50 protein-coding genes (1 of these 50 running past the window's edge) are annotated in these 57,671 nt (G+C 52.1%); 27 read left to right on the top strand and 23 right to left on the bottom strand.

From position 1 onward, the window contains the following. The 4 genes from PsWM33_RS03385 to PsWM33_RS03370 all read right to left on the bottom strand — a co-directional run. Positions 1–181, bottom strand: the beginning of a protein-coding gene (locus tag PsWM33_RS03385; RefSeq protein WP_082826857.1) for a FecCD family ABC transporter permease. 872 nt of this gene lie to the left of the window's left edge; only the first 181 of its 1,053 coding nucleotides appear in the window; it begins with the start codon at positions 179–181; its stop codon lies beyond the left edge, outside the window. Further along, positions 181–1,170: a FecCD family ABC transporter permease gene (locus PsWM33_RS03380; RefSeq protein ID WP_082826856.1), complete on the bottom strand. Its 990-nt coding sequence runs from the start codon at positions 1,168–1,170 to the stop codon at positions 181–183. The genes PsWM33_RS03385 and PsWM33_RS03380 overlap by 1 nt, the downstream gene beginning before the upstream one ends. A 9-nt stretch (positions 1,171–1,179) precedes the next feature. Then, positions 1,180–2,103: an ABC transporter substrate-binding protein gene (locus tag PsWM33_RS03375; RefSeq protein ID WP_063299212.1), complete on the bottom strand. Its 924-nt coding sequence runs from the start codon at positions 2,101–2,103 to the stop codon at positions 1,180–1,182. A 149-nt stretch (positions 2,104–2,252) separates the two neighbouring features. Then, positions 2,253–3,530, bottom strand: coding sequence for an MFS transporter (locus PsWM33_RS03370; protein WP_063299211.1), 1,278 nt, complete (start codon positions 3,528–3,530; stop codon positions 2,253–2,255). A 551-nt stretch (positions 3,531–4,081) separates the two neighbouring features. Between PsWM33_RS03370 and PsWM33_RS03365 the strand changes: the two genes are divergently transcribed. The 11 genes from PsWM33_RS03365 to PsWM33_RS03315 all read left to right on the top strand — a co-directional run bounded on the left by PsWM33_RS03365 (position 4,082) and on the right by PsWM33_RS03315 (position 15,923). Continuing rightward, positions 4,082–5,635 (top strand): glycosyltransferase family 39 protein, encoded by a 1,554-nt coding sequence (locus tag PsWM33_RS03365; RefSeq protein ID WP_063299210.1) that lies wholly within the window; start codon positions 4,082–4,084, stop codon positions 5,633–5,635. A gap of 2 nt (positions 5,636–5,637) precedes the next feature. Continuing rightward, positions 5,638–6,621, top strand: coding sequence for a glycosyltransferase family 2 protein (locus tag PsWM33_RS03360; RefSeq protein WP_063299209.1), 984 nt, complete (start codon positions 5,638–5,640; stop codon positions 6,619–6,621). Continuing rightward, positions 6,614–7,381, top strand: a complete 768-nt coding sequence (locus tag PsWM33_RS03355) for a ChbG/HpnK family deacetylase (RefSeq protein WP_193778358.1) — start codon at positions 6,614–6,616, stop codon at positions 7,379–7,381. The genes PsWM33_RS03360 and PsWM33_RS03355 overlap by 8 nt, the downstream gene beginning before the upstream one ends. 136 nt (positions 7,382–7,517) lie before the next feature. Next, positions 7,518–8,411 carry a GNAT family N-acetyltransferase gene (locus PsWM33_RS03350; RefSeq protein WP_208994367.1) on the top strand — a complete coding sequence of 298 codons (894 nt, stop codon included), beginning with the start codon at positions 7,518–7,520 and terminating at the stop codon, positions 8,409–8,411. A gap of 12 nt (positions 8,412–8,423) precedes the next feature. Beyond that, entirely contained in the window at positions 8,424–8,873 is a 450-nt protein-coding gene (locus tag PsWM33_RS03345; protein WP_063299207.1) for an ABZJ_00895 family protein, read from the top strand. Between the two features lie 286 nt (positions 8,874–9,159). After that, positions 9,160–10,749, top strand: coding sequence for an FGGY-family carbohydrate kinase (locus tag PsWM33_RS03340; protein ID WP_063299206.1), 1,590 nt, complete (start codon positions 9,160–9,162; stop codon positions 10,747–10,749). A 29-nt stretch (positions 10,750–10,778) separates the two neighbouring features. Then, positions 10,779–12,419 carry a signal transduction protein gene (locus PsWM33_RS03335; RefSeq protein ID WP_063299205.1) on the top strand — a complete coding sequence of 547 codons (1,641 nt, stop codon included), beginning with the start codon at positions 10,779–10,781 and terminating at the stop codon, positions 12,417–12,419. Positions 12,420–12,683: 264 nt separating this feature from the next. Continuing rightward, positions 12,684–13,679: a LacI family DNA-binding transcriptional regulator gene (locus PsWM33_RS03330; RefSeq protein WP_063299204.1), complete on the top strand. Its 996-nt coding sequence runs from the start codon at positions 12,684–12,686 to the stop codon at positions 13,677–13,679. 269 nt (positions 13,680–13,948) lie between these two features. After that, positions 13,949–14,410 carry a nuclear transport factor 2 family protein gene (locus PsWM33_RS03325; RefSeq protein WP_082826854.1) on the top strand — a complete coding sequence of 154 codons (462 nt, stop codon included), beginning with the start codon at positions 13,949–13,951 and terminating at the stop codon, positions 14,408–14,410. Between the two features lie 105 nt (positions 14,411–14,515). Further along, positions 14,516–15,289, top strand: coding sequence for a trypsin-like serine peptidase (locus PsWM33_RS03320; RefSeq protein ID WP_193778357.1), 774 nt, complete (start codon positions 14,516–14,518; stop codon positions 15,287–15,289). A 100-nt stretch (positions 15,290–15,389) separates the two neighbouring features. Beyond that, positions 15,390–15,923 (top strand): hypothetical protein, encoded by a 534-nt coding sequence (locus PsWM33_RS03315; RefSeq protein WP_063299203.1) that lies wholly within the window; start codon positions 15,390–15,392, stop codon positions 15,921–15,923. A gap of 48 nt (positions 15,924–15,971) precedes the next feature. On the opposite strand, the gene PsWM33_RS03310 is transcribed toward PsWM33_RS03315, so the two are convergent. Together PsWM33_RS03310 and PsWM33_RS03305 are read right to left on the bottom strand one after the other, a co-directional pair. Next, positions 15,972–16,640 (bottom strand): DUF6058 family natural product biosynthesis protein, encoded by a 669-nt coding sequence (locus tag PsWM33_RS03310; protein WP_063299202.1) that lies wholly within the window; start codon positions 16,638–16,640, stop codon positions 15,972–15,974. Between the two features lie 183 nt (positions 16,641–16,823). After that, complete coding sequence (locus PsWM33_RS03305; protein WP_063299201.1) at positions 16,824–19,160, bottom strand: hypothetical protein; 2,337 nt, start codon at positions 19,158–19,160, stop codon at positions 16,824–16,826. Between the two features lie 438 nt (positions 19,161–19,598). Between PsWM33_RS03305 and PsWM33_RS03300 the strand changes: the two genes are divergently transcribed. The 3 genes from PsWM33_RS03300 (at position 19,599) to PsWM33_RS03290 (ending at position 23,084) form a co-directional block, all read left to right on the top strand. Continuing rightward, positions 19,599–21,200, top strand: a complete 1,602-nt coding sequence (locus PsWM33_RS03300) for a peptide chain release factor 3 (protein WP_063287413.1) — start codon at positions 19,599–19,601, stop codon at positions 21,198–21,200. Between the two features lie 113 nt (positions 21,201–21,313). Then, entirely contained in the window at positions 21,314–22,357 is a 1,044-nt protein-coding gene (locus tag PsWM33_RS03295; RefSeq protein ID WP_063299200.1) for a class I SAM-dependent methyltransferase, read from the top strand. 28 nt (positions 22,358–22,385) lie between these two features. Then, positions 22,386–23,084, top strand: a complete 699-nt coding sequence (locus PsWM33_RS03290; protein ID WP_063295709.1) for a pseudouridine synthase — start codon at positions 22,386–22,388, stop codon at positions 23,082–23,084. A gap of 57 nt (positions 23,085–23,141) precedes the next feature. Here the strand turns inward: PsWM33_RS03290 and lepB (PsWM33_RS03285) are convergent, their stop codons facing one another. From lepB (PsWM33_RS03285) to lepB (PsWM33_RS03255), 6 genes are all read right to left on the bottom strand, one after another. Then, a complete protein-coding gene (gene lepB, locus PsWM33_RS03285; protein WP_063299199.1) occupies positions 23,142–24,080 on the bottom strand; it encodes a signal peptidase I in 939 nt (312 codons plus the stop codon). 205 nt (positions 24,081–24,285) lie between these two features. Then, entirely contained in the window at positions 24,286–24,741 is a 456-nt protein-coding gene (locus PsWM33_RS03280; RefSeq protein ID WP_153039890.1) for a hypothetical protein, read from the bottom strand. Positions 24,742–24,923: 182 nt separating this feature from the next. Next, positions 24,924–25,328 carry a hypothetical protein gene (locus PsWM33_RS03275; RefSeq protein WP_063299197.1) on the bottom strand — a complete coding sequence of 135 codons (405 nt, stop codon included), beginning with the start codon at positions 25,326–25,328 and terminating at the stop codon, positions 24,924–24,926. A 110-nt stretch (positions 25,329–25,438) separates the two neighbouring features. Next, positions 25,439–26,314 (bottom strand): AraC family transcriptional regulator, encoded by an 876-nt coding sequence (locus tag PsWM33_RS03270; protein ID WP_208994366.1) that lies wholly within the window; start codon positions 26,312–26,314, stop codon positions 25,439–25,441. 423 nt (positions 26,315–26,737) lie between these two features. After that, the gene (locus PsWM33_RS03260) at positions 26,738–27,076 is read right to left on the bottom strand and encodes a hypothetical protein (RefSeq protein ID WP_063299194.1); all 339 of its coding nucleotides are present in this window, start codon (positions 27,074–27,076) and stop codon (positions 26,738–26,740) included. Between the two features lie 567 nt (positions 27,077–27,643). Then, a complete protein-coding gene (gene lepB, locus PsWM33_RS03255; protein ID WP_193778355.1) occupies positions 27,644–28,558 on the bottom strand; it encodes a signal peptidase I in 915 nt (304 codons plus the stop codon). A 1,067-nt stretch (positions 28,559–29,625) separates the two neighbouring features. Here lepB (PsWM33_RS03255) and PsWM33_RS27065 point away from each other — a divergent pair. From PsWM33_RS27065 to PsWM33_RS03245, 3 genes are all read left to right on the top strand, one after another. Next, entirely contained in the window at positions 29,626–30,060 is a 435-nt protein-coding gene (locus PsWM33_RS27065) for a hypothetical protein (protein WP_153039889.1), read from the top strand. A 403-nt stretch (positions 30,061–30,463) separates the two neighbouring features. After that, positions 30,464–31,150 (top strand): potassium channel family protein, encoded by a 687-nt coding sequence (locus PsWM33_RS28300; protein WP_244276648.1) that lies wholly within the window; start codon positions 30,464–30,466, stop codon positions 31,148–31,150. 217 nt (positions 31,151–31,367) lie between these two features. Further along, positions 31,368–31,688 (top strand): carboxymuconolactone decarboxylase family protein, encoded by a 321-nt coding sequence (locus PsWM33_RS03245; protein WP_063299192.1) that lies wholly within the window; start codon positions 31,368–31,370, stop codon positions 31,686–31,688. A 174-nt stretch (positions 31,689–31,862) separates the two neighbouring features. On the opposite strand, the gene PsWM33_RS03240 is transcribed toward PsWM33_RS03245, so the two are convergent. Further along, positions 31,863–33,683: an ABC-F family ATP-binding cassette domain-containing protein gene (locus PsWM33_RS03240; RefSeq protein ID WP_193778354.1), complete on the bottom strand. Its 1,821-nt coding sequence runs from the start codon at positions 33,681–33,683 to the stop codon at positions 31,863–31,865. Positions 33,684–34,069: 386 nt separating this feature from the next. Between PsWM33_RS03240 and PsWM33_RS03235 the strand changes: the two genes are divergently transcribed. From PsWM33_RS03235 to PsWM33_RS03220, 4 genes are all read left to right on the top strand, one after another. Next, the gene (locus PsWM33_RS03235; RefSeq protein ID WP_063299191.1) at positions 34,070–35,656 is read left to right on the top strand and encodes a peptide ABC transporter substrate-binding protein; all 1,587 of its coding nucleotides are present in this window, start codon (positions 34,070–34,072) and stop codon (positions 35,654–35,656) included. Positions 35,657–35,761: 105 nt separating this feature from the next. Further along, the gene (gene oppB, locus PsWM33_RS03230; protein WP_057462785.1) at positions 35,762–36,685 is read left to right on the top strand and encodes an oligopeptide ABC transporter permease OppB; all 924 of its coding nucleotides are present in this window, start codon (positions 35,762–35,764) and stop codon (positions 36,683–36,685) included. A 12-nt stretch (positions 36,686–36,697) separates the two neighbouring features. Further along, positions 36,698–37,825 (top strand): ABC transporter permease subunit, encoded by a 1,128-nt coding sequence (locus PsWM33_RS03225; protein WP_057462784.1) that lies wholly within the window; start codon positions 36,698–36,700, stop codon positions 37,823–37,825. 9 nt (positions 37,826–37,834) lie between these two features. Continuing rightward, positions 37,835–39,445 carry an ABC transporter ATP-binding protein gene (locus PsWM33_RS03220; RefSeq protein ID WP_063299190.1) on the top strand — a complete coding sequence of 537 codons (1,611 nt, stop codon included), beginning with the start codon at positions 37,835–37,837 and terminating at the stop codon, positions 39,443–39,445. A gap of 112 nt (positions 39,446–39,557) precedes the next feature. On the opposite strand, the gene PsWM33_RS03215 is transcribed toward PsWM33_RS03220, so the two are convergent. Beyond that, positions 39,558–40,010 carry a DUF2000 domain-containing protein gene (locus PsWM33_RS03215; RefSeq protein ID WP_063299189.1) on the bottom strand — a complete coding sequence of 151 codons (453 nt, stop codon included), beginning with the start codon at positions 40,008–40,010 and terminating at the stop codon, positions 39,558–39,560. A gap of 137 nt (positions 40,011–40,147) precedes the next feature. Here PsWM33_RS03215 and PsWM33_RS03210 point away from each other — a divergent pair, with 137 nt between their 5' ends. Further along, the gene (locus tag PsWM33_RS03210) at positions 40,148–40,642 is read left to right on the top strand and encodes an Lrp/AsnC family transcriptional regulator (RefSeq protein WP_063299188.1); all 495 of its coding nucleotides are present in this window, start codon (positions 40,148–40,150) and stop codon (positions 40,640–40,642) included. A 48-nt stretch (positions 40,643–40,690) separates the two neighbouring features. Here the strand turns inward: PsWM33_RS03210 and PsWM33_RS03205 are convergent, their stop codons facing one another. Then, positions 40,691–41,758: a dipeptidase gene (locus PsWM33_RS03205; RefSeq protein ID WP_063299187.1), complete on the bottom strand. Its 1,068-nt coding sequence runs from the start codon at positions 41,756–41,758 to the stop codon at positions 40,691–40,693. A 195-nt stretch (positions 41,759–41,953) separates the two neighbouring features. Between PsWM33_RS03205 and PsWM33_RS03200 the strand changes: the two genes are divergently transcribed. Then, a complete protein-coding gene (locus tag PsWM33_RS03200) occupies positions 41,954–42,268 on the top strand; it encodes a hypothetical protein (protein WP_063299186.1) in 315 nt (104 codons plus the stop codon). A 58-nt stretch (positions 42,269–42,326) separates the two neighbouring features. On the opposite strand, the gene trhA is transcribed toward PsWM33_RS03200, so the two are convergent. Then, positions 42,327–42,971, bottom strand: a complete 645-nt coding sequence (gene trhA / locus PsWM33_RS03195; protein WP_057462778.1) for a PAQR family membrane homeostasis protein TrhA — start codon at positions 42,969–42,971, stop codon at positions 42,327–42,329. A gap of 462 nt (positions 42,972–43,433) precedes the next feature. On the opposite strand from trhA, the gene PsWM33_RS03185 reads away from it, so the two are divergent. Continuing rightward, positions 43,434–44,900 (top strand): ATP-binding protein, encoded by a 1,467-nt coding sequence (locus PsWM33_RS03185; protein WP_057462776.1) that lies wholly within the window; start codon positions 43,434–43,436, stop codon positions 44,898–44,900. A gap of 8 nt (positions 44,901–44,908) precedes the next feature. Here the strand turns inward: PsWM33_RS03185 and PsWM33_RS03180 are convergent, their stop codons facing one another. Together PsWM33_RS03180 and PsWM33_RS03175 are read right to left on the bottom strand one after the other, a co-directional pair. Beyond that, positions 44,909–45,772, bottom strand: coding sequence for a hypothetical protein (locus tag PsWM33_RS03180; RefSeq protein ID WP_063299184.1), 864 nt, complete (start codon positions 45,770–45,772; stop codon positions 44,909–44,911). Between the two features lie 224 nt (positions 45,773–45,996). Beyond that, entirely contained in the window at positions 45,997–46,887 is an 891-nt protein-coding gene (locus PsWM33_RS03175) for a DMT family transporter (RefSeq protein ID WP_063299183.1), read from the bottom strand. Positions 46,888–47,269: 382 nt separating this feature from the next. Here PsWM33_RS03175 and PsWM33_RS03165 point away from each other — a divergent pair, with 382 nt between their 5' ends. After that, on the top strand, positions 47,270–49,453 hold the full coding sequence (locus PsWM33_RS03165; RefSeq protein ID WP_063299181.1) for a malate synthase G: 2,184 nt from the start codon (positions 47,270–47,272) through the stop codon (positions 49,451–49,453). Between the two features lie 70 nt (positions 49,454–49,523). Here PsWM33_RS03165 and PsWM33_RS03160 read toward each other — a convergent pair whose 3' ends face one another. The 4 genes from PsWM33_RS03160 to PsWM33_RS03145 form a co-directional block, all read right to left on the bottom strand. Continuing rightward, positions 49,524–50,186: a DUF1906 domain-containing protein gene (locus tag PsWM33_RS03160; RefSeq protein ID WP_063299180.1), complete on the bottom strand. Its 663-nt coding sequence runs from the start codon at positions 50,184–50,186 to the stop codon at positions 49,524–49,526. Between the two features lie 133 nt (positions 50,187–50,319). Next, on the bottom strand, positions 50,320–50,988 hold the full coding sequence (locus PsWM33_RS03155; RefSeq protein WP_063299179.1) for a DUF1906 domain-containing protein: 669 nt from the start codon (positions 50,986–50,988) through the stop codon (positions 50,320–50,322). Positions 50,989–51,103: 115 nt separating this feature from the next. Continuing rightward, positions 51,104–52,561 carry an ATP-binding protein gene (locus PsWM33_RS03150; protein WP_063299178.1) on the bottom strand — a complete coding sequence of 486 codons (1,458 nt, stop codon included), beginning with the start codon at positions 52,559–52,561 and terminating at the stop codon, positions 51,104–51,106. Further along, entirely contained in the window at positions 52,558–53,286 is a 729-nt protein-coding gene (locus tag PsWM33_RS03145; protein WP_063295730.1) for a response regulator, read from the bottom strand. The genes PsWM33_RS03150 and PsWM33_RS03145 overlap by 4 nt, the downstream gene beginning before the upstream one ends. 274 nt (positions 53,287–53,560) lie before the next feature. Here PsWM33_RS03145 and PsWM33_RS03140 point away from each other — a divergent pair, with 274 nt between their 5' ends. Then, positions 53,561–54,568 carry an EF-hand domain-containing protein gene (locus tag PsWM33_RS03140; RefSeq protein ID WP_063299177.1) on the top strand — a complete coding sequence of 336 codons (1,008 nt, stop codon included), beginning with the start codon at positions 53,561–53,563 and terminating at the stop codon, positions 54,566–54,568. 76 nt (positions 54,569–54,644) lie between these two features. Here the strand turns inward: PsWM33_RS03140 and PsWM33_RS03135 are convergent, their stop codons facing one another. After that, on the bottom strand, positions 54,645–56,231 hold the full coding sequence (locus tag PsWM33_RS03135) for a SulP family inorganic anion transporter (RefSeq protein ID WP_063299176.1): 1,587 nt from the start codon (positions 56,229–56,231) through the stop codon (positions 54,645–54,647). Between the two features lie 371 nt (positions 56,232–56,602). Here PsWM33_RS03135 and PsWM33_RS03130 point away from each other — a divergent pair, with 371 nt between their 5' ends. Then, positions 56,603–57,421, top strand: coding sequence for a nucleotidyltransferase domain-containing protein (locus PsWM33_RS03130; protein ID WP_063299175.1), 819 nt, complete (start codon positions 56,603–56,605; stop codon positions 57,419–57,421). Positions 57,422–57,671 lie beyond the last annotated feature (250 nt).

Genomic DNA, 57,671 nt, shown 5'->3' with positions numbered 1-57,671 from the left:
CAAACAGGCTGTTCAGGATCACATCCAGCGGGATGTTAACCGCGCCCACACCCAGACTAAGCATGCTGACAAGGACGCAGGCAAACAACAGTAGCATTTGGACGCGAAAGGCTTTGGTGCTCCGGTGGCTTTTAAAATCTGTACGCCACTGTGCGCCGGAGGCCTCAGAGAGCATGCTCATCAGTCAATCTCCTTGGCCGTGATGGTCAGATACAAAAAGTAGGGCGCGCCAATCAGGGCTGAAACCACACCCACCGCAGTTTCCTCCGGGAAGTTGATCAGCTTGGAAGCGCCATCAGCAACAAGCATCAAGGTGGCACCACACAGCATAACCGCAGGCACCAGTACACGATGGTCTGTGCCAAAGGCAGCGCGGCACACATGCGGAATGATGAGGCCAACAAACATCACTGGTCCGGCAACGGAAACGGAAACGCCGGTCAGGATTGCCGCGAGCAAAATACCGAAAAGCAACGTAAACCGTGGATCAGAGCCAAGCCCTTTTGAGGCTGCTTCGCCAAGCGCCATCAAATTGAGCTTATGCGACATGAAGAACGTCAGGAGGCCACCTGCCAGACACCAGACAAGCAGCGGCGTTGCCTGCTTCCAGCGCACATCTGCAATGTCGCCTGTGGTCCATTGGATCACGGAGAGGGCAAGTTCATCATCCAGCGTAAAAGTGAACCGCACCAATGCAAACGCAAAAGCGCTGACTGCCACACCGGAAAGGATCAGGCGCAGCGCACTTAACGTGCCCTTCAGGCCACCTGCAAGCGTCAGAGTTAGCCCACCGGCAAAGGCAGCACCCAGCACCGCCATGGTGTCGATGTTGAAGAGAACGAGCGAGGGGAACACCAGCCCGATAGCGATGCCCAGAGCTGCGCCCTGATTGATGCCAAGGATAGACGGAGAGGAAAGTGGATTGCGCGTTGTGGCTTGCAGCAAAAGCCCGGCAAGGCCGAGGTTTGCGCCAATCAGTGCGGCAATGAGAGTGCGCGGAGCGCGGATATCGCGCACAATGGAAAGGCTCTGCTCATCAAGTTGAGCAAAGACCGAGTTCAGGATTTGGAGAAACCCGATATCTTGTCGGCCACCTGTGGCAAGGGACAGCGCCGCTCCACCGAGCAGCGCCATCCCCATAAGGCTCCAGTACATGGCAGTGAGTGGCATACGCGTGGCTTAGTTCTGAACTTGCTTCATAATGTCTTGCAGATCATTGGCGGTCATTTCTGCTGCCACCATGCCGCGCAGACGAGACCACACATGCGCTTCCACGTAAAACACGCGGTCGTTTTTCACAGCGCTGATGTTCTCGTAAAGCGCTTCACCTTTCCAACCATCCGCAAAGGCTGGGTCTGCGTAGCGGCCCAGAATGAGAATGTCTGGGTTCACAGCAGAAAGCTGCTCCAGAGAGGTCTTCACGTAGTTGGATTCATAAACCGCACCCTTGGTTGGCTTCATGCCGCTGGCAAAGCCAAAGCCTTTCAATAAAGAGCCATTGTAGGAAACTGGGGAATGCAACCACAGCCCCTTTGCGTTGGTCACACCAAACTGAATCTTGTAGTCGCCAGCCTTTTCAAACTGCGCACCAATCTCAGCCATTTTGGCTTTATGCACTTCAACGCGGGCTTTCATCTCATCTGCCTTGCCAACGGCAGCGCCAATCGCTTCCAGCTGCGCAATTGCAGAAGGGTAGTCACCGCCCAGACTGTCAAAGACAACCGTCGGCGCAATGTCAGAAAGCGTGTCATAAGCGGCTGTATGCCGGGTCTTGTCGGCAATGATCAGGTCTGGACCCAAGGATGCAATCACTTCAAGGCTTGGTGTCTTACGGGTGCCAACAGAAACCCAGTCCTGCCCAATCTTATCCGTATAGGCGCTGATGATGCGCTCACGCTTTTTATCATCCGCCACACCCACAGGAGCAACGCCAACGGCAGCCAGCGCATCAACAAAGCTATATTCCAGCACAACAATACGCTGAGGCTGATCAGGAACAGTGGTGGTTCCCAGCTCGTGTTTAACATCACGCGCGGACGCTCCAAAGGCAACAAGAGTTGAAAGGGCGCCAGCGAAGGCGGCTGCGAAAAGATTGGTTTTCATCGGCTTGACTTCTCATAAGGACGGGCAATAGCAAAGGTTGTAGGGTGAGCTATTGTATACCTGATAATTATAGTCAAGTTTAAATAAGAGTTTTTACCTCATATTTATTCGATAACGCAGACATCCTGCAAATGCCTGCGCATAACCACTTAAGACGAAGGTTGTTCTGACAGCTCGTCCACTTCCATCTCCTTGGCAACTTCTTCATCAGCAAGAATAATCGTTTGCGGTGTGGCCGTGCGCGTTGGCGCAGAAGGCACAAACACACTCTTTTCGCTCTCAGCGACAGCAGAACGCTGTGTGAGGCGCCATAAGGTAAAGGCAAGAATAAGCGCATGGGCTGCAAACGTGGACATGAACAGGCCGATGGACCCGAAAATGCTCATCAACACGCCGCCCAAAAATGGCCCGATCATGGACCCCACGCCAAGCATCAGCAACAAACCACCGCTGGTCTGCATCGCATCCCCTGCATCTGCATGGTCATTCGCGTGGGCAACCAGCACCGGGTAGAACGTGTAAATCGCAGCGCCAAAAATTACCGCTGAGGCAATGGCGATGTTGGCACTGCTGGTATCCGCAAACAGGAAGATGGAGTCCGCTGCCAAGGCAACCACCGCAATTGCAATCACAACATAGCGGCGGTCCGTGCGGTCTGAGATCATGCCAATTGGGACCTGCGCAAAAGCGCCAGCCAAAATGGAGGAACTCACAAACAACGTGATGCTGGCAATCGGCAGTCCAACTTTCCCGCCATACACAGCCGCCAACGTGCCAAAACTGCCGTTGGAAACGCCGGTCAGAACAACAGCAACCACGGCAACGGGAGAGTTACGCCACAGCCGCCTGATATCCAGTTTGACCTGCGCAAGGGGAGCCGGAGCAGGGGTGCGCGTGACAGCAGTCGGGATAAGCGCCACCACATAAAACATGGAGGCAATCACAAAGAACTCAAAACCATCAATCGGGCCCATGGAAAGAACCACCTGACCACCCGTGGTCGCAGCAAGGTTCACCATGGTGTAAGTGCCAAAAACAACCCCGCGATTGCTTGGGTCCGAGCGTTCCGTCAACCAGCTTTCCACGATCATGGCTGCACCCGCAAAGGCAAACCCTGCCACGGAGCGAAAGGCAATCCATGCAATGGGATCAACCATCAAGGAGGAGGCCAGAACTGACAAGCACGCCAAAGACGCCATCACACCAAAGGCCCGAATATGCCCCGCCCGCTGCACGATCTTCGGCACACTCAGGCAGCCAGTCACATACCCAATTGCCCAACCCGTCCCCAACAGACCGAGAGAAAGAGAGGAGAAGCCCTCAAACGTACCTCTAAGCGGCAAATGCATACCGGTAACACCACCGGCAAAAAACAGGAAGGCAGAGCCCAAAAGCAAAGAGGCGATAGGAAGTAGAAACTGACGCATGACAACGACCCGGAAGCTGGGCAAGTATCCCCGAAAATACTTACCCCGAAAAACACCAGGAACGATAAGAGCACAACTCCCCAAAAAACGCGACAGCTTTATACCTACTCCCCTGCTTGAGAACACCTTTTCACGAAACAGCGAGAGCAATCACGGAAACTAGTAATGGAAAGCGGGAAGCGTGTTGTCCCAATGAGAGCTCGTCCGGAACGTGAAAGGTTTTGAGGTTTGCATTCTCGCAGGATGTTGGGCCGCTTGTTAGAAAATGAAGAAGCCCAACGTTAGAAAAGATCTCTAAATGTATGCTGTAATTGTTATAAGTTTCAAGGTGTTAGGTGTTAATCGCCTGGTCATTTGAAGAAATGTAATTTGATTGTCAAAAGCGATACAACAACACGAGGCTCGATTTGTTGCCTAATTATCCTCCAGTTTATGTAAAAAGAAATTGGAATTTTTGAAATTCCTCTGTTAGTTGTGTCCAATAAATTTTCTAGTTTGCAGGGAGAAAGCGTTAATTCGCTGCAAAGTTTATACAGATTTGATTGGTAGTCATGGACGCTCATTACCCGAAACAAGAACATGCTTATAGCAAGGGCATACTCTCAAAAATTGACATTAGCTCCATGTGGTTTGTATGGGTGATCCTCCTATTCCATGCTGCGATCTATACTGCTGCTTCGACATTGGTAGCATCCAATTTGCCTTTAGATGCAGTTGAATCGCTGTATTGGGGTAAAGAGTGGCAACTAGGCTATTTTAAACATCCGCCTATGTCTGCATGGATGATTGATGCAGTAGTTCAACTATTTGGCCGTGCAGATTGGGTAATATTTGCAGCCGCTGAAGCTTGCACAATCCTAGCAGTTCTTCCCGTAGTCCTAATTGTGCGGGAGCGTTTCAGTGCCAAGGCAGGCGGTTATACTGTACTTGCAGCATTTCTATCTCATTTTACGACATTGTCTGCTGTCGAATACAATGTGAATATGGGTTTTTTACCATTTTGGGGATGGATGGTTTATGCCTTCTTGAAGGCAGAAGAGAAAGACAAACTAGTTTGGTGGGTAGTCTTTGGTCTGGTCAGTGCCGGAGGAATGCTGGGAAAGTATACCGCTGCCATATTTCTTATGAGTGCAGTCCTTTGGGTCCTTGCTCGTCGACGGGACTTATTAGTTCGGCCTGGGCCATACCTTGCTGCTCTGGTGTTTCTTGCCGCGATTGGGCCGCATCTCATATGGTTAGTGCAGGCTGATTTTATTCTCATTGACTATGCTCTGGGGCGTACAGGGAGTAGCAATGCTGCATGGTATCGTCACATAACCATGCCTCTCAAGTACTTAGCAGAATTTGCTTACTCCGTTGGGCCAATGCTGTTGGTGCTCGGAATTGCTGCTGGATGGAAAAAAGTAAAGTCGATTTGTTTTTCTGATTTGATTGGCGGTGTGCGTCGTGTTTGGGCAGACAGCTTTTTATTTGCAGCAATAGGACCGATACTGGTTATAACGCTTCTTTCATTGGTGTTGGGGGCAAAAATCAAAACGGTTTGGTCTATGCCACTTGGTGTAGTTTTTGCCGGATTGATTGGTGTTGCTGCTGCATCGTTAGAGGTTGAACCTTTTAAAAGGCGCTTCTTAATCTCGTGGGGCACTCTTTACGCTCTTCTGCTTATAGTTTTTGTTGCAATCATGGTGATCGCACCGTTCGTCAAAAAATATCCAAAACGTATGCTTCACGACGGTCCAGCATTGACGCGTCTTGTTGAAGAGCATTGGGCAACTCACGAAACAAAACCCTTTGAGTATCTCGTTGGTGATCATTGGCCTGGTGGATCTGTAGCTTGGTATGCTGCGGTAAGACCAACATTTTTTGAACGTGCAAGCCTGACTTTCTCTCCTTGGGTTGATGAAAGAGATCTTCAATCCAAAGGCGCGGTCTACGTCGACTATAAAGAACCCAAGGCCAAGGTTGCTGGCATGTGTGTGATCGCTCCTCAAAAAGTACGTTGGCCTGCTCCTGGCGGTAGAGTTTACAAAAAACACCCTGAAGTTTGGATCGCTGTTTTGAAACCTGCATTAGGTCCAAATGCTGTGACATGTGAGGGCGAGTGACCATGAGTGAAAACACCCTTACACTTGCAGTGCCAGTATTCAACGAATCTGAGTCTTTGGAGGTCTTTCACCAGCGTCTTGGAAAAGTTGCTGAGCAGCTCGTTGATCAGTTCGCGTTAAATATCGAAATTCTTTACGTAGACGATGGTAGCTCTGACGGCAGTCCCACGATTATGAACCAGCTTTCGAGTGGCCGGTTCAGTGTGAAAACCGTTTGCTTTAGCCGCAACTTCGGCAAGGAAGCTGCGCTGGTGGCGGCAATAGAACGTTGTCAAAAAGGTGCAATTGTTTTTCTCGATAGTGATGGTCAACATCCACCTGAAATGTTGCCTGAGTTTGTTCGCCGCTGGAAAGATGAAGGCAATGATGTTGTCTATGCGGTTCATAATAAACGGCAAGATCATCCGATCAAACAGAAGCTGGTTGGGATCTTTTATCGCTTGATAAATGCAGGGAGCAGGTTCGAGATTCCTGCAAACGCTGCTGACTACAAGCTGCTATCTCCTCGTGCTTTGGAAGCGTTGAAAGCTTGTCAGGAACGCATTCGTTTCTTTAAAGGCCTTTCTACTTGGATTGGCTTCAAGCAGAGCGCGATTGAGTATGAACCAGAAGAGCGTATCTCAGGCACCACCAAGTGGAACTTTTTGAAACTGCTTAGTTTGTCGTCCGAAGGTGTGATCTCGTTCTCAACGGTCCCTTTGCGGGCAACGATGTTTCTGGGGGTGGCTATCGCTATTCCATCGTCGATATACGGTTTTTGGATAGTGTTGTCGTCACTGCTGCTTGGCAATAATGTACCAGGATACTCATCCCTGTTCACCGCAACAGTCTTTCTAGGCGGACTTCAGTTGATTTTGCTAGGAGTCGTTGGAGAATATGTCGGGCATATGCTGCGTGAAATTAAGCAGCGTCCGATTTACATCGTCGCAGAAGAACATAGCCAAAGCGCTCAAACAACCGAGGTTGCAAATGCGCTTGGTGGCTGATGATTACGCCTACACTTCGGAAATCAGCAAAAGCATTCTGTGGTTGTTGGAGAACGGTAAGATTCAAGGCACCTCGTGCATGGTGGTCACAGATGCATGGCCAAAGGATGTGACAGCATTAAAGGCGCTGAGTGAGCAGAGGCCCGATATCCAGATCGGGCTTCATATAACGTTGACAGGGGATTGGCTTAAGCCGTCATCCTCAGCTTTAGAATGGGCTGCGTTCTCAACAATGCCGCAGCTTTTGCTCAAATCGCACTTACGCAAGTTGAATACCTGTCAAATCGAGAAAGAGATTGCATCGCAGATTGAGAATTTTCAACGCGATTTTGGCCGTCTTCCCGATTTTGTAGATGGTCATGAGCATGTACATCTGTTTCCCCAAATCCGAAATGCATGCGTCAAGGCATTGCATGCTGTTGGGTTTAAAGGTTGGGTGCGTCAGTGCGGGGGCCCGTTAAAGGGTGTTTTGAAGCGACCTCATCGTTTTAAGTCGTTGTTCCTGAACTACCTCAGCTGGTTGTTTAAGAAACAAGCTGATCGCTATGGCATTCGCTATAACAGGGATTTTGCAGGCATCTACGATTTTTCGATGAAAAGTGATTTTAGCGGCTTACTGGAAACATGGCAGCAGACTGCGTCTCAGGATAGTGTTTGCATGTGCCACCCAGGGGTCGCGCATTCTAACTCACACACTCCAGATCCAATTGCTCAATCGCGCGAACGCGAGATGCGTATCCTGTCGGAAGCAACGCGATAACAATTGCTACGAAGAGGCTGGATACAGCTTGCGACCCAACTCCTCACACCAACGCATTGAGCATTAGCCCCTGTTCAGGGTATTCAGGTGGTGTTGGCGTCACTTCGGGTGATTCAGTGTGGTGAGAGGGTTAGGTGTGGTTTTATTTCGTCGGGCTTCAGAATTTGCGATAAGTCAGCTGCATCAGGTTATGGTTCTGGCGTTCTCCGATTATGTCATCCAGATGGATATGCCGCTCGCCGACTTCGAGCGGATGATTATGGCACGAGGCTTTGACGCGGAGTTGTCCTGGGTGGCCACCGACAATGAGCAGTTGGTTGGCTTCTGGTTCATTGGCAAGCAAGGCGCTTATCCTGGCACCCTCTACGCAGTCTCCACCGGAACCGTGCCACAGGCTCGAGGCAAGGGCATTGCGAGCAGGCTCTTTGCTAAAGTGGAAGAACACGCAGCTCAGCGGGGCTATCATCACATCCAGCTGGAGGTGATCACCAGCAACACGGCAGCCGTAAAGGCCTACGAAAAGCTCAGCTTCCAAACGCAGCGCGACTTTCAGTGCTTCAGCTTGCACAAAGCAGCATTTGCTGAACGGGGCTTTGAGCATACACCAGCACTCACTGACTGGGCTGAGATTGAAACGAAAACCGCTGAACTGTGGGAGTGTGCACCAAGCTGGCAAAACACTACCTTTGCAATCCGCGCACTTGCAGAGGGCGGCGCAACCTACAAGATTGAGCAGGATGGGCAGCTGGTGGCCTACATCGCGTTCACCCGCAAAACGGGCGCAGTCATGCAAATCGCTGTAGCTCCGGACTATCGCCGTCAGGGCCATGCCTCTGCGTTGCTCAAAGCTGCGTTTGACAGTGTGAGCAAAGATGCGCTCACGTTCATTAATGTGGATGAAGGGGATGGGACCATCATGCAGGCCCTGTCAAAACTGGGGGCAACAAAAACACTGCAGCAATATGAGATGCATAGAGCATTGCAAACAAACACAGCTCATGGTCAAGAGAGCATGCTAACCACCCCCTAACTGGCAATTCTCATGACACAACTGCGCCGCTCTCTCTGGTTCTATCTCAGCTCGTTCATCGTGATCTATACGATGGTGCAGGTGGCTGTAACTGTGCTGGTCTATCACTATGGCATCAAAGAAGCGGGCAATCTGTTCATTGAGCTCGGTTTGCCTGTGGTTTTGGTCAGCCTGATCTTTGTGCGCCGCGAACATAAGGCACCAACCGGCTCTGTGTACTGGGGCTTGTTTGTCGGCTCTCTCACAGTCAGCATCCCCATTTCCATGATGGTGCGCGGCTATCTGCTGTCCGGCAGTGATTATGCTGGTGCGCTCAGCCCGGTCCCGTCCTTTGCCGGAGATGAGATGGAGCTCTTCTTCATCATTGATCTGGTGGTCCGCGCACTTGCGTTTGGCATCGGTTACGGGTTTTTCGCCCGTCTGCTGTGTGATGCACAAAACCGCTCGAAAGAGCCGAAGTAACTCTCCTGAACCACACAAATCCTGAAAATCAGTGGCTGGCGGAACCATCCTCCGGCCTGCTTTGCTGTCTGCATCCACTGCGTGTTCCCGAAAAAGAACCCGCGGTCGTTGGAGGGCGAACAGGCCTGGGAAAAGCCTGAAGCTGCTTGGTGATCCTGACGCTAAGAGACGCTGCATTATGAGAATTTTTGCATAAATGTCATTTGCTTTGCACTTGCTAACACGAGTTAGCAGGTGTAGTTAGCAGGAGAGAAGAACAATCGCGAGTCGAAAGGGGAGGCCGCGTATGAAACAGACATGTTACGCTGGCATTGATGTCGGTTCTGCAAGTGCACGTGTAGGACTGTTCAATGAAAATGGAGAGCGGCTGGCCTTCGCAGTCCGGCCCATCAAGCAGTTCCATGGGCGTACCAACTTCGTAGAACAGTCCTCCGCAGACATCTGGCAGCAGATTTGCGCGGCTATGAAAGAGGCGATGGCCAAGGCAAACGTGTCCGCAGACGAGGTACGCTCGTTGGGTGTGGACGCCACCTGTTCACTTGTAGCCGTAGCGCAAGATGGCAACCCTGTCTCCGTCGCTGAAAATGGTGATGCTGATCAGGATATCATCATGTGGATGGACCATCGGGCTGCCGAGGAAACGGCGCTGATCAACGCTACGGGTGATGAGGCACTCAAATATGTGGGCGGTGAAGTCTCCATTGAGATGGAACTGCCGAAAATCCTCTGGCTCAAAACCCATTATCCAGATCGTTACACCAACACAGTCCGCTTCTTTGATCTGGCCGACTATCTGGTCTGGAGAGCAACAGGAGCAGATGCCGCCAGCACCTGTACGCTGACCTGTAAATGGAACTATCTGGCCCACGAAGGCCGCTTTGCGGAGGATATGCTGCAAGCCGTTGGCCTGCATGATCTGCCGGAAAAAGTACCGGAGAAAGTACTGGATCTGGGGCAAGCCGCAGGCGGTCTGTCAGAGCAAGCTGCAAAGGATCTCGGCCTCAATGCAGGAACACCGGTTGCTGCTGGCATCATTGATGCACATGCAGGTGGTCTGGCGCTTATTGGGGCAGAACCGGACGGCGGTCTTGCCATCATCAGCGGCACTTCAAACTGCCACATGATCGTCAACGAAAAACCAGTCATGGTGCCAGGCGTCTGGGGCCCGTACTGGGGCGCCATGCTGCCGGGGTACTGGCTGGGCGAGGGCGGACAGAGCGCAGCTGGCTCTCTGGTGGAATGGACCATCCGGCAATCTGACGCCTATGACGAGCTCAAAGCCGAAGCTGCCAAACAGGACATGCACGAGATCGCACTCCTCAACAACTGGGTGCTGGATCTGGAGGCACGGGAAGCGAACCCGACCCGTGGCCTTCATGTCCTCTCTGACCATCACGGCAACCGCTCGCCACGTGCCAATCCGCATGCAAAGGGTGTTGTCTCCGGCCTGACGCTGGAAACGGGCCGGGATGCACTGGCCCGCCTTTATCTGGCAACACTGCAATCCATCGCTTATGGCACGCGCCATATCATCGAGGAGATGACCAAGGCCGGTCATAGTATCACCAAGCTGTTCATGTGCGGTGGAGCCACCAAAAACCCGCTCTGGCTCAGAGAATATGCCAACATCACGGGCCGTGAAATTCAGCTGGCGGAAGAAGAAGATGCCGTCACGCTGGGCGCTGCCATTCTGGGTGCTGTTGCCTGCGGAGACTTCAAAGACATTCCATCAGCCAGCGCAAAGCTGGTGCGTGTTGGTGGTCTCATCAAACCGGTGCGCAGCACCGCAGAGTTCCACACTGCCAAATATCAGGTCTACCTCAATCTTTACGACAACCATCAGCACCACAAGGCGCTCATGGAAAAAGCCATTTAAATATCAAAACAAGTTCAGGAGGACACCACGTGCTCAACCTGCCACAGGCCCCAGCGCCTATCTGTGTAGCGGACAAGGAAATCCTTGTTGTCACCAATGCCGACCTTCGTGAAAGCGCCAACGTCGCTTGTTGGCCAACCTTTGAGGATTACGCGCAGCGGTTGGAAACTGCGCTGACCGCACAAGGCTTCAAGATGAAGCGTGCCCATGAGTATGATGCAGCGCGCGGTCACGGCTTTATTTCTTCGCAAAAAGAAGGCTCAGAGCTGTTTGCGCGGATTGATCCGGAAGCCCCGCTCATCGTGTTGCTCACTGCATGGCAGTACTCACACCACATCGCTCCATCCCTTGCCAAGCACAAAGGGCCAATCCTGCTGCTTGCCAACTTTGATGGCACATGGCCGGGTCTCGTTGGCATGCTCTGTATGGCAGGGTCTTTGACAAGCCTTGGCGTAGACTATTCCCGCCTCTGGTCCCAGTCGTTTGAGGATGAGTTCTTCAACTCAAGCCTCGCCTCATGGCTAAAGGACGGCAAACTCAGCCATGACACCTCCTATCTGCAAGACGTCTCCGCAAACCATGCGGTTTTGCAAACCCCAGCTGGTCAGGCAGGGCAACAGGTAGGCGAGTACATCCTCAAGAACAAAGCCATCCTTGGTCTGTTCGATACCTTCTGCATGGGCATGATGAACGGCTACTTCCCGGTCAAAGCTCTCACAGATATCGGCATGCCGCTGGAAAGCCTCTCTCAGTCTGCGCTTCTGGTGGAAATGGAGAAAGTGCCTCAGTCTCTGCGTGAGGAATGCCTGAAGTTCTACGAGGACCGGGGCATGACCTTCAAGTTCGGCAGTGATGATGCCACTGAACTGACCCGCGAGCAGGTGTTGGAACAGTGCGCCATGATGATCGCCATGGCCCGCTTCACCACCCGTTTCGGCCTCTCTGCGGTTGGCGTGCAGTACCAGCAGGGCCTGAAAGACAGCTGCGCAGCCTCTGACTTTGCTGAGGGAGCCATCGGCTCAACTGTGCGTTTCCCGATCCCGGACGAAGACGGCACCATCATCTGGGAAGGCAAACCAATCCCGTGCATCAACGAAGTGGACATGGGCACGGCCATCCCGCAAACCATGATGTGGCGCCTGCTGGATGCCATGGGCCTGCCTGCTGAAACCACACTGCATGATGTACGCTGGGGCAGTGAGTATGAAGGCACCTTCTATTGGGACTTTGAAATCTCCGGTTCTGTTCCCTTTGAGCATTTAAAAGGTGGCATCGCAGGGGCTACAGGCTATCGCCAGCCAGCCATGTATTTCCCTAAAGGCGGTTCCAGCATCGCAGGCCAGTGTAAGGCGGGCGCGTTCTTCTGGGCACGGGCGCATTATGAGGGCACACAGGTCATCATGCACATCGGCACAGGCCACGCGGTTGAACTGCCGGAAGACGAGTTTGAGCGTCGCCGCAAAGCAACCACCTACGAGTGGCCACTGATGAACTGCACGCTCGATGGTGTTGGTCGTGACGACCTTATGGCAGGGCATCAGTCCAACCACATCACGGTGGCTTATGTACAGGAAGACAAGCTGCGCGATGTGCTTCAAGCGTTCGTGGCTCAGGCACTGACACAGGGCATAAATGTCAAGATCGCAGGCTCTGCGAAAGGCATGCTCTAAAGCGGGGATGAGAGAGTTTGAGCATCACGCGGTGCTCAAACTCACGCTAAGCTGCGGGATATCCACGGACACCAGCCTGCACCTGCCATATTCTGCTTGGCAATTTGAGGAAGGCTGACTACCACTCAACAGTTGAGCGTATCTCCAAAAATGCTGAATGCATTTCGCAAAAAGGATATACGCCAGAGCAATGGGTTAGAGCGTACTCCGCCACCGCAGGCAAGCGAGGAGGGGCTCTGAAAAATCAGGGCGAGAAACGACGCAATGGCCAAAAAGCCGGATGAAATTGCAAAGGCGCTCGGCGTCTCCATCACCACAGTGCGACTGGTGCTGGGCGGCAAGGCAGAAAAGTACCGCATCAGCAAAGCAACCCAGGCCCGCATTCGTGAGTATGTGGAAGAGCATGGCGTCAAATTCGACCTGACCGCCCGCAGCCTCAAGCTCAAACGCACAAACACGTTTGGCCTGATCATCCCGCGCCTTGCCAACCCGTTCTTTGCCAAACTCTCTGAAGAACTGGAACACCGCTGCCGCGAAACCGGTTATCAGCTCATCATCAGTTGCTCCAACTCAGATGAGGAGACGGAGAAGGAGCTGGCAAACGGCCTTGTTCAGCGTAATGTAGACGGCCTGTTTGTGGTCTCGTCCACCTCCGGCAGCCAGCAACATCTGGGAAACACCATCACCAAACCTATGGTGTTTTTGGATCGTGATTACGGCAACACCGATGCTCCCATTATCACCTCCAGCAACTTTGAAGGTGCAAAAGACCTGACGACAGCCATTGCGAAGGCTGCGGGAAGTGAGCCAGTCTACTTCCTGATCGGCGGCAGCAATCAACCCACCATCATCGAGCGTGCACGTGGATATCTGGATGTTATGCCGGAATACGCAGGCGATGACTGGACACTCCGGTCGGCCCGCAACCGCACGCAGGATGGCGAGCAGATGATGCAGACCCTTTGGGACAAGCTCGGCACTGCCCCACAAAACCTGATGGCCACCTCTTTGCCTGTTTTGGAGGGAGCTTTAGCAGTCTTGCGCGAGAGGCTCGGGCATATCCCGACTCAGCTACGCCTTGCCACCTTTGATGATGACAAGATGCTGTCCTTCCTGCCTAATGAGATCTGGTCAATCAAGCAGCAGGAGCCTGAATGGGCAGAAGCTGCGCTGCAGGCCATGACCCAGACCATGAGCAGTGAGCAGCCACACAGCAAAACCATTGCGACCCGCCTGATCCACCGGCCCAAAGATCAGTAATCCGTCACTATTTGTGGCGGAAATACGGCGGAGAATTATACCTCTGAAAACCATGGGATCGGAAGAAGGTGCTCATTCCGCTGCGTAACCGTTATATTCCTTAGGTATGTAGAGCAGGCAAATGCGTTAGTCTGCCTGCGGCTATGGTACTCTTTGGAGACGAACTTGGGCTTATCCCTGAAATGCACACCGGATTTCGACAGATGGATATGCGCGAAAACAAATAGTTAGAGCATTGCCGGATGCCCTGACCAGCTGGGAGCATGTAGATGGATACTATTGGGCCAATCCAAAATCGCATAAGTCGTTTCTTTATTGATGTCGACGACCGGAACTGGGAGTCCGTCGAAGCTGCGATGACTGGCCGTGTCCATCTGGATTATTCCTCCTTCGGGGCAGGGGAACCTGTTGACCTGACGCCGGAAGCAATCACAACTGCATGGAAAGAACTGTTGCCCGGGTTTGATCAGACCCATCACCAGATCGGCAATGCACTCGTTGAATCCAAAGAGCAAAAAGCCACTGTCAAAGTCCATGCCACCGCCACCCACTTTATTGATGGAGCAGAAGGCGGCGATATATGGGTGGTCTATGGCACCTACAACATCGCGCTGGTGCATGAAGGTGGGGAATGGAAAATCAGCAGCATCCAGTTCAACTTCAAGTTCCAGGATGGCAACATGGATCTGCCAGTGATCGCGCAGGCCCGCGCGGATGAAAAAGCCGAGTAACCAGCAATAGCATTTTTAGTCTGGGCGATTGCCCGCAGGCCGCATATAACAGCAGGTGTGATACTGCCGTAACTGGCGTGATAGGACCTGCTTATGCTGCTGAACTTGCTTTCCAAATGCACCTTAGGGGCGGCTCTCCTCATCGCGCTGGGCGCAGCCGCAACAAATGCACAGGATAAGCCCGGCAAATCCGAAAAATTCTTTCCCGGTATCATTGGAGAGGACAATCGCGAAATCATCGACAGCTGGGATAAACCATGGAACGCCATTGGCCGGGTGAATGTTGCCGGGTTCCGTTCCCGTTCAATGTGCTCCGGTACGCTGATCTCGGATCGAATGGTCATCACCGCAGCTCATTGCCTGTACAACGCCCGTACCGGCAAAGCGCACGTTCCCTCCAAAATCAACTTCGTGGCCGGGGTGCGTCGGGATAAGTTTATCGCCCACACCACAGCCGCCTGCACCTACTTGCTGGATGGCTACACCTTCACCTCCCGCCCGACTTTGAAGCATGCCGCAACCGATGTAGGCGTAATCATACTCTCAAAACCGCTGGACGTGCCGCCGATGTCGGTGATCAGCAATTCGCCGGAAGTCACCCAAAACCTCGACCTCACCAGCGCCGGATATGCTCGGGATCGTCCGTTCCTGCTGGCCGCCGATAAAAACTGCAAGCTGCTGAAAGACCGTGGCAACCTCTGGCTCACCAGTTGCGACACCAACTACGGCGGCTCCGGCGGTCCGGTGATGGTGGACGAAGGCGGAGAACTCAAACTCACCGCCATCATGGTCGCCTCCGCCCAAAACAAATTCTCCATCGCAGTGCCAAAGAATACCTGGGCGCACCTTCTCGAGAAAACCACCTGCGAAGGTAAATAAGCTTAAGCCTGCCTTTACCTTAAGCCCAACACAGCCTCACACACACCGATCCAGCCCGTCCTGTCTCTTGTTGCCAACGAAAACAACAAGGGACAAACCCATGAGATTTCTGAGTATCCTTGCAGCAATTGCTGCTTTCCTATCGATTTCGGTTGAGGCAAATGCTGCCCTTCAACAATGCCGAACCATTGACAGCGTTATTGCTTCATCTGAGCTGGACACAAATCGAGACCAAGGCGGACATATCACAAAGCATGTGATCAACGAAGGCATTTTCAGCAGTGATGCAGATGCACAAGCAAAGCAAACAGACACATTTTTCCTGGATGAAGATCAGTATGAAAGCGTAGAAGCTATTTTCCTCGCAGGGGGTGTAGGTAATTGTGAAACCACAGGCTCTGCTGCCAACGTAGTGATTGACCTGGTACAGGCAGATTTTGCAGCTAAACCGGCTGCATTTATTGGATACAATTGTAAAGCTGGCTCAATCCTCACTGATAATAATCCATTTGCTGCTGGTCCACGGGTGTATTGTGGCCAGGAAGGGACATCTTTCACACCATCACAAATCCGGTTTGTTATGAAATGGACGGGTGAAAAATGGGTAATTCGAACGGCATTTCCGATGCCTTAAAATGAGTTGGGCGCAGCACCACGCTGCGCCTTCCACTATGGCGACGTCTTAAGCCGCAACACGCTTTGCCAAATACCGCTCCCGCACATCAATGATACAGCGCTGTCTCGACGACTGACTTACCTCGTGTGGAGCGAACTCGGATTCCACACCATCCAGAAAATCCACTGTTTGCCTCAGCAGCCCGAGCTGGTCATCTGGGAACCAGTGAGGCTCGGTCTCTGTCATCTTCTCAACGTACCGCACACCAACCTGCTTCTGGAAGATCGTGTCCGGCTGGCCGTCACGGGTGCAGATGCCATAGGTGCCGTTGAGAAAGTGACCCCATGTGCGCTCCTCCAGATCCCCGTCAAACGCGCTCAGCACCTCAGGGTAGGACACATGCAAGCGAGATCCCAGCTCTCCGGAAAGAAATGCCTCTTTGGCATTGCGGAAACGGGAGAGGAAAAACGCCTTGGTAGCCTGTTCCTGTGTCAGGCCAAAGCACTGTAAATCCTCAAACCAGCGCCGATGGCTCTTCAGGTGGAAGCGATAAAGCTCCCGCTCCTGATGCTGACCGAGGAACGAGACACACAGTGAGCTGTTGGTAAACAGATAGGAGGCCGCAGGCATCACCCGCCGCTCCAGCAGGCTCTGCCAGTCCGCGGATGAAAGGCCAAGCAGATCCAGAAACACCTGTTCCTCATAGAACTCCGAATAAAGATAGTTGAGCAGCAAGGTACGCTCCTAAAGCAAGAGATGGAAAACCCACCTCAAGCTCTAACCCACTTCATTCATGTAATGTTTCGATACGGATCGAACTAAGCTAGCCGGCTCGCACCTGGCTCAAAACGCCTGCGCCTCGTCCGAACACTCTGAGAGGCTAGTGATTGCCAGCCTTCTATGTTGATGGGGACCGGCCTATGTATTCCACGGAGCGCCGATGTTGATTAAAATGCGCTTGGGAAGATGGGCGCCGTAGCTGATGTTGGTGGAAAACCCGCCTTGGTCATCAAACGGGTATCCATAGGCAAGACCATTAATACTCACACCAATGAACTCATTAACATTCCAATTTCGATGCAAGAAGCCTGAATACGAATTGCAATTGACGGCTCCTGATGTACGCAGTGCTCCATAAAACCGATGGGGTGAGGCAGGCTCTGTCGAGTTCGTGTCTAAAAAACCCGTCGCCTGATGTTTTGCGGTGTTCTCTACCTCGCCAATCAGAACAAAATCGTTGTCGCTGACCTGGCGATAGATTCGCACTGCTTTGTATAGCTCAGGTCTCTGTGGCAACCATGTTAAACCAACCTGCGCCGCTTCGGATAGTTCAACTGTTTGCGGCACCGACAACGTTGTCTCGCGCCCACCGCTCAGCACACCTGCCAGATAATAGGTATAGATCGACGGTGGCACATGCGTGATCATGTTGTTGTTCACGTTGACCGTGGGCTTTGCGCTGAAGGTGTAAAGGCAGGTGTATTGCTGCGGCGTCAGCACGGTTGCCTCGTCATAGGCAACACCGCGATTGATGGCGGAAACAATGACATTTTCAATGTTTGCTAAACCAGCGGTTGCCAGTCCGGCAAAATGAGTTTGGGAACTGGCATCCGTATCATGGCCTGAAGCAAACACACCACTACAGGCAAAGACCATTTGTGATGGGCTCAATGTGTGGTTCTGCATCCAGGAAGGAGCTGGCGGAATTTTGTAAAGGCCCAGTTGTGGCACCACCATGGAAAGAAGGTCTGTGTTCTCCGCAAAATATGGAAAATACACATTAATCACTGCACCTTCATACTCAGCAGAGCTCAAAGTTGTCATACCTTTGATATTGCTATTACTCAGGTCAGCAGGATCATAGGCATTTCCGACGAGTTGCAGCACAAAGTACTCCGTCTTGCCATCACCCCAGGTCCATTTTGCATCAATGCATGTGCTTGTGCCTTTGGAATTGATGTACTCCATCGAAGTGATTTTCTCGCCGCATTTGGGCATCACTTTTTGCACTGAGCCACGCCAAAGCGTTCCATTTTGCTTCTTTTTCTCCTGAGAGTCTTGGTAGAGCCAGAAATCTTTCGTGTAGTAGTGGCCAAAAAAGCCTTGAAGCACATCATCAAACCACATGGAAAGCGGGTTGAACCCATAATCAGTTCTGTGCGGGTGCAGGTCTTTGTTCTTAACGCGGGTTGTATCGTCCACATAAACATAGCCAGATTGTGCGTTCCATTGTGTGATGCTCATCTCTGTGAGCAGCTCATACGCGCTCAGATCGGCTGGAGCTGTTTTGGTGCCTTTGGGTTCTCGTGCTCGATACAGGCGCAAACCTGTCGAAATCGGGTTGTTTTTTTTGTAGGGTCCAGGAAACGCTGTCCCGTGCTTCAGCCAGCCGATATGGACTGCATTCAGATTTCCTTTGAATGCTCCTGGGAAGACTGGCGCGGAACCTGCAGTTTCAGTCGTTTTGCCATCACGTTCATAGGTCTCACTTACCCGGTAAAAGTAAGCATACTCTGGAAAGTCTTTGTCTGCGTTCGCAGATGTTGCAGGAGCGAGGCCGCAATAAGAGGGCGGTTTTGGGGTTGTGTTCTTTTGCAGAATATCTTGTGGCGCAACAAGCTGTCCGGTGCTTTCTTGCAAGCACTGGTAAAAAGCCGCTTGTTGACCTGATGAATCAAACACCTTCTTAAAGCGCTCAATTAACTCATTCTGGCTGAGTGGGATGCCCACGCAAGTGAGAGGGAAGGGCGCTGTATCACTGTGAGCCGTAAAAGGAAAGCTGATCTGATCAACAACAGTGATGTCCACATCGAGTGATTGTTTAGCACCTGTCTTGTCAGGCGCCGTATAGGTCACTTCAAAAAGCCCAAAGCACATGTCTGGATTACCATCTGGTGTTGGAGCAGACGGCTTATTCTGGCTGACAGGAACACCCGCAGAGGCCCCGAAAAACATAATGACAGCACCACTTCCTAGCGATTGGTCCGTCGGCAGGTTGATTGTGAACGTGCCATCCTTCAGGTTTGTCGGCTTGTTCAGGCAAGCTGTGTTGATCCCGTTAGTGCTGCCATTAAAGCTGACATACTTGTTTGAGGCGTCATCCCAGTAAACCCATTCCTTACCTTGCTGGCCATAAATCGCATAAGTGAAGCACTCTTTTGTGTGAGGCAGTTTGAAGTTCATAGCCGGGAACTCGCCAGAAGAAACCAACTCGTACCGACCTGCGATGATATTGGGATGTTTCATGGTGCTCATAACGTGAATTCCCTTTCCCCAGTTGATGACGAAACGCATTTGAAGATGACGCGCAATACGTTGATGTGTGCCAAGAATTAGTAGAGAGGAGCGTAGCTAACGCTGTTAGGCCTGTCTTGCTCCAAGCGGTTCAAGGGTAAAGTGCCATTATAAATTGTAGGTCGCATCTAAACCGTTTCTGCTCCAAAACAGAGTTATTAAGCCTAACGTGCTTCATTGCTTCAACAGCGTTGCCATCAGTTTTCTACTGTCAATTTGCCGGGTTCAATTTGTCCCAAATAACTGAAAGGGCTGGCAATCAGAGCCTACATTTTGTAAGAGGCCTGCAACATTAGTTTTTGCAGATCAAACGCATGGCTGCGCCCAAGAAAGCCGCGCCGCGTTTTTTGGCATCTGCAGCATCAAAAGTGCAGGAGTTTGCCTGCAAAAGGAGGCTCTATGAGCACAGCAGGCACGGAAGCCTATAAGGCACGCCGCACATTCGCGATCATCTCTCACCCGGATGCCGGTAAAACCACACTCACCGAGAAGCTGCTTCTGGGTGGTGGTGCGATCCGTGCTGCGGGGCAGGTGCGTGCGCGTGGTGAGCGCCGCCGCGCCCGCTCTGACTGGATGAAGATTGAACAGGAACGCGGTATCTCCGTATCATCCTCCGTGATGACGTTTGAGCGCGATGGCATCCTCTTCAACCTGCTCGATACACCGGGCCACGAAGACTTTTCTGAAGACACCTATCGTACACTAACCGCTGTTGACGCAGCCATCATGGTGATTGACGCTGCAAAGGGTATTGAAACCCAGACCCGCAAACTGTTTGAAGTTTGTCGCCTGCGCGATATTCCAATCATCACCTTCGTCAACAAGATCGACCGTGAAGGTCGCCACCCAATGGAAGTCATTGACGAGATTCAAGAGGCACTGGCCCTTGATGTGACGCCAATGAGCTGGCCTGTTGGTATGGGTTCCGACTTCTTTGGTGTTTACGACCATATCGGCAACCGCTTCTTCACCTCTACTGAGGGCCGCGGTGGTGCTCTGGATACCATCAAAGATGTTAAAGGTCTGGAAGACCCTGAGTTGGTTGGTGAACTGTTCGACAACATCCGCGAAGAACTGGAAGAAAACGTGGAACTGGGCGGCGCAGGTTACCCTGAGTTCGATCACGAAAGCTTCCTGGAAGGGCATCTGACCCCAGTCTTCTTCGGTTCTGCTCTGCGCGATTACGGTATCGACCAGATCCTCGATTTCATCGCCGCATATGCACCACCTCCACATTCTCAGCCAGCAACGGGTGGCCGCACCATCAAGCCGGAAGAGAAAAAGGTAACCGGCTTCGTGTTTAAGGTTCAGGCCAATATGGACCCCAAACACCGTGACCGCATCGCGTTCGTACGCCTGTGCTCCGGTACATTCAAACGCGGCATGAAGCTCAAGCATGTGCGTGCTGGCAAGCCAATCACCGTGTCCGCCCCAATCTTCTTCTTTGCAGAAGAACGAGAGATTGCGGAAAAGGCCTATCCGGGCGATGTGATCGGCGTGCCAAACCATGGCCAGCTGCGTGTGGGCGATACCCTGTCAGAAGGCGAAGAAATCCACGTCACTGGCCTGCCAGCATTCGCACCTGAAATTCTGCGCCGCGTACGCCTGACAGACACCATGCGCGTCAAGCAGATGCGCCGTGGCTTGGAAGATCTGGCAGAAGAAGGTCTGGTGCAGATCTTCAAACCAGCCATTGGCACCAACTGGATTGTCGGTGTTGTGGGTGTGCTTCAGCTGGACGTTGTGGTGGATCGCCTGAAAGCGGAATACCAGACAGAAATCGGCTTTGAGACCGCCATGTACAACACAGCGCGCTGGATCGAGTGTGAAGACAAGCTCAAGCTTGATAAGTTCCTTGAGACCAACCGCGCGCATGTGGCATTGGACCGGGACGACAAGCCTGTTTATCTCTTCAAAAACGCTTGGGAAGTAAGCTACATCGGTGAAAAGAACCCTGATATCGGCTTCCGCGAAACCCGTGAAATTGTGCACACGTCTTAAGCTTATCTCCGAAAAGCGGTTTGGACTAGAATACGCCTACAAATAAAGCCTTGGGCTCGGCGCGTGACTTGAGTGAACGCGACAGGCTCCAGGGCAGCAAGGATAAGAACAAGATGAAAGATCCAGCTCTCGATACATTGCTGCTGCCATTTGAAGACGGTCTGCTCAATTTCTTCGAAGAAGGTGCCGCTGATCAAAAGGCACTCTTCCTGCGTGCCCGCATGGGCTTTGCCATGAATGGCATCGCCAAAGACCGCCTGATCTGCCAGCAGACATTCGCTCCAGACAGAGACAATCTGGAACGCGCTGGCTTCACAGTTGCACCAGAAGTTGACGGCCAGTACCCGCTGGTCATGCTGCTGCCTCCGCGCCAGCGTGACGAAGCACGTGCACTCATGGCAAAAGCCGTGAAGTCCGCAGTAGAGGGCGGTATTGTCGTTGTCAGTGCCTCCAACACAGAAGGTGCCAAGACTGCTGAAAGCGATCTCACCAAATTGGCAGGCAACACCGGCAAGGTCTCCAAGAACAAATGCCGTGTGTTCTGGGCAGAAATTACACCAGAAACCGTGAACCACGAGCTGGTGGAAGAATGGTCCAAACTGGATGCACCGCGCGAAATCATGGAGGGCGAGTTCGTCAGCCGTCCGGGCGTGTTCGCATGGGATCATCTGGACAAAGCCTCTCAGCTTCTTGTTGCAACACTGCCAGAGAAACTGGCGGGCCGCGGCGCTGATCTGGGCTGTGGTTTTGGCTACCTGACCCGTGAAGTTGCCAAACGCGAAAAGGTCAAAGAGATTGATCTTTATGAAGCTGAAAAGCGTGCGCTGGACTTGGCTGAGCAGAACCTGAAGGGCAAGACCGGAGAGGTCGCGCTGGACTTCATCTGGCAGGATGCCACCAAGAAGCTGGCACGCACCTACGACTTCATCTTCACCAACCCGCCATTCCATGCAGGTGGCAAGCAGGACCGTGCAGATATCGGGCAGGAGTTCATCAAGTCCGCCGCCCGTGGTTTGCGTCCATCCGGTCATCTGTGGTTGGTCGCCAACCGACACCTGCCATATGAAGCAACACTGGATAAGGTGTTCGCCTCCTACGAGATCAAGGCAGACCAGAACGGCTACAAAGTCATTCGTGCCATCAAGGCGAATAAATAAACTTGCGGCTTTGAGTTAGGAACTAGGCATGAGACTTGTAAAGCTATTGGCAAATCTGGGATACGGCAGCCGCAAAGAAATGCAGGCCGCCATCCGCAATGGTTGGGTCACTGATAAAGACGGCAACCCAATCAAAGCCGATAGCAAGCTGCCTCATGAAGACATCCTGTTTGATGACGAGCCGCTGGACCCACCAGAGGGCTCCGTCATCCTGCTCAACAAACCGCTGGGTTACACGTGTTCCATGAAGGATCGCGGACGTCTGGTGTTTGATCTGCTGCCAGACCGCTACCGCGTCCGCAAACCAGCTCTGTCCTTTGTGGGCAGACTGGACAAGGACACCACAGGCCTGTTGCTGTTCACTGATGACGGCAAACTCCTGCACCAGATCATCTCACCCAAGGCAGATGCTGCAAAGATCTATGAGGTTGAGCTCGATCGTCCGATGACAGGCGGGGAAGCGGATCAGTTTGCATCCGGTGAAATGATGCTGGAGAACGAGACCAAGCCGCTCAAACCAGCAGAACTGGAAGTCCTGAGCGAAACAACAGCCCGCCTCACTCTCCACGAAGGCCGCTACCACCAGGTCCGCCGCATGTTCGCCGCCACCGGCAACCACGTCACCAAACTCCACCGCGCCCAGCTCGGCAATCTGACCCTTGACGGCGTGGAAGAGGGGAGCTGGAAACTGCTCTCACAAGACGACATCGACAAGATCTTTGGCTAAAGTCCATCCCGCCACTAACAATCCCGCACTCGATGCGGGATCTATACCTACGAGACTCTAAGGATCACTCAAGCTCCCAATTCTGCTCAGGTTGTCAGACCAGAAGATGAACAAGGGCTTGGCGTAAATGTTTTTTGCTGGCACGTATCCGACTTCTGAAAGAACGCGGCTGTCCAGAGAATTGTCTCGGTGGTCGCCGAGCATAAAATAGTGGCCTTCAGGGACACGATATATTGGCGTGTTGTCTAATGCGCTATTTGAGTGAGCATCAAGGATTGGATAACTCATCCCGTTGGGCAAGTGCTCTAGCATCTGTGGTACTCGGAATGTTGTACCATTCGGGCTAGTCACGACGAAATCAGGAAGTGGACTCAGCTCGAGAGCTTTTCCCTTCAAGAATACGTGTCCCTCAGTTAGTTGGATTGTGTCGCCTGGCAAGCCTATGATGCGTTTGATGTAATCAGTCTCGCCATCGATGGGTAGTTTGAAAACGACAATATCACCGCGCTCGGGTTTGATGCGGTCAAAACCGCCTGCATTAGCGACAATGTAATCACCCGAAAGCAAAGTTGGTGCATTGCTGCTGGATGGAATAAAGAATGGCTCCACCTGGCGAAAGGAGGCGAATGGCTGATCATAAATATTCAGCGAGAATGGGAACAAAAGCCATACTACAAAGTAGACCAACCCCCGATTGTAGACCTTGAGAGAGTAGTTTTGCTGATTTCTGCACAAAAGCAATAGATCAATAAACGCGATTATGTAAAAGCAAACTAAAACTGCCGAAACTGCAACAACATACAACCCGTTATCAATGTATCTTGGGAGCGGAATGAGTGTAAAAATTAACCCTGACCATAAGAGCGAAAAAAATAGAACAAAACGCTTTGGTCGTCCTAAATAAAGGTATCCAGCGCCTGTAAAAAATTGGAGCAGCAAAGCTACCCACCATATGCGTTGCTTAATAAATAACCTACTCATAGTGGCAGTTGTCATGCCAGAATCCCTGTTCGGGTATAATTTTACCCATTGATATCACAGATTGTATCTCGCGCAAGCCACACTCACAGAGCCTAGATCCCAGCCCAGTGCCCTCACCCTGGACGGCGTCGAAGAAAGGAGCTGGAAACTGCTCTCACAAGACGATATCGATACGATCTTTGGTTAGTCGCAGATCTGTGTAAGTATCCAATTACATTAGTTACTCATGGTTCTGTTTAAAGCTAAAAAGACTAAAAACAGACATCGAAGCGAACATACCAGTACCTGCGTGAACCACGTAAATAACTATATGATTAAATATGGTGGGATCATCTAATATATGTTTATTGAGTGGGTAGTAACCGCCATAATAAAATGGAAATAGAAATCCAATAATAGAAGCAATAGCGGCTGTTATTATTGATTTATTGTCAAAGTCATAAATTTTGCGAAAATTACACTTTGCGGAAACTATTGGAATAGCTACGGTCATAAAGAAAAACCACAAGGCAAAAAATATAAAAGCATATTGTTCAATAAACGGCGTTGGATCAGGTGAGATGACTAAAAGGTATTGGGCGACCACGTAGGCGCAAGGTGGTATGAAAACGATACCTATGATACTTGCATATTGTAACTTTGTTTCCCACTTATTCATTTCTTGCTTTGCTTCCATGTACCAATATCAAAGCTGATCATTGCAGCCCACTAGCACTGCCCTTCAGCATCCTTTTGTATCTGTGACGGGTGTCAATCCAACTGCCCCCAAAGGGTGCATTTACGCGTAATGATTATCAGCAGCAGCACCAATAAACAATCTTGAGTTGTGCCGAAATCCTCGGCTAAAGCGAGGTCGTTTCACCGCCCAGCCTTCTCCCGCACCATCTCCAGATGCGCCTGGATCTTCTCCTCATACGCCCAGGTGGAGAGCAGGTTGCCGAGCAGTTTCTGGTTCGGCGTGCGCAGGCAGATCATGTAAAGCTGGGTGTCCAGCGCCGCCATCCACACCAGCGGAACCCACAGCGACCAGCAGGCGACCTCAGCCAGCACATACCCGCCGGACTGTACAATGACCCAGTTTGTTACCCAGTAAATCCCGATGGCATAGATGATCGTCAACGCGCTCATCAAAACACCCGCAAGCAGCCCCCAATAGAGCCCCTTGCGTGCCCACAGCAGCAAAGACAGGTAGACGCCCCACATCCTGAATACGGTCAGGAGGTGATAGAAAAACAAGCGCCTGAATATCCAGCCGAAGACCATGAACCTCTCGCGAACCAGCCAACACCGCCAAACCCTAAGGCGGCGCCTCTTAACTCCGCGATAAACCGCAGGCGCAGTTTGACGGCAACCCGCTTACCAATCACAGGGGCTTAAGAAAGAGGCCGCACCGGAATGCAGATCACCGCAGATTGTGGCCCCGTCTCACCGGTCATGGAAGGGTATAGCTGGAAGCAGGGGATGTTTTCCGGCTCGTATCCGCTCAATGGCAACCACGTGCCATACATATATTCCCAAGCGGCCTGCGATTGATCATGGGTGATCACAAAGTGTCCGCAGGCATAACGCCCGCCGCCAACCACCATCTTGCCCACTTCGCCCTCAACATTCGCTGGTCCGCGCAGCGTCAGGCAGGAGCTGAAACGCATCTGCTCCACATCGGTCACCTGCGGATCATCGTGAAACAGGCACATCATCTCCGCCCCATGCATCAGCCCGCGCGGTCCGGCCCATGCCATCAGCGCGCCAAACGCCTCGCCAAAAATCTCGGGCCGTTCCTGAAAGTTGCCCGTCCGGCGCACATAAGCCACCGTGCGCGGCTCCAGTTTGCACACCTCCACCTTGTCCGCAACCAGCTCGCTCGCAGGCCGTTCCAGCACCATGGTCTCACCATCAAACGCCTCAACGGACGCAGTCGCATCCCGCCGCCACTGGCTGGCGGACATGCCAAACCGTGCCTGAAACGAACGCGCAAAGGTGGAGGGTGAGGCAAAGCCCATGTCCAGCGCCGCATCGGTAATGGAGATGCTGGCATTCTGCTTCAGCCGCCGCGCGGCCTTTTCAACCCGCACCCGGCTGGTGAACTGATTGACCGTCTCTCCGGTCATGGCCTTGAAGATACGGTGAAAGTGATAGGGAGAAAAACACGCCGCATCAGCAATCTGGGCGAGGGAGAGGTCCTCGCAGATGTTCTGCTCAATATAATCCATCGCCCGGTTAATCCGCTGCTTATAGATGTTCTTCTGCAAAGCTTCATGCCGCGTCGTCAGCCTCCCATACTCGGCAGAAGCTTACAACATCCTGCGCAAAAGAGGAGCCGGAATTTGGGGAGGGGAAGGGGCAAAACATCAAGGGTACAGCTCTGTTAAAACGAAACACCGCCCAAGCTTAAGCGGTCATGGTGCACCATTCTTTGCAATTCTTGCTATGTTTGCATCCCACATGCCACAGCCTGAAAAGGCGCTGGCCTGCGAAGGGATGACAGCTCCGCAGACCAGCAGGGCACCCTTGGCGGCAATGCGGGGTGTAAGCGCGTTCCGCCTCCGGCACCACAGCGGCTGGCACACGAGGCGCCAAACGCTCAAGCACAGTCGGTCTGCACAGGCGCATCGCGGCAAAACACCCGCCACGACACCCATGCGGCCATCAAAAAAGCCGATTGCCTGAGATGATCAGGAACCGGCTTTGTCTGGAAACAGCACTGTTTTGGTTATGGGCTGCGGTTGGTCGACCTGCTCCCGACCGTATTCCCGAAACCTGCTTTTGGGCATGGGAGAGGAATACGCGTCAATAATCTGTCCGCAGCTTTTTTGAAGAGCTTCCAAGCGGTCGCGAAAGGCATAATGCAAAGTGAACAAAGCATCCCGTTCACTGCTGTCCTGCATCCTCTCGCTCAGCAACAGCTGCTGCATATAAGCAAGGTTCTGCAAATCAGATGCAGCGACGAGCACTTCGTATATTTCATTTTGGAAAGTATTTGTGGTGCCACAGGCACATGCGGAACTGGTCATTTCAATGCCCCTTGTATTTGGCAGTTGAAGGACCGCGCGGCAGTCAAGTTTGTGATGACCCACTGGCGAGCGGGAGGTTCACAACCTGATACAAGGCAGGCAGGTTTATTCCTTCCCGAAGGAAGTGTTGTATTCACCGTCCTCCCGCTCATAGCAAAGGGTTTGCGCCCCTTCAGAAAAAAGGCACAAAAAATCCGCCAGTTACGGGAGCGGTAGCCGCTTGTATTGAGGTTGTGAAGCCTCACACATGAATGTGGAATGAAACACCGCCCATGTCAAATCGGTAATTTAGACAAGGGGTGTGGATTGGTGGAAATGGAGGAAGTATTTCAACCGGAGATTGGGGAGACAGATTGCTATCTGTCATCAGATATCGACCCCCATCATCCGTCATCCCGCACTCGATGCGGGACCCAGAGCCACCCCACCACAACTCACCATCTCAGTACTGGATACCGGATCTCCACTCCGCTCCGTCCGGCATGACGGCGAAGAGAGGCACTAGCACAACCCTTTCCCACTCGGTGTCTTCCCGGCCTCCGAGCCGGGATCCATAGCCACCAAGCTCTAGGGGTTGATCAGCGTACCAATTCGGCTTAGGTCATCGGACCAATAGATGAAGGAGGCCTTTGCAAAAATGTGTTCTGCAGAGATGGAGCCAACGTTTCTGATGAGCTCTCTATCTGTGAGATTGTCACGGTTGTCCCCCATAACAAAATACCGGCCCTCTGGAACACGATAAGGGTTAGTATGGACAATTGTCCCCTTTAGGTTCTGACGCAAAATCAAATGCTTTCGACCATTTGGAAATGCCTCTTCATATTGAGAGCGAACCAACTGTTCATTGAAGAAGTCGGTGAACTTGAAGTCATCAGGCAACCTTTGTGTTTTCAAAGGTGTACCATTTAAAACCACGATACCATTCTGTATCTGGATCAGATCGCCAGGCAAGCCAATAATGCGGCGAATGTAGGTACGCCGTCCAAGTTCAGGTATGTTGAAGACAATCATGTCACCACGGCGAAGGTCCGAACATGGGCCATCGCAGATTTCTGCAAAGATTGTATCTCCAGGAATAAGACCTGGGGCATTCTCCGTATAAGGCGCGGCGTAATAAGGAATTTTGAGATTGGGTGCCGCCATAAACATCGCAGCGCCATACGCCACAGACATCGCAGTCCAGTAGAGAAGATAGACCCACCATCTGTTGTAAGGCCTGAGCTTGTAGTCCTTTTGCAAGAATGCAAGGCGGATTGCATCAACCAGCACAAAGACAGAAACAAGCATCATTGCCGCACTAATGCCGAATGTATAAATGCGGACTTCCACCAAATCGGGAGGAGGTAGTAGGCCTGCAACTGCAGAGAAGATCAGGAAAACAACATAAGCAGCTAGTCGCACGGGGCGACCCAGATAGATGTAGCCACTCCCAAAATAGAACTGCAATAAAAGGGCTACCCACCACTTCCGCTCTTTAATCACCACTGCACTCTCAACTCGTTTAAAACACAGAGAGACTGCTATCACAGGTAGCAATGCAGTCAACATACTCTTTACTAAGTAATCGGAACGATAAAACATTAGCAGCCGCCCTAGATCCCGGCTCGGGGCCGGGAAGACGTCGGTGGGGAGGCGAGGTGATGGGGCAATGGCAGTTCCCCCATGCCGTCATCCCGCACAAGTGCAGCGTGATGCGGGACCCAGAGCGGCGAGGTAGAGCCTCTCGGTATCTTCGCCTTGAAATGACGCGCCAGATTAGACGCGGCTTTGTGTCGTTTCCTAACCATCCTCAACATATGCCGCTCTAGATCCCGGCTCGGGGGCCGGGAAGACGTCGGTGGGGAGGGGAGGTGATGGGGCAATGGCAGTTCTCCCCCAATGCCGTCATCCCGCACAAGCGCAGCGCGATGCGGGACCCAGAGCGGCGAGGTAGAGCCTCTCGGTACCTTCTCCTTGAAATGACGCATCAGATTGGGAGCGGCTTTGTGTCGTTTCCTAACCAGTCTCAACACATGCCGCCCTAGGTCCCGGCTCGGGGGCCGGGAAGACGTCGGTGGGGAGGTGTGGTGATGGGGCGATGGCAGATCCCCTCATGCCGTCATCCCGCACAAGCGCAGCGCGATGCGGGACCCAGAGCGGCGAGGTAGAGCATCTCGGTACCTTCTCCATGAAATGACGCGCCAGATTAGAAGCGGCTTTGTGTCGTTTCCTAACCATCCTCAACACATGCGGCCCTAGGTCCCGGCTCGGGGGCCGGGATGACGTCGGTGGGGAGGTGAGGCGGCGAAGAGGTGAGGTGGTGGCGCTTAAACCTGTGCCGTCATCTCCTGAGTGTTTGCAACTCTCGATCGCAGCCTCGAAATAAGCACCGGAGGCACAGCTAATCAGCTGCAACAAAAGTGGGTACGCTCCAGTCAGAAAAGGGGCTCAGACTGGAGCGCAGGGGCTTCTTAGAGGAAGAAGTCGCCGTAATCAAAGCTGCTGTAATCTGAGGCCGCGTCATAGCCGCCATAATCAGCAGCATCGTAATCCATTGGATTGCCAACGCTATGGCCACCGGTATCTATAGTAATGCCAGAGCCAACGACCGTGTGACCTCCAGTATCAATATTAACACCAGAACCAGTAACATGGTGGCCACCGGTCGTGATGGAGTTGCCAGATCCGGTTACAACATTGCCGCCGGTGTTGATGCTGTTGCCGCCAATGTTGCCGAAGTCAAAATCATCATATGGGTTGTCATAGGAAAATGGAGCAGGGCCATCTGTGATGGTTCCATTCGGCGTCGTGATCGTGTTTCCAGTGGTGTCGACTGTGTTCCCTGGTGCAACCGAGTTATTGCCAGACGAAATGCTGTTGGTGCCAGGGGTAGGAGCACTGCCGAAATTGAAGTAATCAGGATTGAAGTTGTACCGTATATAAAATTTCCTTTTACTTTATTAGAAATACGAAATTTAGTAATTTCGCATTGGTCGAAAATATGAATAAGTTAAATTTTTAAGTTTATCCTGCATATTATCGATGAGGCAAGTTGTTGTAGGGAAAGATGGCGAAATGTAGTTTCGTATATGTCCTATTTTAGAAATTTATATTCAAACTTGATTAAGGCTTGTCGTAAATAAGTTATGTTTGTAGTATTTTATTGTTGATTTGGGTCAATAATACATAAGTGAACTTGAGACTCTTATATGTAAACATGCAAAACGTGTGTTTTTCCAAACACGTAACTCGACGCAACTTCACATGCGGAGCATAAGACAGAAAAGCATGAGGTGAGCTTGCTATGCGCTGACACCCTCCTAAATTTCACGGGCTAACTTACCCTTCAGATTTCCCATTCCTTAGCCTTCATTTGCGAAAATTGCCGCAAAAGTCAGGAAGGTAGACGTGCAATCGAAGTCTATAAAGAATCTGTTTGAGTATCGGGTTGAGGTGTTTCTTTTCAGCCAGTTGCTGCTCATGTTCGGTGCTTTGATCTTACCGGGTCAGACGCTGGAAGCGCCGGTTTTCAACGTGTTTTACAGCTTCAATATAGCCACCGGCATGCTCATTACGTTGAAGAGGAGGCAGTTTTTCAGGCTAGTCGCTGTTTTGCTCGGGTGTTCGCTGGTCCTGTCTTTTCTTGATACGCCGATCTTTCCAACAATCGACCCTTTGGTCCCGCAGATTGTGATCTTCTTTGCCTTTCATGCTGTGGTGGCCATCGTACTGATTGATGAGATGCTCAGGACATTTGAAGAAAACTACCGTGTCGTGCTGGGTGTTCTCAGCGGCTACATCTCCATCGGCATGGTCGCGTTCTTTCTCTTTATACTTATAGAGCATATGCAGCCGGGCTCTTTCAAAGGCCTGCCCATTGACAATGCTGAGACCCACTCGCAGGAGGAAGCACTCATGTACGCCGCGTTCATCACACTGATGACCATCGGCTACGGCGACATCGTACCGCTCACACCCATCGCCCGAAAGGCTGCGATCATTGTGGGTCTGGCAGGCCAGTTTTACATGGTCGTTCTCACCGCCATCATTGTCGGCAAGTTTTTAAAATACAGACAGCCGAAAAAGAAGGACTGAACCTGTACAGGCCTAGTGCAAAACGACGCCTGCAGCTCTTTACCAAAATGGCGTCTACAGCCTTTTTCCAAAATGGCGCCCGCAGCCCCTTTAAAAAAATAAAGAATGAAAGCGACCCGTCTGATCCTGATTAAAGCTGAACGGGTTTCATTGGTGGTTATTAAGCGCAGCCTGTTTTAATTGCCCGGAAAAACCTGAGCCAACCGGAAGGTCGCCCATGCCAATGTTTTCCATGGACAATATGCGCAAGCTGAAGAAGTTCAGTTCTTTGGCAACCGGTAAAACCTGGAAGATGTTCATCGCCTTCAATGCAGAGGCCATGTCCGACGGGGTGATCTCCAAAAAGAACAAGCAGCTCATTTCACTGGCCGCTGCACTCACCACCCAATGCCCTTACTGTATCGAGATCCACCGTGAGAACGCCAAGGTCTGCGGCGCCACAGATGAAGAACTCGCCGAAGTCGTCTTCATCGCCGCCGCCATCCGAGCCAGCAGTGCCATCACCCACGGCACCCATATGATTGATCATGACGAATAGCAAAAGGGCAGGGGGATAAGTCAGGGGCTGAGCGTCAGCGGTACCACGCGATCAATTTCATAAAAAACGCAAGTCTCTCGTAAATAACGCAAACCAACGCACAGAGTAACGCAAACCAAAAAAGGCTCCGGAACGCTCCGAAGCCTTTCTTAAAATCATAAGTATATGAGGAGCTTAGCCCTCATCGGCAAGCATCTCCAGCTCCAGCCACTCTTCTTCAAGCGCAGCAAGGTCCTCATGCAGTTTCCCAACAGCGGTCATCACTTTGTGAAAACGATCCGGATTGGAGCTGAACAGGTTCGGGTCCTCTAACTCCTTCTGACCCTTGGCGATTTTCGCTTCCAGCTTTTCAATTTCACCCGGAATGTCCTTTAGGCGATGCTGCTGCGTAAAATTGAGGCCGGACTTCTTAGGCTCTTGTCTTTTGGCAGCAGCAGGAGACTTATCCTCCTTCGCAGCACCGGAAGCCTTGTCGGCCTTGGCAACTTTACGCGCCTGCACACCTTCACCGCGCTGGCGCACCATGTCGGTGTAGCCACCCGCATATTCACCCCAATTGCCGCTCTCATCTTCCATCGTAATGATGCTGGTGCAGATGCGGTCAAGGAAGTCACGATCGTGGCTCACAAGCAGGACGGTGCCGGGATAATCAGAAATCAGCTCTTGCAACAGATCCAGTGTTTCAAGGTCCAGGTCGTTGGTCGGCTCATCAAGCACCATCAGGTTGGAAGGAGCAGCCAGCGCGCGCGCCAGCAGCAAGCGTCCCCGTTCCCCACCAGAAAGCACACGCACAGGGGTGCGCGCTTGTTCCGGCTTAAACAGGAAGTCCTTGAGATAACTCATGACATGCTTGGAGGTGTCGCCAAGAATAACCATGTCCCCGCTGCCACCCGTCATGGCATTGACGAGTGTGTCATTGGGGTCAAGCTTCTCGCGCTTCTGGTCCAGCGTGATCATCTGCAGGTTGGCGCCAAGGCGGATAGTGCCCGCATCCGGTGCAAGCTCGCCGGTCAGCATCTTCAGCAAGGTGGTCTTGCCAGCCCCGTTTGGCCCCACAAAGCCAATCCGGTCACCGCGCAAAATGCGGGTGGAGAAATCCTTGACGATCGGGCGCTCTTCGTAGGTCTTGCCAATGTGCTTGGCCTCAGAAACAAGCTTGCCGGAGATATCCCCCTCAGTGGCAGCCATCTTCACACTGCCCTGCGGTCCTTTATGCTCCTTGCGCTGCTGACGCAAATCAGCCAGCTCCCGCACCCGCCGCATATTCCGCTTACGACGCGCAGTCACGCCATAAACCATCCAATGCTCTTCCTGCCGGATCTTCTCATTCAGCCGCGCTTGCTCTTTTTCTTCCTCTTCAAAAACCTTGTCCCGCCACTCTTCAAACTTGGCAAAGCCCTGGTCCATCCGGCGGGAGATACCTCTGTCAATCCAGTAGGTTACGCGGGAAAGGTTCTCCAAAAAACGGCGGTCATGCGAGATCAGAACAATGGCAGACTTCATCTGCTTCAGCTCAGATTCCAGCCACTCAATCACCGGAAGGTCCAGATGGTTGGTCGGTTCGTCCAGCAACAAAATATCCGGCTCCGGCGCCAAAGCTCGCGCAATCGCCGCCCGCTTGGCTTCCCCACCCGAAAGCGTCTCCGGATCTTCCTCACCGGTTAAGCCTAGGATTTCTAATAGGTATTTCGCCCGATATTGATCATCACCCGGTGCCAGCCCACCTTCAGCATAGGCAAGCACTGTCGCATACCCCGAAAGATCCGGCTCCTGAGGCAAATACCGGATCGTCCGTCCTGGCTGCAAAAAATACTCGCCCTTATCCGCCTCTGTTAATCCCGCAGCGATTTTCAGCAGTGTCGACTTGCCAGACCCGTTTCGACCAACTAAGCAGATCCGCTCGCCTTCCCCGACTTGTAGCTCTGTACCAGTCAGAAGAGGGGTCGTTCCAAAGTTAAGGTGTATGTCTCGCACATGAAGAAGCGGTGGCGCCATTAAGCTTGTCTTTCCAGATTCCCAAAACAGCGTATTTCAACGCTAGGGGTAGATTTACTGGTAGTGCTCTACCACAAAAGAGCGAAGGTTAAAGTTTTTTGCCGCACCTGTGAAAAAAACGGGAGCTATAAATACCGGGCGTCATAGTGACGCGATTGCAAAAGATTCAGTAACGTAAGTTGAAAGATTATTTCTAATTTTAGTCTCAATTGGAAACAATGCTCCCATAATCGTTTATAATCTAAATAAGAGATTAAAATAATCTCCGATTACGAGGAAATTTTGATCCCTCGACACTTGCTATAATAACGCAACAGTGAAATGTTGCGGGCAACTGCCAGTCTCCAAATCTGGCGGAATGTAACTTGAGGAGAGGGGAGATCTGCATGATCAAGTCCATTCGTATGTCAGCGCTAGCTGCAGCCCTTATTGCTGCTACTTCGCTATCTGCCGCGGCTGAAACCGTATACAACCGTGGTAATTCCGCTGACCCAGAAACACTTGACCAGCATAAGACATCTACAACTTATGAAGCTCACATCCTGCGTGATCTTTATGAGGGTGTTGTTGCTTACAACGCGAAGGGCGAAATTATCCCCGGCGCGGCCGCAAGCTGGACTGTTTCTGACGATGGTCTGACATACACATTCAAGATGCGCGACGATGCAAAGTGGTCAAACGGCGATCCGGTTCTGGCTGGTGACTTCGTTTATTCCCTGCGCCGCATCATGAACCCAATGACCGGTGCGAAATACGCAAACGTTCTCTACCCTATCCTGAATTCTGAAGCCGTTAACAAAGGCGACATGGAAGGTGAGAAGCTCGGCGTTAAAGCAATTGATGACAAGACCCTTGAAATCAAGCTGCACGCTCCAACTCCTTACTTCATCCAGCTTCTGGCGCACCAGTCCGGTCTTCCGGTACACCCTGCATCCGTTGAAAAGTTCGGTACTGACTTTGTAAAGCCAGACAACATCGTTACCAACGGCGCATTCGTACTGTCCAGCTTCGTACCAAACGATGCAGTGACCGCAACGAAGAACCCATACTTCCATGATGCAGCAAACGTTGCTCTGGATGCAGTTAAGTACTATCCGACTGAAGACCGTGGTGCAGCTCTCCGCCGTTTCCAGGCTGGCGAACTGGACACCAACAACGATGCTCCACTGGAGCAGATTGACTTTATTCGTGGCACTTTGGGTAATCAGTTTAAAGTCGCACCATATCTCGGCAACTACTACTATGCGCTGAACCATGAATCCGAAGCTATGAAAGACCCTGATATACGTCAGGCTCTGTCCATGGCGATCGACCGTGAATTCCTTGCAGAAGACATCTGGGGTGGCACCATGGTTGCTGCTTACTCCCTCGTGCCTCCGGGAATCGACAACTACGGCGAACCAGCTTACGCTCCTTGGGCAGACACTGATCTGCTCGACCGTGAGGAAGAAGCTAAGAAGATTCTTGAATCCAAAGGTTACAACCAGAGCAACCCTCTGAAGGTTGAGATCCGTTACAACACCTCTGAGAATCACAAGAACACTGCTGTTGCAATTGCAGACATGTGGAAGCCTCTTGGCGTTGAAGTGTCCATGTTGAACACTGACACCAAGACCCACTACGCACACCTGCGTGATCGTGGTGACTTCGATGTTGCTCGCGCTGGTTGGGTTGGCGATTACTCAGACCCTCAGAACTTCCTGTTCCTGACTGAAAGCGACAACACAGGCTTCAACTACGCTCGCTACGACAACCCTGAGTACGATGGACTTATGGACGAAGCAGCGATAACTGTTGACCTTGAAAAGCGTGCAGCAATCCTGAAGAAAGCAGAAACGATCTTTATGCGTGATCTGCCATTCCTGCCTTTGATGTACTACGGCTCCAAGAACCTTGTTTCTGATAAGGTTTCCGGTTTCGAAACCAACCTGTTGGACGTGCATCCAAGCCGCTTCGTCAAGATTAACAAGTAATCTTTAACGCGACAGAAAATGCCAGTCATGCAGGATAGCTCATGGCTGGCATTTTTGTGAATTATCGGTAAATAAAAACGATAAACAACTGGAGAAGCAAGGCCCATGTTACGCTATGTCCTGAGCAGATTGCTCAGCGCGATACCGACCTTGTTCTTGATCATTACGATTTCCTTCTTCCTTATGCGCGTAGCGCCAGGTGGTCCGTTCGATCTGGAACGTCCATTGGAAGCAAAGGTTATGGAGAATCTGAACAAGATCTACAATTTGGACAAATCTCTTTGGGAGCAGTACCTCATTTATCTCAAGAGCGTATTGTCCGGTGATTTTGGTCCAAGTTTCTTCTTCCGAGATTTCTCGATCAATGAACTTTTCGCCCAAAGTCTTCCAATCTCCATGCAGCTCGGTCTTTCTGCACTGGCTCTTGCCCTGGCTGTTGGTGGGTTTTTGGGGGTTATCGCAGCGTTGCGCCAGAATAAAGGCGTCGACTACTCTGTGATGGCCGTTGCGACACTCGGGGTGACCATCCCGAACTTTGTTGTGGCACCAATTCTGACACTCATACTGGGTGTGCATTTTGGTTGGCTCCCTGTCGGGGGCTGGGGCGGTGGCGCCTTTGTCAACATGGTTCTGCCTGTCGTAACGCTGGCTCTTCCGCAGATTGCAGTTGTTGCCCGTTTGACCCGTGGTTCAATGATTGAAGCACTGCGTTCCAACCACGTCCGCACAGCACGCGCTTATGGCCTGTCCGGATACACCGTCGTTGTCATTCACGCTCTGCGTGGAGCAATCCTGCCGGTTGTGTCCTACCTCGGCCCTGCAGCTGCTGCATTGCTGACCGGTTCCGTCGTTATCGAAACCATCTTCGGTATCCCGGGTATTGGCCGCTACTTCGTACAAGGCGCTCTGAACCGTGACTACACACTCGTAATGGGTACTGTCGTAGTCGTCGCTTGTTTCGTCATTATCTTCAACCTCATCGTGGATCTGCTCTATGCAATGCTTGATCCTCGTGTGCGTTTTGACTGAGGACTCGAATTTATGAGTGTTACCTCCGACCAGCTGAAAGAAGCCCCGAAAATGGGCCGCTCGCTGTGGGATGACGCCCGTGATCGTCTTCTCGCAAACAAAGCAGCAGTGACCTCTCTGATCGTGCTGGCAGTGATCACACTGCTGTCCGTCGTTGGGCCAATGCTGACACCGCACCCATACGATCAGGTTTATCGCGATTACGTGAAGCAGCCTGCGAGCCTGGAAGCTTATCCGAAGCAGGATGAGATCCAGCCAGCCTTTGCAAAAATTGCAAAGCGTGCTCGTATGACCGTCGACAGCTATGAACTGAACGATGGCAAGGTGACTGCAACAGTAACATCCCGTCGCAAACTGGATGAGCGTTATGCGCGTTACTTCGATCGTTCTGATCTGTTTGAGAGTGCTGCAATCAGCAACATCTCTTCAGATAAAAAGAGCGCGACTGTAACCGCTGACATTCAGTATATGCACTTCTACTTCGGTACGGATGCAAACGGCCGTGACATGCTCACCCGTACACTGATTGCAGGTCGTGTTTCCTTAACCATCGGTCTGCTGGCAACCTTCGTTGCAATCAGCATCGGTGTGTTCTGGGGGGCTGCCTCCGGTTACTTCGGTGGCAGGGTCGATCTGGTGATGATGCGTGTTGTAGATATCCTCTACTCACTGCCATTCATCTTCTTCGTGATCATGCTTGTTGTGTTCTTTGGCCGTAACTTCGTCCTGATGTTTATTGCTGTGGGCGCTGTTGAGTGGCTGGATATGGCGCGTATTGTGCGCGGTCAGACCCTGTCCATCAAACGCCAGGAATACGTACAGGCTGCGGAAGCTATGGGTGTTGAAGGTGGCGGCATTCTGAAGCGCCACATCATTCCAAACACCCTTGGTCCGGTTGTGATCTACATGACCCTGCTGGTACCAAAAGTGATCCTGCTGGAAAGCTTCCTGTCCTTCTTAGGCCTTGGTGTTCAGGAGCCAATGACCTCTTGGGGTGTGTTGATCTCCGAAGGTGCGCGTAACCTGCAAGGTGCAGCATGGATGCTGGTGTTCCCGGCAATCTTCCTCACCTCCACATTGTTCGCGCTGAACTTCATCGGCGACGGTCTGCGCGATGCGCTGGACCCTAAGGATCGATAAGAGGACAGAATGAGCAAGATTAACGAAAACACTGTTCTTGAGATCGACACTCTTAAAGTTGATTTCGAAACCAACACCGGCATGGTTCACGCAGTAAAAGGCGTGAACATCCATGTGGACTCCGGCGAGACAGTCGCGATTGTGGGCGAGTCTGGCTCTGGTAAATCCCAGACCATGATGGCAGCCATGGGTCTTCTGGCGGGCAACGGCATCACCCATGGTGAAGTCCGTTACCGTGGCACGAACATCCTTGGGTCTTCCATTCGTCAGCTCAACAAGATCCGTGGTGCGAAAGTGACCATGATCTTCCAGGAGCCGATGACTTCTCTGGATCCGCTCTACTCCATTGAGCGCCAGCTCTGTGAGCCAATGGTTGAGCACGGTGAATACACCTGGGCAACAGCTAAAAAGCGCGCTGTAGAGCTTCTGGAGCTCGTGGGTATTCCTGAGCCTGCACGCAAAGTGAAGGCGTTCCCCTATGAGATGTCTGGCGGTCAGCGCCAGCGTGTCATGATCGCAATGGCGCTCGCAAACGATCCGGATATCCTGATCGCGGATGAGCCAACCACTGCGTTGGACGTGACCACTCAGGCTCAGATCCTTGAACTGATGGCAGATCTTCAAAAACGCCTCGGCATGGCCGTTGTGTTCATCACCCACGATCTGGCTATCGTTGAGCGCATCTCTGACCGTGTGTATGTGATGAAGTCTGGTGAAGTTGTTGAAGAGGGCAACACCAAAGAGATCTTTGGTAACCCTCAGCATGATTACACCAAGATGCTGCTGGATGCAGAGCCAACCGGTTCAAAAGCCGTTGTGCCTGACAGCAATCCGATTGTTCTGGATGCAAAGGACGTGCGCGTTGAGTTTGAAACCGAGACTGGTTTCCTCAAGCCAAACCACGTTCTGCGCGCTGTAAACGACATTTCCATGGAAATGCGTGAAGGCCAGACACTCGGCATCGTAGGCGAGTCCGGCTCCGGTAAATCCACTCTGGGCCGTGCTGTGCTTCAGCTTCTGCCAACAGCAGGTGGCCGTGTTGTTTACCTCGGAAACGACATCACCGGCGCAGCCAAAAAGAAGATGCAGCCGCTTCGTAAAGAAATGCAGCTCATCTTCCAGGATCCGTTCGGGTCTCTGTCTCCACGTATGACCGTGGGCCAGATCATCACCGAAGGTCTGTTGGTGCATGAGCCTCAGCTTTCAGCCAAGGAACGTGATCTGCGGGCTATCCAGGCGCTTGAAGAAGTGTCCATGGACCCGGCCATGCGCAACCGCTACCCACACGAGTTCTCTGGTGGTCAGCGTCAGCGTATCGCGATTGCACGCACCATGATCCTCAATCCAAAGCTTGTTGTGCTGGATGAGCCAACCTCCGCGTTGGACCGTACCGTGCAAAAGCAGGTGGTTGAGCTTCTGCGCAACCTGCAAAAAGAGCATGGCCTCACCTATCTCTTCATCTCTCACGATCTGGCTGTGGTTCGCGCCATGTCCGATACTGTGATGGTGATGCAGAAAGGCGAAGTGGTTGAAAAGGGACTGGCAGAAGAAATCTTCTCCAACCCGAAAGAAGACTACACCAAAGAACTGCTCGAAGCTGCTGCCTTGAAGCCAGCTTGAAGCTAAGCGATCAAAGCTTTTAAAATTGAAAACCCCGGTGCAACGCGCCGGGGTTTTTGCATGAGGCGTGAGAGGTTCACTGTCAAAGTACACCGCATCGTTTGCACTCAAACTATCTTAACAGCTTGAGCGCTCCCACAAGTGAGCGCACCAGTTTGCTTGGACCACAAATCCCTATCCCGTCTATCTTCTCTGTTTTCAGAGCCTGCGTGGGCACCAGCGCGTCATACTCAGCGAAAGAATGGATTGATCTGGCAAAGGCGGGAAAGACAACCAGAGTAATTTCGTCAAGGTGTGCGGAGGACTTCGTCAATAAGTTCTGCATTTGATCGACATTGGCCTGCAGGATAGGGACAGGACGATCCGCACTGCACTTGAAGGACACACCCTCACGGTCCGTTAAGGTTACTCCGGCCAGCCCGGTGTTTTCTGTTCCAATCCCAATTGATATAGCCCCGACCGTATTTGCGAGCAGACCCGTAGGTAAATCCGGGTCCGCCACAATCGCAAGCCGCAAATCCTGTTCACCTCGAAGTGGTTGTTTCTTGATTTGATTAGTAAGCATCTTTGTCTCCTTTATGGGGACAATATCTGGACGCAGAAGAGAAGGTTGATCTATCTTACCCTAAAATGAGCTATATATAGGTAGGTGCTACCTGAAAATCGCCAAAGTTAGGTATGCTCTACCAATGGAAGTGCAAAATGTCTCTTGAAAGTAGCGGGCAACAAAAGAAAGCTGTTCAGCTGGATGCCGCAGATAGGAAAATCCTTCAGGTTTTGCAGACGGAGGGACGCCTTTCAAATACTGAGCTTGCCGAAAAGGTGGGTATGTCCACCTCGCCGTGTTGGCGGCGCGTCAGACGGTTAGAGCAGGAAGGGGTGATCAGTAATTACGCAGCTCGTCTGGATCGAAAAACTCTGGGCCTTGGTGTGTTCGTTGTCGTGATGATCCAGATTGACGCGCACAATGCAGAACAGGCCGTGGAGTTTGAAAAGGCTGTGCTGAAGCTTGAGCAGGTCATTGCCTGCTACTCAGTTGGAGGGGGAGTTGATTTCGTGCTGCAAGTGGTTTGCGAAGATCTTGATGCGTATGCCGAATTCTCAATGAACACCCTACGGCGCCTTCCGGGCATTAAAGCTATGGAAAGCAACTTTGTGCTCAAGGAGCTAAAGCCACTCACGGGCTGGCCTGTTTGACTGACATGCCAACCCATTTTTTCACATCTTCGCGGTAAGTAAGGGGAATTAAATCCCCGCTCGCTCCAAAACGCTGATCCAGTTCTTATGCGCGATCTTGGCGATCAGGTCCTCACCGAAGTCTGCTTTGCGGAAGGCTTCGATCAGGTTTGGCAAACCAGCCACATCCTTGATGTCGTTGGCAACCAGACAGCCATCATAGTCTGACCCAAGCGCAACTCCATCTTCACCGAGTTTGTTGATCAGATAGTCCGCATGGCGCAAGATAACGTCTAAAGGCATGTCAGAGTTCAGCTGTCCATCAGGGCGTAGGAAGAAAACTGCAAAGTTGATACCCACCAGTCCCTTGGATTCAGCAATCGCATCAAGTTGCTTATCTGTCAGGTTCCGGCTCATCGGGCAGATCTTGAACACGTTGGAATGGCTCGCCACGATCGGCTTGTCGGTGATCTTGGCCAGATCCCAAAAGCCTTTCTCATTCAAGTGAGACACGTCCAGCTGGATCTTACGGTGATTACACTGGCGCACCAGCTCTTTACCCACATCAGTAAGACCTGGGCCAATGTCTGGGCTATGCTCAAACTCCATCGGCACGCCATATCCGAAGATAGTCTCACGGCTCCAAACAGGACCGATAGAGCGCAAACCGCGATTATACAGCAGCTCTAGCGCTTCAAAGTCCTTGTCGATGCACTCGGCGCCTTCAACATGCAGCATCATCGCCAGTTGCTCAGCGGCCATTGCCTCCTTGATTGCAGCAGTCGAACGGCAGATCTTCACCTCGCCATTCCCCTTGGCTTCAAGGTCCTCTGCAATATCAAGAAGCTTCAGAGTATAATCCAGTGCCTCCTGCTGCGGCACGCCTTTGAAGTGTTCGGGGCTCTTGAAGTCAACCTCTTTACCTTCTTTCGGCTTTGCTCTGACAGAAGGGGTAAACATGGCAAACAGACCACCAGCAAAACCGCCTTTGCGGGCGCGTGGCAGATCGATGTGATCGTGACCAGCCTCCTCAAAGAAACTGCGTTCCTTGGGAGTATTCGACCGACGCTCCAACGAGAGCAGCGTATCGTTATGGCCGTCAAAAACCGGAACCAGGTTGGAGGCAGTATCTGTCATGAAGAACTCCGAAAATGAAAATGCTATGAGAAAAACCAAATGTGAAAAGCAAAAGGGATCTACGCAAAGCCCAAGGCCACTGGCACAAAGCTAGGTCACATTGGCGGAATTTGAAACTACACTGTTAAATATTAAACCCTTAAAATCAATAGGATCAGCGGATATTTCTGGATGGTTTTATGAGGGAACAGCGCAATGGCGACAGTGATCAGAAGCTCTGACTTCACGGCAGACAAAGCCTGGGGTGCACAGCAGATTGCCAACATGAATGGCATTACCACACGGTTGCATTGGACGGATCAGCCCTACAAGTGGCATGTAAATGAGGGCGAGGAAGTGTTTGTCGTGCTGTCTGGATGCGTCAAGATGAAGTATCGCCAAAACGGCGAGGAACTCTCCGCCCTATTGAACACAGGCGACATTTTCTATGCTTCAATCGGCACTGAACATATAGCACAGCCCCGCGGTGAGGCGCGTGTACTGGTCGTTGAGACTGAGGGCAGTGTCTGATACCAGGCGATTTGGGGAAGGGGACTGCTGTCCCCATCCTCGGTCTTGAGCGAGTAGGTCAGGCCAAGCCGGGCAAGGCCACATCTACCATGATCATTGCGAAATGACAGGCCGCTGCTGACAACACAAAACCGTGCCAGATCGCATTTTGGAATGGCAGGTTCTTCCAGATGTAAAACAGGGTGCCAACCGTATAGAGCCCACCGCCGGTGGCAAGCAGCGTGAAGCCTGCCAGGGATAGCTCGTTGTAAATAGGAACGATTGCAAAGAAGCTCACCCAGCCCATCGCCAGATAAATAGGCACAGCCAGCTTATCCATGGAAGTAATGTGCAAGATTTTGATGGCCGCACCCGCCACCGCGCAAATCCAGATCCCAACGAGCATGGAAATCCCAAGCCACCCGCCAAGAACCATCAGGCATAGGGGAGTGTAGGTACCGGCAATAAGGAAATAGATTGCGGAATGGTCCAGACGGCGCAGGATGCCAATCTTGTTATCCTTCTGCAAAATATTGTAGGTCGCAGAGCAGACAAGCATGGCCAACAGCGTACCCGCGTATATGTAGATGCTGATTTGCCGGGCGTAGTCATCCGCCGCCCACAAAACCATAACAAAGGCTGTTGTCGCAGCAGCTCCAAACGCAATGCCCACAACGTGGATGACGCCGTCAACCACTCGTTCTGCGTAGGTTTCTTCCCTCATCCGCGGACAATCCCCCAATTAATCCAATATATACCCTCTTCCATAATGCAGGTCCAAGCTCGTAAACTCAACTGTAACTAAGTTGCAATCTGGTCATTTACTGGGCAATTCTCAATTCTGAAGGTCATGCCCTTGGAAATCGGGCATATCCAATTGCCAGTCTCGCCCAGGTGTGGCATTGCCTCTCTCGGCTTCCCAAAAGAAGCTGCTCTGGTTTGAAGGACCCTTTGGGCTCTGTGGGAAAGAGCGCGAAAGCGAAACAGCTTCTTTGCAATTTTCCCTAGAATCAGAGATTTTGCGCTGACTTCCCAAGCAGCAGTCGATGCCATTTTCGGGTTTGTAGGCGTTGGTTCTTGCCAGCGTCAAAATCTGAGAAGCGAACCGCAGCGCGCTTTAAAGAACGTTTATTGCCGATACCCGGTCAATCACCTGCCTCTTGCGAGGCGCAACAAGAGATTTTGAATGACGGTCAGCATCGAAATGGGTGTCAAACCTAATGGCACCTCCTCTGTTGTCGATCTTGAAGAATTGCTTGCAACGCGACTACTCGTGCAGGGAAACTCCGGCTCGGGCAAATCGCACCTGCTACGCCGCCTGATGGAGCAAAGCGCGCCATGGGTGCAACAGGTGGTAATTGACCCTGAAGGCGACTTTGTCTCGCTGGCAGATGAGTTTGGGCATGTGGTGATTGAGGCGACCATGAATGATCGCGAACTCACCATGATCGCCGCCCGTGTGCGCCAGCACCGCATTTCCGTCATTCTCAACCTGGAGCACCTGGAGCCGGACAAACAGCTCAAAGCCGCTGCTGCCTTCCTGAACGGCTTGTTCGATTCCGATCGCCAATACTGGTATCCGGTTTTGGTTGTCGTGGATGAAGCCCAGCTGTTTGCACCTTCCGCCTCTGGTGATTACGGCGAAGAAGCCCGCCGCCTTTCCCTGATGGCCATGACCAACCTCATGTGTCGTGGTCGTAAGCGTGGTCTGGCAGGCATCATCGCAACCCAGCGTCTGGCAAAGCTTGCCAAGAACGTGGCTGCGGAAGCCTCCAACTTCCTGATGGGCCGTACCTTCCTCGATATTGACATGGCCCGCGCCTCCGACTTGCTCGGCATGGACCGGCGTCAGGCAGAACAGTTCCGTAACCTTGAGCGCGGACAGTTCATCTCCCTCGGCCCGGCAATGACCCGTCGCCCGCAAAAAGTGGTGATTGGCGAAGTTGTCACGGGCAGCCGGGGGGGCTCGCCAAAGCTGATGCCAATGCCGAACCAGCCAGTTGAAACAGCGGCTGAACTAATCTTCACAGCAACGGACAATGATCCGGTGTTACACAACAACCGTGTGGCCGCGCCTTCTGCAAAAGACGTTATGCTACAGCTATCACAAACAGCCGCCAGCAACATGCAGGCACAGCATAAGGAAGTTGTTGAAGCTGAGCCGGAGGACCTCTTCAATCTGGAAGAGAAGAACCAGCAGTATCAGGAGATCATCGCCAAGATCCTTGAGGATCCTGAAGCTGCCTTCGCACCGGTCTCACAGCTCTATCAGGATTTTCAGGTCCGCTGCCGTATTGATCGGTTGAAGTCTCAGGATCTTGCCAAGTTCCGTAAGTTTCTTTCTGTGGCCCGTGCTGGTGTCGATAAAAAAGAAGTCGAAGAAGGCGACTGGCAGCAAGCAGAAGTGATTGCTGGACAGCTGCCAGAAGAAATGCGCGGCGTCTATCTTCTGCTGGCCAAAGCTGCCTTTGCAGATGAGCCGTGCCCGGCAGACCTAGACATCGCGAAAGCGTATGGTACCCGTTCACCGGGCAGAGCCCGTTGGCTGCTCACCCATATGGAAGAGCAGGGCTTCATCATCTGTGCCAGTGATCTGCGTGGAAACCGCATCGTGACCCTGCCGGATATCGGCAAGCAAACCGCAACCAAATAAGCTGCAGGTCAGCGGCCATCCGGCAAGGAATGGCCGCCCGCGGGCCCATCCACTTCATCAAAGAAGGTTGTCTCAGTGCTTCGCGAGCAAGTGGAGCACAAATGCGGTTTGGATGGCAGAACATACTTCAGGCAGCACGCTTTGCGCCGCGGGGCATACTCTGTCAGCCCCTCCTGCTGACGCTGACGCCAGACAATCCCGCCATTGATCTTCTTCCCAAGGCTCGCAAGATAAGCACGCATCAGGTTCGCCACATCTGATGGTTTTGCACCATGACGTCGCAAGACAAGAAACGGTGATATGATGGAAACAGCCACGGTGGAATAAAACACCGAAGGCGCCACTTTCCGCCGCCCAAGCTCCCGGTGGAAGACCTGAATGATTTCCTCAAAGCAAATGGATAGGGCAAACAGCTCCGCAGGACCCTGATCCGGATTGAGCTCGAAATCCTCTTCCGAAAGGCGAGGGTCAAAGTATATCTCCACCCAGGGGGCCTTGCCATGCAGGACAAACCGTAGTTCATCAATGCGGGGTGCACGGCCACTCAACAGGTAACTGACCGAAATCCGGTTGAGTAGAATCTGGCAGATTGTCTTCAGGGCAAGACTTGCGGCAATCTTTGTCGTTGGTGCGCCGCGATCTTCCTTGATGTAGTCAATCATGCGCTTTGCAACCAGACCGAAGTTGCTGTCAAAACCGGAAAACTCCCGCAGTTCTGCAGCCACCACGTGCGGGGCAGGCGCGGTGATTGCCCGCGCAGCAACCAGCTCACCACCTTCAGGTAGAGCAGCCTCAATGAGGCTTGCAAAACGTGCGGGGATGCCCGCTGTTTCGAAAGTGGGAATATCTGAGGGCGATAGACCGGTGGACACTGCCTGCAAAACCTCTGGATCTACGACTGCGCATATCCGGAAAGTGGAATTGAATTTCCGAAATGGATACGCTGAAACTTATAGTTACGAGGCGCGCATGTTTGGCTGACAGTTGGCTGAACACGACACAACAACACTTTCGCGTTACTTAGCACAAAAACAAAGTCTACTGAAATGGTAGACTTTGAAGTCTGTGAGTAATGCACCTGTCTGTTGTAAAAGGATCAGGCTTTCGCCTTGTTGGCCCGCTTCTCCCAGGCAAATTTCTCTGCAATCCAGATGCCACCCAGCACCAGCGCCAGAGCAGCGCCGTGATAAAACGCAAACACTTCCCCAAGCAGCACAATTGCCATCACCGATGCAAACACCGGAACCAGATTGACAAAAACGCCAGCCCGGTTGGGGCCAATCAGTTCCACTCCGCGCATATAAAAAATCTGGGCAAGGAACGATGGGCAAAGAGAGATGTATAAAATTACCAGCCAACCCTGCACAGAAGGCCAGACCAACGTCTCCTGACTGTACTCAACCGCCAGCATCGGCAGTGACACAAGCGACGCCACAAAGGCCATCACCGCAAAAAAGGCGAGTGCAGGGACCTTGGGTCGGTTTCTCAAAGCCAGCGTGTATCCAGCATAAAACACTGCTGCAACAAGCATCAGCGCATCACCCGGGTTGATGTGCAAATTGAGCAAAACCTGCAGACTACCCTGACTGGCCACAACAAAAACGCCAAGCAATGTCAGCAAAATGCCGATGAATTGGATAAGCGTCACTCGAGCGCCAAACAGGAAGTAAGCCCCAATCACGACGATCATCGGAATGGAGCCCTGCAAGATACCCATATTCACCGCCGTGGTGTTGTGAGCTGCCAGATAGAACAGGCCATTGAAGCCGGAGAACCCGAAGGCGGCCATCAAAGCGATGCTGATCAGGTGAGGGCGGATTTCCGCCCAGGAGGCGACAAGATCCCGCCAGGCAATCAGGCTCATGAGCGCAGCCACAATCCCCCACCGCAAGAACACGATCACCATAGGCGAAACATGCCCCACAGCCAGCTGGCTCGCCACGGCATTACCGCTCCACATGAGTGTGGTCAACACCAAAAGCAGCATAGGCCTGCTGTACAGCGGGGTGAGAAAAGGCATGTAAATAGTCCGTCGGTGAGCGGGCAGGAGGCACCGCTGAAAAGGAGCTGTCACCCTTCACCGTCCCCCTATCAAATGCAAGGTGAATTTCCGCAAGGGCTGTAGAGGTTTCATCAAGTATGCCGTTTTGCTTGGCATGCCGTCTTGAAATGCACGCAAATCCACCCAAAATCAAAGCATTAGACCGCGTGACCAAAGCTTGCCATTCAATCACCTGTGTTTTGAAAGAGCTGGAAACGAATTGATGCATTGTAACTTGAGATTGAATTTGCAAGGGTTTGATCTGAAAAACTCAGCGGCAGGAAGTGACGGCATATCCTGCTAAAAAATGACAATACGAGGGGGACCCATGTCGCAAAGAGTAAGTGTTGCATCACTACAGGTTTCACCGGAGCTCCATAACTTCATCGAAAACGAAGCGCTTCCGGGAACCGGAGTGTCATCCGAACAGTTCTGGGAGGGCTTTTCGCAGATCATCAAGGATCTGACACCGAAGAACCGCGAGCTGCTTCAAATCCGTGAAGACATCCAGACCAAGATCGACGACTGGCATAAAGCCAATCCCGGCACCATTGATCTTGAGAGCTACAAGGCATTCCTCAAAGAGCTTGGCTACCTCCTGCCAGAAGGGGACAGCTTTGAAGTTGAGACAGACAACGTAGACCCGGAAATCGCAGAGATCGCTGGCCCTCAGCTCGTTGTACCAGTCATGAATGCGCGCTACGCCCTCAATGCTGCCAATGCGCGCTGGGGCTCCCTGTATGACGCGCTCTACGGTACCGATGCAATGGGGACCACCCCACAAGCCGGCGGATACGATGAGAAGCGCGGCGCAGAAGTGATCGCCTACGCACGCAAAAAACTGGATGAAGCTCTGCCTCTGGATGAAGGCAGTTGGGCTGATGTCAAAGAATTTGCCATTATGGGCGGCTCTCTGGCGCTGACCCTTGAAAACGAAGAGATGGCTGGCCTTCAGGATCCTCTCGGGTTTGTTGGCTATGCGGGCGATAAAGACGCGCCAACCTCTATCCTGCTGCAGAAAAACGGCCTGCACTTTGATGTCCTGTTTGACAGCACCAGTCCGATTGGCGCTGCAGACAAAGCTGGTATCAGCGACATCATTTTGGAATCTGCCATCTCCACCATCATGGACTGCGAAGACTCTGTTGCTGCCGTGGATGGGGAAGACAAAGCGCTGGCCTACCGCAACTGGCTGGGCTTGATGAACGGCGATCTGAAGGAAGAAGTCGCCAAGGGCGGAAAAACCTTCACCCGTACTTTGAATGCAGACCGCCACTATACAGATGCGCAGGACGACGCACTGGCATTGAAAGGGCGCTCCCTGATGTTGGTGCGCAACGTCGGACACCTGATGACCAACCCGGCAATTCTTGATGAGGACGGCAATGAGGTCTTTGAAGGCATCATGGACGCCATGGTGACAGCCCTTTGCGCAGTGCATGACATTGGCCTGCGTACAGGTGCAACAGCCCGCAACATGAACTCTGTGTCTGGTTCGGTCTACATCGTGAAGCCAAAGATGCATGGCCCGGAAGAAGTCACCTTCGCAAACGAGCTGTTTGGCCGTGTTGAAAATGTTCTGGAACTGCCGCGCAATACCCTGAAAATGGGCATCATGGATGAGGAACGCCGCACCACGGTCAACCTTAAAGAGTGCATTCGCGCTGCCAAAGCCCGTGTTTGCTTCATCAACACCGGTTTCCTTGATCGCACAGGTGATGAAATCCATACCTCCATGGAAGCTGGCCCGATGATCCGCAAAGCGGACATGAAGCAAGCAGCATGGATCAACGCTTATGAGAACCACAACGTAGACACCGGTCTTGCCTGCGGATTGAGAGAGCATGCGCAAATCGGTAAAGGCATGTGGGCCATGCCAGACCTCATGCACACCATGCTGGAGCAGAAGATCGGGCATCCAAAAGCAGGAGCCAACACCGCATGGGTTCCATCTCCAACCGCTGCAACTTTGCATGCCATGCATTACCATCAGGTCTGTGTGCCAGCCGTTCAGGAAGAACTGGCAAGCCGCGAGCCAGCCAAACTGGATGACATCTTGTCCATTCCGGTTGCGACCAATCCAAACTGGACACCGGAAGACATCAGGTCAGAAGTTGAAAACAACGCACAAGGCATCCTTGGTTACGTTGTCCGCTGGGTAGAACATGGCACAGGTTGTTCCAAGGTGCTGGACATTCATAATGTGGCATTGATGGAAGACCGCGCCACCTGCCGCATCTCTTCTCAGCACATCGCCAACTGGCTGCATCACAGTGTCTGCTCAAAAGAACAGGTGATGGAGATCATGAAGCGTATGGCCGCTGTGGTGGATGAACAGAACGCAGGCGATCCGGCCTACCACAACATGGCACCAGACTTCGACAACTCCGTCGCCTTTCAAGCCGCTTGCGATCTGGTGTTCAAGGGCCGCGTCCAGCCGAGCGGTTACACCGAACCAGTGCTGCACAAACGCCGTTTGGAAGCAAAAGCCAAGTTCGGCGTTTCAGCATAAAAGAGAAAACCCTGCGCAGTCCCAAACAACTGCGCAGGGTTCGCTTAAAGGATGCTCTAAGAGCCTGAACTCAGCTGTCATCCTTGGGTACAAGGTGCGTAAATCCGCCAAAATTGCCGTTTGTCAGGTTGATTGTGTCACTATCAAATTCGGTTCCTGAAATTTTCACAGCCGGCCCTTGCAGGATGTTCCATTTTCTGGAATCACGGAACTTCTTGTAGTCGCGAAACCCTTGTGACTGGCTCAGCCAAGTCAGGTCAACAAGCCCATCTTGCAAGGCATTGGCGGCAACCAATCCATTGCCATAGATGCCAATCTTGTAAGGATTTCCAGCCTTTTCAAAGACTGACTGGATTTCCTTGAAGTAGGGCGTGATGTAGTGCACGTAGTCGTAATAGGACGCGTCATAGTCAACGGCAAAGTAGATGCCAGAGCCTTTGGGCTGCCTGATTACATCCTGCGCCAGATGCAGCGCTTGTTGAGCTTGCTGTGTTCCTGCAGCACTCGTAAAGGAGGATGGCCTGTCGTTGCTATCCTCATATACAGTGATGATGGAAAGGCCCGCAGCAATCAACTGCTGGGCCTCAGTCGGCTGCAATTGCTTCCACTTGGAAAAAGAGTAGTAACGCCCAACGGCCTTATACCCTTTCTTGGCGATCGCGCTCGCCAGCACTTCCACACCTTCAGCTGTATCAACGGCAGGTTCGGTCTTGATGCCTTTATCGTCAGTCATTGCTTCTCTGCTTCTTATTGTTATGCAGAGTGATGACGAACATGAGAGAAAGACCGTGAGAGCCTACCAGTTCCAATGGTTAGCGAAGTTATACGCTGGGTTTGGAAGGATGATCCAATGGAAGGTTTAGACCTCATTTGGAGCAGGAAGGAGTTGCAAAGCTTCCAAAGCCACCATAAGAGCCTCGGTTCAGATTGAGCGTGTCCTGATCGTATTGAGTACCAGCAATTGTCACGTAAGGACCTTGAAGAATGTTCCAGTCTCCAGATTGCTTGTATTCCTGATAGTCATAGTAACCCGTTGACTGAGAAAGCCATGTCAGGTTGGCAAGACCATCATCTTTGGCACAGGAACAGACGAGACCATTGCCATAAACGCCCACATGGTAGGGATAGCCAAAGGAAGCAAAAACATCGTTGATCGCTCTCAGGTAAGGCCTGATGTAATGGGTGTAGTCATAGCTTGATGCATCATAATCGACAGCAAAGTAGATGCCGGTTTGCCTTGGCTGATGGATGACGGCATCTGCCTGATAAAGTGCTCGTAGCGCCTGTTGAATTCCAATTTCTGATGAGAAATAGGACGGAGCATCATTGCTGTCTTCATAAACCACAAAGATGTTCATGTCGGCTGCAAAGAGCTCAGAGGCTTCTGCTCTGGTTAACTGTTTCCAGCTGTGCTGGGAGTAATAACGTCCCACGGCTTTGTAGCCATCTTGAGCAAGTGTTTCGGCGGAATTGCCGGCATTTGATGCTGTATCAAGTGCTGGCAGCAAGAGTTTAGGGGAGGTTGGATCTGTCATTGTTCTCTGCTTTTTGTTGTTATGCAGAGCAGTGACGAAGTAGAGAGATGTGACGTGAGAGAGTGCCTTCTGCTAGGGTAACAGAAGCCTTAATCTCTCTCACTCAAGGTGGGTGTTAAAGCGGTAGTCTCACAATCGCGACAAGGCCTTTTTCCTCGCCATTTTCAAGACGAATAGTACCGCCTTGCGCATGAATGATGCTGCGTGTGATCGCAAGGCCCAGACCAATGCCGCCGGTCTGTTCATTCCTGGATTCCTCCAGACGAACAAACGGCTCAAACACGTCCTCAAGGCGGTTCTGCGGGATGCCCGGACCTTTGTCTGCGATGCGAACCTCAGCATGAGCTTCATCAATCAGGAAGGAGACATCAGCCTCCTCACCATAACGGATCGCATTGCCAATCAGGTTTTGGAAGGCGCGTTTAAGTGACATTGGACGACACTTCAGCACAACTCGGTTTCGCGCCTCAACGCTCACATGGTTGCCCATGTCCTCCTGATCATTGGCGATGCTCTCCAGCAAACCACCAAGGTCAACAGAACGCAGTTCTTCCTGCTTGGAATCTTCACGGGTAAAGGCAAGCGTTTCCTCCACCATAGCCTGCATTTCATCGAGCGTGGCGATCATGCGTTCCCGGTTTTCGTCATCATCAATAAACTCGGCCCGAATGCGTAGTGAAGTGATAGGAGTACGCAAATCATGACTGATCGCAGCCAGCATGCGAGTACGGTCAGAAATAAACCGCGTCAAACGCTCCTGCATCTGATTGAAGGAGCGCGTTACAGCTCGTACCTCAGCGGGTCCCGCTTCTTTCAGCGGCTTCACATCTGCACCGCGGCCAAGATCATTGGCAGCAGCTTCCAGCGTTCGAAGTGGCTTCGTCAGGCGGTAAACAGAGACCCAGATGATCAGAATGGTCAGCAAGGCCATAATGACGATCGGTAGCAATATCGGTACAAACGAGGGCTTCGGAAGCCGGAAGTTGCTCTCGATGTTGAGCCACTTACCATTCTTCAGCTCAATGGCAGCAAAGAGCTGGACGCCTTTTAGAGAAAACCAGCGGTATTTCTTGAAGTAATCATCTCGCCGGTCATGCATTGCCTGCATGGAGTCATGCGGAGAGCGTTCACGTCCTTCTGGAGGCGGAGAGGTTCGCTCGCGCCACTTATCTTTCATGTCTCCTTGAAAGCGCTCATTGTAAATGACCGCAACACGGGCCTGCCTGTCATGATCCAGCTTGCGTTTCAGATAATTGGCAAGCCGCGCTTCCATGCTTTCATCACCGCCTGTTTCATCAACAACCGGAGTGTCGCCAATCGTAAAGCGTGTGCGTGTGTTGGAAACGGTTTTTAAAACCTGCTTTTGCAGTTTGGGCGGTGTCGCTTCGAGCAACTTCACCACATTGGCAGTGCGCCACAAAGCATTGTCGCGGGCAAGATTGGCAAGCGCCACCTGACGCTCTCGTCCCAGCAGAACAAAACTGACGACCTGCGAAAAGATAAGCGCAGCCAGCAGCAGCAAAATGAGCTGGGGTGCGAGACGGCGCGGGATCAAGTACCTGAGAAACTTCATTGGGTGACTTCTTTGACTTCACCGGTAAAGGTGTAACCGCCCCCCCAGACAGTCTTGATCAATTCCGGGTTTTTGGGATCAATCTCGATTTTCCGACGCAACCGGGAAACCTGATTGTCGATGGACCGGTCAAACACACCCAGTGACCGGCCAGAGGTCAGATCAAGCAGCTGCTCGCGGGACAACACCACGCGAGGCCGCTTCAAAAACGCCAGCAGCAGCTGAAACTCACCGGAGGACAGTGGGACGCTCACATCTTCCGGATCAATCAGTTCACGTCGCGCTGTATCCAGAACCCAGCCGTTAAACGCCAGTTTTTCTGTATCGATGGGGTCACGTTCCCGCGGAACACTGGTGGCACGGCGCAGCACAGCGCGGATGCGGGCCAGCAGCTCACGCGGATTAAAGGGCTTGGTCACATAGTCATCTGCACCGATCTCAAGGCCTACAACGCGGTCTGTATCTTCAGCCATTGCCGTCAGCAGGATCACAGGGGCCTGATTGGTTTCCACCAGATGCCGGCAGAGTGACAAACCGTCTTCACCTGGCATCATGATGTCCAGCACCACAAGATCAATGGAGGAGTTCCTCAGAGCCTTACGCGCAGCAGCTGCACTTTCTGCCACGGTCGTACGCATATTATTCTTAGTCAGATACCGGGCAAGGCTTTCCCGGATATCCCGATGATCATCGACGATAAGAATATGTGCTGTACTCTGAGACATGCATCCTCGCTGTAAGTCTCGTCTCCCATTACCTGTGAAAGACCATATAGTATGCGATGCCTAACTTATGCCGTATTCCCGGGGCCTGCGAAAGGTTCTCAGTACCCAAAAATGTATCAAACTGTCCCAACCCGATATTCTGGCAAATACTGTGACAAAACAGCGTGTTTTCTGGTGTAGTTTTGCGACACTTCGCTCCTACCTTCTGTTTATCGAAGCACACTCACACAAACCTTCCCCTCGTTTTAGGCTTTGATTTTTAGGAGAACACGACATGATGAATTTCAAAACTATTATGGCTGGCTCTGTAGCTGCATTGATTGCTGGTACCGCTCTGTCTCCTGCCATGGCTGCTCCGGGTTTTGGCGGAAGCTTTGGCAAGAAGATGTCTTCCCAGTTCTTTACAAATTTTGACGCAGACAAAGACGGCTCAGTCACCACAGCTGAAATTGAAACAAAACGCAAAGCAGACTTTGCAAAAGCAGACACAGCTGGAGACGGCGCAATCACTCTGGAAGAATGGAAAGTCTTTGCCGCAGATCGTGCATCCGAGCGCAGCAAAGACCGTTCAGTCCGCATCTTCCAGCGCTTTGACAGCAACGGCGACGGTCAGGTGACCCGCGAAGAGTTCCTTGATAAGGCAGAACGCATGACAGCGCGCATGGACAAGATGAAAAAGCGCATGGGTGACCGCATGGCCAAGATGCAGGATGGCAAGGGCGGCAAAGGCAGCTGGGGCGATGGCAAACAAGGTAAGGATGGCAAGGACGGCTGGCAGAAAGGCTCTCGCGGCGGTAAGCAAGCCGACGGCAAGCAAGGCAAAGGTGGCTGGGGTGATGGCCCACGCGATCAGGGCATGATGAGCTTTGGCAAGCACGGCGGCAAAGGCATGCGCGGTGAAATGATGGGCGCAATGTTCGCCAAGGTTGACCTGGACAAGAACGGCAAGATCTCCAAGGATGAGTTGAACAAACTCGCTGACCAGCTCTTCGCAAATGGCCCTGTTGATCTGGCTGGTTTCAGAACCATCGCAGCCGAGTTCAAAGAACCAATGTATGTGCGTTCCTTCCAGCGTCTGGATGCTGACGGCGACCTGAAAGTGACACAGGAAGAGTTCTTTGCACCAACTGCTCAGATGATGAAACGCATGGACCGTAACAACGACGGCGTCATCACCTCCGCAGACTTCAAGAAGATGAAGAAAGACTGGCGCAAAGGCCAGAAGGACCGCAAAGGTGGCCACGGTCATGGTCACGGCAAGGCGCAAGGCCAGCGCGGATAAGCCAAACGGCTTGAGCGAATAAAAAAGGCGGAGCCATCGTGCTCCGCCTTTTCTGTATCAGCTTAGGAAACCTGCATCAGCTCGTAGCTGGTTTGGTCTCTTGCATCTCTGCATCATAATCAACCGCGATACCGTAATGCGGATCTTCCAGAACGGCGACCTCAACCATGCTGCCAGCTTTGTGCAGCAGGTCTTTACAATCTGGAGACAGATGACGCAGATGCAAGGTCTTGCCAACCTGCTCATAGCGCGTTGCCAGTGCATCAATTGCCTGTAAACCGGAATGGTCCACCACGCGGGAATTGATGAAGTCAACAATCACATCATCCGGGTCAGACTGAGGATCAAAGATCTCTTGGAAACCAGCAGCAGAACCGAAGAACAGCGGACCTTCCAGTTTGTAGATCTTCTGGCCTTCAGAGTTAGTTGTTGTGTGAGCATCAATACGTTTGGATGCGTTCCATGCATAAGCAAGCGCAGAAACAATCACGCCAACCACAACAGCAACAGCAAGGTCAGAATACACAGTCACACCAGTCACCAGTGCAATAACAATCGCATCAGTCCGTGGGATCTTGTGCAGGATCTTGAAGGTGTTCCACGCAAAGGTGCCAATCACCACCATGAACATCACGCCAACCAGAGCTGCCAGCGGGATCCGCTCAATTAAAGAAGAGGCAAACAGAATGAAGCTGAGCAAAAACAGCGCTGCAGCAATACCTGCAAGGCGTGTCCGGCCACCGGATTTCACGTTGATCATGGACTGACCAATCATCGCACAACCGCCCATGCCGCCAAAGAAGCCAGTCACAACGTTTGCAGCACCCTGAGCAAGACACTCTTTGGAAGCGCCACCGCGTGTATCTGTCATTTCAGAAACAAGGTTCAGCGTCAAAAGGCTTTCAATCAGGCCGATCGCAGCAAGAATGATGGAGTATGGCAGGATGATCTGCAGGGTCTCAAGGTTCAGTGGAACCATAGGGATGTGGAATTCAGGCAGGCCACCAGAAATCGGAGCCAGATCGCCAACGGTCTGAACGTTAAGCTCAAGACCAATCACGATCACAGAAACAACAACAATAGCTGCCAGCGGAGCAGGAATAGCGTTGGTCAGCTTTGGCAGATACCAGATTACAGCCATGGTCAACGCAACAAGACCAAGCATAAGCGTCAGGTCCATGCCTGCAAGCCAGCTTGCTGTGCCAGTCACTTCATCAACGGTCTGGAACTGGCCCATTTGCGCAAGAAAGATCACGATCGCAAGGCCGTTCACAAACCCAAGCATAACCGGGTGCGGCACCATGCGGATGAACTTACCCCAGCGCATCACGCCGAAGATCAGCTGAAGGATGCCCATCAGCACAACGGTTGCAAACAGGTATTCCACGCCGTAGGTCACCACGAGTGAGACCATAACAACGGCAAGTGCGCCGGTTGCACCAGAGATCATGCCCGGACGACCACCGAAAACAGCAGTAATAATGCCGACGATGAAGGCCGCATACAGACCAACAAGCGGTTCAACCTGAGCAACAAATGCGAATGCAACAGCTTCTGGAACCAGAGCAAGAGCAACGGTTAGCCCGGAGAGGAGCTCAACCTTAATAGTATTGGCTGTAAAGCCAGTCTTTTCGGGCGCGTGCGCCTTCGAGGACGAATGCAAGTAGCACCTCCAATGGGATTCTTGGTACTGTTTTAAAGTAGTGGGCAAATCCTAGGCACGCACTGTGAAGTCCGTGTGAAACCAAGAGGTTTTCTGCTCAAGGACAAGAGCTATTCAGCCAGGACACCGCTAAAATTTGAGCGGTTTTTGTCTCCCTTTTGACGCGCTTATACGGGAATATCGTCAAAAACACCATCCCCCCAACGCATAATAGCCATGCACGGGTGCGGTGAGGGATGCCTGATGGATATCACGACCAATGTGACCCCTGGATTTTATCTGATGGAAAAAGTGTTGGGGCACGATCCATGCGTGTGGCTTCAGTTCCTCTGGAAACGTGATATGCCTCTGTCATTGCAAGGAATTTTCAGATGACAGCTTTAACGCCATTCAAACCAAGCATTTCAGAGAGCATGCGCACCAGAATTTTGGAGCAGCTGCATAAGATTGAGGCCGACAACGATGTAACGATCCTCTTTGCTATTGAAAGCGGCAGCCGTGCCTGGGGCTTTCCCTCGCCGGATAGCGACTATGATGTGCGGTTCGTCTACGCGCACAAACTGGACTGGTACCTGTCTTTAGAAGCTGGCAGAGACGTAATTGAGTTGCCGATCGACGATGAGCTGGACATCAGTGGCTGGGAAATTCGTAAAGCTCTGAATCTGATGCGCAAGTCTAACCCGGTATTACTTGAATGGCTTTACAGCCCAATCAAGTACATTTGGCGTGACGAATTAGTCTCGCCATTGCTTAACCTCTCAAGAGAAGCTGCAAGCCAAACACCTTGTATCCATCATTATCGAAATCTTGGATTACGCTATTGGGAAAAATCTCACGCAACTGAAAATCGCCTAAACCTAAAGCGTTTCTTTTATGCGCTTCGCCCTGCATTGGCACTTCTTTGGATTAAAGAGCACCCGAGTCTCACGCCGCCTATGAATGTACAGGAATTGGCTGCAGGGCTTTCAATTTCTTCAGTTGTCTTACAAGAGATGGAAGGTTTGATTAGTGCAAAGACCCAACTCAAAGAAAAACATGAGTTAGAAGAGCTTCCCGAAATGATGCAGCTTGAAGCTCTGGTATTAGATGCCTTAGAATGGGCACAAAACGTTGAAAATTCAAAATACACCCCAAGTTTGAACTCAGAGATTGAAGCCTACTTTCGTCAAGTGGTCATGGAAGTAAACTAGATCCCGCATCAAGTGCGGGAAGACGACTGAGGGTGAGCTGTCAGGTTCGCTTGGATCACCGCCGTCATGCCGGACGGAACGGAGTGGAGATCCGGTACCCAGAGCCAAAGGCACCACCTTCTCGATTTTGGAAGAAAAAGCCGAGCAGATGCCACCAACTCAATCAAAAAAACTTATCCCCCCAGCTCAAAATCATGCCCATACTAATCCCATGCCTACGTAACGGGCTGCTGGCGGAGCGACCGTCAGT

It is taken from the genome of Pseudovibrio sp. WM33 (assembly GCF_001623165.1).
Lineage (GTDB): Bacteria > Pseudomonadota > Alphaproteobacteria > Rhizobiales > Stappiaceae > Pseudovibrio.
The sequence above is the reverse complement of the archived record's forward strand: the minus strand, read 5'-3'. Positions and strand labels throughout refer to the sequence as shown.

Bases quoted from the DNA above. Each gene is read 5' to 3' on its own strand.
- PsWM33_RS03380 (WP_082826856.1), bottom strand. From the start codon at position 1,170: ATGCCACTCACTGCCATGTACTGGAGCCTTATGGGGATGGCGCTGCTC.
- PsWM33_RS03375 (WP_063299212.1), bottom strand. From the start codon at position 2,103: ATGAAAACCAATCTTTTCGCAGCCGCCTTCGCTGGCGCCCTTTCAACT.
- PsWM33_RS03370 (WP_063299211.1), bottom strand. From the start codon at position 3,530: ATGCGTCAGTTTCTACTTCCTATCGCCTCTTTGCTTTTGGGCTCTGCC.
- PsWM33_RS03365 (WP_063299210.1), top strand. From the start codon at position 4,082: ATGGACGCTCATTACCCGAAACAAGAACATGCTTATAGCAAGGGCATA.
- PsWM33_RS03360 (WP_063299209.1), top strand. From the start codon at position 5,638: ATGAGTGAAAACACCCTTACACTTGCAGTGCCAGTATTCAACGAATCT.
- PsWM33_RS03345 (WP_063299207.1), top strand. From the start codon at position 8,424: ATGACACAACTGCGCCGCTCTCTCTGGTTCTATCTCAGCTCGTTCATC.
- PsWM33_RS03340 (WP_063299206.1), top strand. From the start codon at position 9,160: ATGAAACAGACATGTTACGCTGGCATTGATGTCGGTTCTGCAAGTGCA.
- PsWM33_RS03330 (WP_063299204.1), top strand. From the start codon at position 12,684: ATGGCCAAAAAGCCGGATGAAATTGCAAAGGCGCTCGGCGTCTCCATC.
- PsWM33_RS03325 (WP_082826854.1), top strand. From the start codon at position 13,949: ATGGATACTATTGGGCCAATCCAAAATCGCATAAGTCGTTTCTTTATT.
- PsWM33_RS03315 (WP_063299203.1), top strand. From the start codon at position 15,390: ATGAGATTTCTGAGTATCCTTGCAGCAATTGCTGCTTTCCTATCGATT.
- PsWM33_RS03305 (WP_063299201.1), bottom strand. From the start codon at position 19,160: ATGAGCACCATGAAACATCCCAATATCATCGCAGGTCGGTACGAGTTG.
- PsWM33_RS03300 (WP_063287413.1), top strand. From the start codon at position 19,599: ATGAGCACAGCAGGCACGGAAGCCTATAAGGCACGCCGCACATTCGCG.
- PsWM33_RS03295 (WP_063299200.1), top strand. From the start codon at position 21,314: ATGAAAGATCCAGCTCTCGATACATTGCTGCTGCCATTTGAAGACGGT.
- PsWM33_RS03290 (WP_063295709.1), top strand. From the start codon at position 22,386: ATGAGACTTGTAAAGCTATTGGCAAATCTGGGATACGGCAGCCGCAAA.
- lepB (WP_063299199.1), bottom strand. From the start codon at position 24,080: ATGACAACTGCCACTATGAGTAGGTTATTTATTAAGCAACGCATATGG.
- PsWM33_RS03280 (WP_153039890.1), bottom strand. From the start codon at position 24,741: ATGGAAGCAAAGCAAGAAATGAATAAGTGGGAAACAAAGTTACAATAT.
- PsWM33_RS03275 (WP_063299197.1), bottom strand. From the start codon at position 25,328: ATGGTCTTCGGCTGGATATTCAGGCGCTTGTTTTTCTATCACCTCCTG.
- PsWM33_RS03260 (WP_063299194.1), bottom strand. From the start codon at position 27,076: ATGACCAGTTCCGCATGTGCCTGTGGCACCACAAATACTTTCCAAAAT.
- PsWM33_RS27065 (WP_153039889.1), top strand. From the start codon at position 29,626: ATGGCCACCGGTATCTATAGTAATGCCAGAGCCAACGACCGTGTGACC.
- PsWM33_RS03245 (WP_063299192.1), top strand. From the start codon at position 31,368: ATGCCAATGTTTTCCATGGACAATATGCGCAAGCTGAAGAAGTTCAGT.
- PsWM33_RS03240 (WP_193778354.1), bottom strand. From the start codon at position 33,683: ATGGCGCCACCGCTTCTTCATGTGCGAGACATACACCTTAACTTTGGA.
- PsWM33_RS03235 (WP_063299191.1), top strand. From the start codon at position 34,070: ATGATCAAGTCCATTCGTATGTCAGCGCTAGCTGCAGCCCTTATTGCT.
- oppB (WP_057462785.1), top strand. From the start codon at position 35,762: ATGTTACGCTATGTCCTGAGCAGATTGCTCAGCGCGATACCGACCTTG.
- PsWM33_RS03225 (WP_057462784.1), top strand. From the start codon at position 36,698: ATGAGTGTTACCTCCGACCAGCTGAAAGAAGCCCCGAAAATGGGCCGC.
- PsWM33_RS03220 (WP_063299190.1), top strand. From the start codon at position 37,835: ATGAGCAAGATTAACGAAAACACTGTTCTTGAGATCGACACTCTTAAA.
- PsWM33_RS03215 (WP_063299189.1), bottom strand. From the start codon at position 40,010: ATGCTTACTAATCAAATCAAGAAACAACCACTTCGAGGTGAACAGGAT.
- PsWM33_RS03210 (WP_063299188.1), top strand. From the start codon at position 40,148: ATGTCTCTTGAAAGTAGCGGGCAACAAAAGAAAGCTGTTCAGCTGGAT.
- PsWM33_RS03205 (WP_063299187.1), bottom strand. From the start codon at position 41,758: ATGACAGATACTGCCTCCAACCTGGTTCCGGTTTTTGACGGCCATAAC.
- PsWM33_RS03200 (WP_063299186.1), top strand. From the start codon at position 41,954: ATGGCGACAGTGATCAGAAGCTCTGACTTCACGGCAGACAAAGCCTGG.
- trhA (WP_057462778.1), bottom strand. From the start codon at position 42,971: ATGAGGGAAGAAACCTACGCAGAACGAGTGGTTGACGGCGTCATCCAC.
- PsWM33_RS03185 (WP_057462776.1), top strand. From the start codon at position 43,434: ATGACGGTCAGCATCGAAATGGGTGTCAAACCTAATGGCACCTCCTCT.
- PsWM33_RS03175 (WP_063299183.1), bottom strand. From the start codon at position 46,887: ATGCTGCTTTTGGTGTTGACCACACTCATGTGGAGCGGTAATGCCGTG.
- PsWM33_RS03165 (WP_063299181.1), top strand. From the start codon at position 47,270: ATGTCGCAAAGAGTAAGTGTTGCATCACTACAGGTTTCACCGGAGCTC.
- PsWM33_RS03160 (WP_063299180.1), bottom strand. From the start codon at position 50,186: ATGACTGACGATAAAGGCATCAAGACCGAACCTGCCGTTGATACAGCT.
- PsWM33_RS03155 (WP_063299179.1), bottom strand. From the start codon at position 50,988: ATGACAGATCCAACCTCCCCTAAACTCTTGCTGCCAGCACTTGATACA.
- PsWM33_RS03150 (WP_063299178.1), bottom strand. From the start codon at position 52,561: ATGAAGTTTCTCAGGTACTTGATCCCGCGCCGTCTCGCACCCCAGCTC.
- PsWM33_RS03145 (WP_063295730.1), bottom strand. From the start codon at position 53,286: ATGTCTCAGAGTACAGCACATATTCTTATCGTCGATGATCATCGGGAT.
- PsWM33_RS03140 (WP_063299177.1), top strand. From the start codon at position 53,561: ATGATGAATTTCAAAACTATTATGGCTGGCTCTGTAGCTGCATTGATT.
- PsWM33_RS03130 (WP_063299175.1), top strand. From the start codon at position 56,603: ATGACAGCTTTAACGCCATTCAAACCAAGCATTTCAGAGAGCATGCGC.